The organism is Salinivibrio sp. IB282 (assembly GCF_001995685.1).
In the GTDB taxonomy this organism is placed as follows: domain Bacteria; phylum Pseudomonadota; class Gammaproteobacteria; order Enterobacterales; family Vibrionaceae; genus Salinivibrio; species Salinivibrio kushneri.
The window spans coordinates 1-57,671 of the sequence record NZ_MUET01000012.1; the positions used below are offsets into that span (position 1 = coordinate 1).

Consider the following 57,671-nt stretch of genomic DNA (forward strand, 5'->3'; position numbering starts at 1 on the left):
TCAATGCTGCCGTTTCCGCTCGACTTGCATGTGTTAGGCCTGCCGCCAGCGTTCAATCTGAGCCATGATCAAACTCTTCAATTTAAGTTTGGTGTTTCCGTAGAAACTGCTCAATGAATACTGATTACTGTTTATCTCCGAAGAGACAAACGAATTGACTGTGCCGAACAACTGTAAAAGTTGTCGTTTGGTCACTCAGTTCATCGAATAAATCTTTTTGTCTATTCTTAACGAGTGCCCACACAGATTGCATAGGTCAAATTGTTAAAGAGCGCCGCCCAATCTTGAGCGGGTGTGGCATTTTACGCCACCGAGGCAATGAGTCAAGCGTTTTGTTTGCTTGGCTGTTTTGCCGTTGTTAGCGCGGCTTGCCGTGCCAACGAGAAGCGAATTATAGAGACTTGTTTTTTTGATGCAAGCGTTTTTGTTGAAAAAAATCTAACTGTACAAATAATCGCCAAGATGCTGTTTGTATATCGTTTTAATGGTTAGCAAGCCAACCGGGTATATCAGCGATAGAGTCAACAACGTCAGTTGCTAATGCGACGCCTTGTTCGGTGACAGGTTTACCTGAGCGCACTAGCAAACGGGTTGCAACCCCTGCACACTCTGCGGCTTTCATATCATCCGCTTTATCTCCCACCATCACCGAGCGTGACATATCAATATCAAGCTCTTGCTGGGCATCAATCAACATACCCGGCTTGGGTTTGCGACAATCGCAATCAATTCGATACTCACCGACTCCTTCACTGGCATGATGGGGGCAGTAATATATCCCATCAAAATCGACACCTTTATCAGCAAAGTTCCAATCCATCCATTCGGTCAATTGCAAAAAATCTTGCTCCGAAAAGTAGCCTCTTGCGATACCGGCTTGATTGGTCACCAGTACGAGTAAATAGCCGCTTTCTTTCAGCGCCCTACATGCGTCGAACACACCCTCAATATATTCAAAGCTATCGATACTAGACACATAACCGTGATCGACATTAACGACACCATCACGATCGATAAAAACGGCTGGAAGACTCACGCGTTGTTCCCCTCGGTAAATAATGTTGAGATTATGTCACGCCCAAGACTGACTTGCATCCATACTCCCCTCTTCTATCACATGCTAAAGTATATCCACGTTGTTTTAGGTTTATTTGGTTATGTGTTACCCGTTTTCTATCACTCCAATCGGCACGCTTTACTCTCCTTTTAAAGAGAAGTTTGCGGTCCCTCGTCAACCTGGTTTAGCGCCGAGTGCACTGGCTTATCTCTGCTTACAGGGGGATGCCAATCAGATCGACGCCGTACGAGGGATTGAACAATACTCTCACCTTTGGTTGCTTTTTCTTTTTGATCAGAACTTAGATAAGGGATGGCGCCCTACTGTCCGGCCACCTCGTTTAGGGGGGAATGAGAGAATGGGTGTGTTTGCCAGCCGGGCTACATTTCGTCCTAATGGCATTGGTATGTCGGCGGTAGAGCTGGTTGATGTCACTCAAGATAGCGGGCAAGTAACCTTGGTATTACGAGGGTGCGATCTTGTTGACCAAACCCCGATTGTCGATATTAAGCCCTATATTCCTTACTCTGACAGTATTCCCGACGCTCAAGGCGGATTTGCTCACACCAAACCCACGCCACTAGACGTTCATTTCTCTGACCGCGCCTTATTGGCTTTATCTCAAACCCATCAGCAAGCCTATTATCAACGTGTCATCGCTGACGTTTTAGCACAAGACCCACGCCCGGCTTATAGAAAAGGTCAACCGGATAATCGCCGCTATGCTGTTCACCTGTTCGACTTTAACGTCACGTTTTACGTGCAAAACGAGCAAATAGAGGTGGCTACCATAGAAGCTTTTGTCGAAACTCCCCCACGCTGTTAATATGCTTGGACTTATTGATCGCCAATATCAACGGATAACTTTACATGCGTACCAGTCAATATCTGCTTTCTACTTTGAAAGAAACCCCTAGCGACGCAGAAATTATCAGCCACCAGCTGATGTTGCGTGCGGGTATGATTCGAAAACTCGCTTCAGGCCTTTATACTTGGCTTCCTACCGGGGTTCGCGTCCTTCGCCATGTCGAGCGTATTGTTCGCGAAGAAATGAACCGTGCCGGCGCCGTCGAAACCATGATGCCTGTCGTACAACCAGCAGATTTATGGCAAGAAACGGGGCGTTGGGAAAAGTTTGGTCCTGAGCTGCTACGTATTGCTGACCGCCATCAACGTGATTTTGTTTTAGGCCCCACGCATGAAGAAGTGATTACGCACTTGGCGCGCAACGAAATCAATTCATACAAGCAATTGCCGCTCAACTTGTACCAAATCCAAACCAAGTTCCGTGACGAAGTACGTCCTCGTTTTGGCGTCATGCGCTCTCGCGAATTTACCATGAAAGACGCCTACAGCTTCGATATCGACAAAGCGGGTATGGAGCAGAGCTATGAGAAAATGCGCGCGGCTTATTGCGCCATCTTTGACCGCATGGGGCTAGACTACCGTGCCGTATTGGCTGATACTGGCGCCATTGGTGGTTCCGCCTCGCACGAATTCCATGTCCTGGCCGACAGTGGTGAAGATCTGATCGCATTTTCAACCGAGTCCGACTACGCGGCAAATATTGAAAAAGCCGAAGCGCTCGCCCCTCAGGCGCAAGCCGATTCACCCACGCAAGCCATGGCGCTGGTCGATACGCCGAATGCGAAAACCATTGCTGAACTGGTTGAGCAGTTTGATCTCCCGATCGAAAAAACAGTTAAGACGCTTTTCGTCAAAGCGTCTGAACAGGTCGAGTCCGATCTTATCGCACTAATCATCCGTGGCGATCATGAACTCAACGAAGTAAAAGCGGAAAATCTACCTGAGGTAGAAGCACCGCTTACTTTCGCCACCGAAGAAGAAATCCGTGCGCTTGTCGGTGCAGGTCCTGGCTCTTTGGGTCCGGTAAACCTACCGGCACCTTTCATCGTCGATCGCAGTGTTGCGGTAATGAGTGACTTTGGTGCTGGTGCAAACACCGACGATAAACACTACTTCGGAATAAATTGGGGACGCGATGTAGAGCTAGGTCAAGTCGCCGACCTGCGCAATGTCATCGAAGGCGATCCTAGCCCTTGTGGTAAAGGCACATTGATGTTTAAACGTGGCATCGAAGTGGGCCATATCTTCCAGCTGGGCAATAACTACTCACAAAAGATGAATGCTGGCGTACTAGGCCAAGACGGTAAGAACGCCATGTTAGAGATGGGCTGTTACGGCATTGGTATTACGCGTGTTGTGGCTGCAGCGATTGAGCAGAACCATGACCAAAACGGTATTATCTGGCCTGACGCCATCGCGCCTTTCAAGGTGGCCATTGTCCCGATGAATATGCACAAATCTGAACGTGTCCGTGAAGCGGCTGAAAAGTTATACACCGATCTTACCGCAGCCGGTATTGAGGTACTTTTTGACGACCGTAAAGAGCGTCCAGGTGTAATGTTCTCTGATATTGAACTTATCGGCGTGCCTCACACTATCGTCATTGGTGAGCGTAGTATGGATAACGGCGTGTTCGAGTATAAGCATCGTCGAGACGGCGAGAAAGTGCCTTTCTCCATTGACGATGCACTGACGTTTATTCAGTCAAAGCTTGACTAAATAGCGCCAAAAGCAAGCATGTCATGCCCCGCTCTGCGGGGCATTTTTGTATCAGCTAATCGCCTCGCGTGCTTTTTGGTATGCCTTTTCAGCAAAGTCCCAATTGACCACTTGCCACCAAGCATTGACATAATCTGGGCGCTTATTCTGATAGTTAAGATAGTAAGCATGCTCCCACACATCACAACCTAACAGCGGCTCTCCTTTCACCTCTGCAATATCCATCAATGGATTATCTTGATTAGGTGTCGATGTAATCGCAAGCTGTCCATCTTCTTTCACTACCAGCCACGCAAAGCCTGACCCAAACTGACCAATCGCCGCCTGACTAAAGGCCTCTTTAAACGCATCGAGTGAGCCGTAGGTCGCTACAATGGCATCGTAGAGCGGTCCTTCTGGTGTCCCCTTAGGGTTGGGCGTCATCGATTGCCAATAAATCATATGGTTGTAATAACCACCGCCATTATTACGAATGGCAGCAGGCAGCGTTGAAACCTCAGCAAATAAAGTCTCAAGCGATTCACCATTACGCGCCGTCTCTTCAATCGCCGCAACAAATTTATCGTAATAGGTTTTGTGGTGACGCTGATGATGAATGCGCATGGTTGCCTCATCAATGTGGGGCTCTAGCGCATCATAAGCATAAGGAAGATCGGGAAAAGAGTRAGTCATGGTGTTGCTCCATCGATGATTAAGACACCATCAGCCTAGATCGAATTGATAACAATTTTCAACCTCATTATCATTAATGATATTTGGAGTCTGTGATATACCGCCGCGCGTGAGATGAAAGAGCGTCTATAATCAAACTGTTAGCGTGGTAATAATGGTAGTCCTATGTCGAAAAACAAACCCAAAATTGCCTTGGTGCTCACTGGCGGCGGTGCACGAGCCGCTTACCAAGTAGGCGTACTCTCGGCGATCGCCCACTGGTACCCGCGGGTGCACACGAGTCCCTTTACCATTTATTGCGGCACATCCGCCGGTGCTATCAACGCGGTATCTTTGGCAAGCTATGCGTCATGTTTTCGACTAGGCGTCAAAAAACTGTCTTGGCTATGGCATCGATTGAACACCTCCCGGGTGCTCGCCAGTCAGCCCAGTGCACTTATCGGCCATCTTTTGTCGCAAACCGGGCAACGCTTTCAATCTCACTACCAACCCACTCAGCCTTTCGGGTTGCTCAATAATCGGCCATTAAGAGAATTACTGAATCAAACGATCAGCTTTAATAAGCTTAATTATCAATTGCTTGCTGGTCATTTAAATGGCTTGTCTGTCACTGCCTCAAACTACCAAACGGGGCAATCGGTGAGTTTCTTTCAAGGCGCATCTCATATCAAACCGTGGGAAAGAGCCCGCGCAGTGGGAAAGCGAAGTCAAATTTCCACCGAACACTTACTGGCCTCTTCAGCCATTCCTTTCGTTTTTCCTGCCTCCAGGATTGGCCACGAGTTTTATGGTGATGGGGCAATTCACCAAATTTCCCCGTTGTGTCCCGCTGTCAAAATGGACGCGGAGCGGATTTTAATTCTGGATCTGACCACAGGAATACGGCGGCCTGAACAAATTAAACACACCGCGCCAGGTTTAGCGATGCTCGGCGGTCATTTAATGAATGCTATCTTTGCGGATACGCTCTCGGCAGACTTAGAGCATTTACAACGGCTTAATCAGGTTGCCAGCGCTTTATCTCCCGACCAAAAAGAGCGTCTAGGTCTGCGCCACATTGATGTGCTTCATCTTCGGCCTTCAGAGCCATTTGAACCCATGGCGAACCGCTACTACAGCCATATGCCACTGGCATTGCGCAGCTTGCTTAAGCTTTTGGGGATTAATGCCAGTCAAGATGCCACCTTTGCCAGTTATCTGTTATTTGAGGCGGCATACCTTCGCCAGTTGATTGACATTGGCTACCGTGATGCACACAATCACCAGGCTGAGATCCTCTCTCTATTGACAGATTAGTTACTTTAAAACAGTATCCTCACTCGCATCCACCCATCGCCATTAGCGAAAATATATAGACTGGCACGATACCTGCTTCATAGATTGAAACCGACGTTGTTACTGAGTAGTTGATCACGCATGAATGCCTCGCACATCAAACAATATACAAACTCTGATCGCGCCCCGCGGATTGTTCCGCTCGGTGCCGATCAACGTTTGTTGTTGTTACAAAAGCTGCAAGGCCACCTTGATATCAAAGTGTTGTTTGAAGTCTACGCGCGTGAACTAGAAAAGCAGATCGATATTGGGCGCATTATTTGGGAGCATGATGATATCTCCAACATCATTCGTCGTGGCGTACAACACACATTTCGTCAGACGTTTTCCATCAAGTTCAATAAGCAGCCATTGGGTGTGTTGCAATACTCTACCCCTTACAAGCTCGATCCAGATGAAATCAGCTTGCTCCATACCTATCACAAGCTGCTCGCCGGCCCGCTGAATAATGCCGTTGAATATACGCGCGTGAAAAACATGGCATTGCTCGATGGTCTCACTGGCCTACATAACCGCACCAGCTTTGAACAAGACCTTCAGCATGCCGTCGCCGTCTGTGAACGGGAAAATATTGGTCTGGTCATGGTGATGTTCGATATGGACAACTTCAAACAAGTCAATGATACCTATGGCCACTTGGATGGTGATAAGGTACTACGCCGTTTTTCATTGCTGGTCAAAGAAGCTGTGCGCGGCAGCGATCGTTGCTATCGACTCGGTGGCGATGAGTTTGCCGTGATCTTGCAACCTGCCAGTAAAAGCTCGGTGAAACACGTGACCTCACGAGTGAAGAGCTTAGTTGGCCAAGATCATTTGTTATCAAGTCACCAGATCAGCGCGTCAGTTGGTTTCTCTGTCTATCGACAAGGTGATAATAACTTGTCGCTCTATGAACGTGCCGACCAAAGTATGTACCGGCAAAAACGCGCACGTTAGCGCTTTCCTCTCCCTAACCAGATTGGGTATAGTGATCCTCATCATTACGTGAGGAGAACACCATGAAAATAGCAGACTGCTGTGACTTGATTCGCCAACGCTATGCGGAAATTGGCAGTGGCGAGCAAGGCTATATACCAGCGGCGATCCATTGCGCATTAAAAGCCCTCAACGATATTGCACAAGACACTGAGATCCAGCAATCGCGTCGAGAGCAAGCCGCATTTGCCGCGGCCAACTTGTTGATCAGCGATCACGAGGACTAAGATGGATCTAAACAATTACGCCACCATGGACCCTGTCATGCTGATGAGCATTGTCAATATGAAGCTACGTGACGAGTTTGACAGCTTGGAGGATCTGGTTCGCTATTATGATATCGACAAAGCCGTACTGTGCACGCGGCTCGAAGAAGCAGGCTTTACGTATATCGAAGACGCCAACCAATTTCGTTAAGTCAACGTCTATACAACGCAAAAAGCGGACATTTCGTCCGCTTTTTTCATTATTGGTCGCGATCTCGACGGCTTTTGTTAGCCCAGTGACACCCACAGGACGGTCGCCACTAATATAGGACAAACGAACTTGACGTAGACAGGCCATATTTTCCAAAACAGGCTCTGCTCAATATCCGCATACCCCTCACGCAAGGCCGACAATTTGCGGTCACGCGACCAAATCCACCCACCAAACAAGCAGAACAATAGCGCTGCAAAGGGCTGGAAGTACTGTGTCGCCACTTTCGCCACCAAACCAAACAAGGTACCGAAATGGAAGACAATCACCGCACTAAACGCGGCAATCAGACCACCCAGCACCCAACTGGTGATTTTACGGCTTGAGCCTAGTCGTTCACTGGCAAGAGCAACCGGGCACTCGAGCATAGAAATCGAAGAGGTCAGCGCCGCAATAGTCATCAGTAAGAAAAAGACCAAAGACACGTAAGGCCCTGCCGCTCCGAGGCTTTCAAACAGCAAAGGTAACACGGTAAATACCAGCGTATCGGCACTCAGCAAGCTGCCATCTTGGGCGTATATTTCTACGCCTTGGTGCATGGCAACAAACATGGCAGGTAGCACCACCAGACCAGCAATAACTGCCACCGCGGTATCGACCAGCGTGACGCTCAATGCCATCTTAGGCAGATTTTCTTTCTGACTCAGATAAGAGCCATAAATCAGCATCGAGCACCCACCAATGGTCAGCGAGAAAAAGCCTTGTCCCATCGCGGCCAAGAGCAGATCTCTGTCCATGATCTTGGAGAAGTCAGGAATAAGGTAGTGCTTTAAGCCCTCAGTCGCGCCAGGAAGTGTCATGATGTAGATAAACATCGCGGCAAACAGCACGAATAATGCGGGCATCAACCGCGTCGACCAACGTTCAATCCCTTGTTTCACACCTGCTTGCACGATAAAGATCGTCAACACATAAAAGAGGATAGCGCCAAACAAGTTACGTGAAGCCGAGAAGCCTTTTAACCATGCTGCCGCGTCGGTAAAGTGTAAGATCTCTGCAACCGCCGCAAGGAGAAAAGACACTAACCAGCCCCCAACAATGCTATAGAACGCCAGCACCATACAAGGAACGGCCAGTCCCACTAAACCCACACCGCTTCCTAAGCGCTTCATCAAAGGATTATCACTGAGTGCACGCATGCTATCCAGTGGGTTCGCACGCCCATGACGGCCAATCGCCATTTCCACCACCAACATGGGAAATGCCACCAGCAAAATCATTAACAAGTAGACGAGTAAAAACGCGCCACCGCCATTACTGGCCGCTTGAGTGGGAAATCCCCAAATATTACCCAGTCCCACTGCAGCCCCTGCTGCAGCCAGAACAAAGCCAATCCTAGTACCGAATAATTCGCGACTTGATGCCATTACTGCTTACCTTGCGTATCATTAGACTAGTACATTAAGTAATTCGTCACGATTAAGCAAGATAAGATAGTCTAACTGCTCAATTAATCATCACCCGTTCAGTATTCTGATCTCATCCAACTCGCCCGACGTTTGCTCTGGCACCTGGTGAGCGAGCGATGTTAAGTGAGCGAATCGCGCCGGGTGACAGGAAGATTAAGACTCATGCTGCCAAACAAGTCGCCATTGTTTACCGCTTGCGGCCTGACTAACATACCTATCGGCAATGGCCACCACTGTCTCGCCATCGCAAATAATCGGTTGGCGTCGACGTAACCAGCTGGGGATCTCGGCTTCTTGGTAGAGTTTTTTTAGCTTTCGGCGCCCTTGTCGGCCGGCAGGATGAATCGATAAGCCACGAGGGTTAAAGTGTACACGCAGTGCCCGCGACGTGAGATTTCCCAGCGCGAGCCCTTTCTCTGTCGACGAATAAGGCAGTAAGTACAAGGTACCCAGTCCATCTGGCAGTGCTAACGGTGTTTCTGGCGTCAATGTGCCCTGCCATTGGGATAAATCGGCATAAGGCAGCACGATATAAAGCTGTTGCTGGAAGCGGCGAATACTCACCGTGCCCACGCTCAAGCTCGGGTTGGCATCCGGTTTAGCGTTGATGACATCAAAGAGCAATGTCTGTAACTGTGCTTGCGTCAAGGTAATACTGTGACGCTTTAGCCAATGGCGCAGCATGGCCTGCGTGAGTGCTAAGTCGTTCTGTGGTAACGCGGTAATAGCCAGGCTGCCCGCTTCTGTCTCCGCTTGTGTCACCATAGGCTCTATCAATCGCGCCAATAAGGACGCTTGTTCACCACACAAGCGCTGGGTGCGCTCAACGGCTTTACGAAAGCCAGGCCAACGAGCATCCGCTTGCGGTAACCAGTGCTGACGCAAAAAATTGCGATCAAAGCGCGTGTCTTGGTTGCTCGGATCGTCCACCCAATCGAGTTGGTGTTGGCGCGCATATGCCTCAAGGCTCGCTCTTGATAGCGTCAAAAAAGGACGTACCAGATAGCCCTGACCCAGAGCACGCACCGCTGGCATCCCAGCTAACCCTTCCAAGCCACTGCCGCGTTTGAGGGCGAGGAAAAAGGTTTCAACCTGATCATCACTGTGCTGGGCGGTTAACACCAGTCCATTGGGCTTAAGCAGGTGCGCGATCGCCTGATACCTTGCTTGTCTCGCCGCATGTTCCACACTGAGCGACGTATCCAAGCTCACCCGTTCTACCCTGCAGCGAAATCCGGCGTTGTCCGCCCACATTTGGCACAGCTCAGCCCATTTATCCGCATCGGGATGCAAACCGTGATGAACATGAACCACAAGATAATCATGTTGGGGGTGCTGGTCGCGATACTGCGTCAATAATGCTAGCAACACGCGAGAGTCTAATCCGCCACTGAGCGCCAGTACCACCTGTCGCGGTGTCGATGTCAGCGGGGCTAATGTGTCACTCAGTTGATGGTAAAGCATAGCCATTCATCATTATATAATGTGTCATTGTTGCCGCCCTTTACGTAAAAGAAAAGGGCCCGCAGGCCCTTTATCGCAGTGCATTCCATCACGATTAGCAGTAACCGTAATTGAGCAAGCGCTGATAGCGGCGATCCCGCAAGCTTTCGGTATCAAGACTGTCTAAATCGCTTAGCTGGGTAAGCAGTGTTTGCTTAATGCTATCCGCCATCGCGTTAATGTCGCGGTGTGCACCCCCCAGTGGCTCAGTGATCACACTATCAATCAAGCCAAGCTCTTTGAGGCGAGGGGCGGTTATCCCCATCGCATCAGCCGCTTGCGGCGCTTTTGCAGCATCACGCCACAAAATAGATGCACAACCCTCGGGGGAGATCACCGAGTAGGTGGAGTACTGCAGCATATTGACATAATCCCCCACACCAATCGCCAACGCACCACCAGAACCACCTTCACCGACCACATTACAAATCACAGGGACAGTCAGGCCGGCCATTTCTTTAAGGTTACGTGCAATCGCCTCTGATTGGCCTCGCTCCTCGGCTCCGACACCTGGGTAAGCGCCTGCGGTATCGATAAAGGTAATCACCGGCATATTAAAACGCTCGGCCATTTTCATCAGGCGCAGTGCTTTGCGGTAGCCCTCGGGCTTGGGCATACCAAAGTTACGCTTGACCTTTTCATTGGTGTCTCGCCCTTTTTGGTGACCAATCACCATCACAGGACGCCCTTCTAATCGCGCCATTCCTCCCACCAATGCTTTGTCGTCAGCATAGGCGCGGTCGCCAGCCAATTCATCAAACTCATGGAAAATGCGATCCAGATAGTCGTAGGTATATGGGCGCTGCGGGTGACGCGCAAGTTGTGCCACCTGCCACGCGCCTAAATCACCAAAGATTTTTCGCGTCAGCTCTAGGCTTTTTGTTTCCAGTTGTTCAATCTCTTTATCCAAGTTAACCGCGTCTTCTCCACCCCGCTTGGAAACAGCGCGAAGGGCCTCAATTTTGGCTTCTAATTCTGCGATAGGTTGTTCAAACTCTAAAAAATTAAGAATCATACCAAGAGAATCCTATTGGTCACCGCCAGTGTACGCGACACGTCACCAGCCTGGCTTAGTTAAACTCTAATTCGACCTGCTCTTGACCGWGCAAGCCTTTCAAGGTGTCGATTAATTCATCGGTTGGTGTTACGCGCCACTCTGCGCCTAAGCGTAACCGCGCGCGCGCATCGTCGCGCTGATAGTAAAGATTCACAGGTACTGTACCGGAGCGGTAGGGTGCCAGTGCATCATGAAATCGTTCAAAAAAGGACGCATCGWCCTGATCCGAGGTCATCGAAATCCCTAAACAACGCGCATACTTTTCCCGCGCCTGACTAATGTCCATCACTTCACGGGCGGTCATTTTAAGCCCCCCGTTGAAGTCATCAAAGCTGACCTGTCCTGAGACCACTAAAATCCGATCTTTCTCCACCAAGTCAAGATATTTGTCGAGCACATCAGAAAAAAGCATCACTTCCATGCGCCCCGAGCGATCATCAAGGGTTAAGATCCCTAATCGTGACCCCCGTTTGGTGGTCATTACCCGTGCAGCGATCACTAACCCTGCTACCGTCGAGACCACATCACGCTTGGTTGCATGGGCATCTTCTAACCGCCACGTGATGTAGTTTTTTAACTCTTTGCGATAGCTGTTGACCGGATGGCCGGTCAAATACAAGCCCAGTGTTTCTCGCTCCCCTTCTAGCCATACTTTATCTGGCCATGGGTCAGCGTGTGCATAGGCATGCTCTACTTCTTCGGGGGCATCAGTCAACACCCCAAACATATCGGTTTGCCCGTAGGCTTCCGCTTGGTGATGTTGGCTCGCAGCACGAATAGCTTCATCGACCGAGGCCATCATCGCCGCACGATGAGGGCCGAGTTTGTCCATGGCACCGGCACGGATGAGGCGTTCAATCACTCGTTTATTAACTTTTTTGGTATCAATGCGAGCACAAAAATCAAACAAGTCTCGGAAATAACCGTCTTGCTCACGCGCAGCAACAATGGTATCGATAGGGCCTTCGCCGACCCCTTTTATCGCCCCAATACCGTAAACAATTTCCCCTTGCTCGTTGACGGTGAAATGGTGCAATCCAGCATTCACATCCGGCGGTAAAACCGTCAGTTTCATGCGCCGACACTCTTCCACCAGCCCCACGACTTTATCCGTGTTATCCATGTCTGCGGTCATTACCGCCGCCATGAATTCCGCGGGGTAATGCGCTTTTAACCACAGTGTTTGATATGAGACCAGTGCGTAAGCGGCGGAGTGCGATTTGTTGAAACCATAGCCAGCGAACTTCTCTACCAAATCAAAGATCCGCATCGCTAGCTCGCCATCAATGCCGTTGGCGATTGCCCCTTTTTCAAAAATGTCTCGCTGCTTGGCCATTTCTTCTGGCTTTTTCTTACCCATGGCACGACGCAACAAGTCCGCGCCGCCTAGCGTATAGCCTGCGAGTGTCTGAGCGATCTGCATCACCTGCTCTTGATAGAGAATGATGCCATAGGTGGGCTCAAGCGTTTCTTTCAACGAGTCGTGTTGCCATTTTTCATCCGGGTAAGACACGACTTCACGGCCATGCTTACGGTCGATAAAGTTATCCACCATCCCTGATTGCAACGGGCCAGGACGGAACAAGGCCACCAAAGCGATCATATCTTCAAAGCAATCAGGCTGAAGCCGTTTAATCAGCTCCTTCATGCCCCGCGATTCCAGCTGGAAGACGGCAGTCGTCTCGGCTTTGCGCAGCATTTCAAATGAAGGTTGATCAGCCATCGGGATCGCGGCGATATCAATGGGATCTTTCCCTTGACGCTGTAAGCGCGGATTTATCATCCCCAGCGCCCAGTCGATGATGGTCAGCGTCCGCAGACCCAAGAAGTCAAACTTCACGAGACCGGCGGTTTCAACGTCGTTTTTATCAAACTGCGTGACCGGATGATGCCCTTCACTGTCGCAATAAAGGGGGGCGAAATCGGTGATCGTGGTGGGTGATATGACCACCCCGCCCGCGTGCTTACCCGCATTTCGGGTCACCCCTTCAAGCATCCGCGCCATGTCAATCAGCGCTTTGACTTCCTCATCGCTGTTGTACACCTCAACCAACTGGGGCTCGGCGTCAAAGGCTTTCTCGAGGGTCATTCCAGGATCGGGTGGCACCAGCTTTGAAATCCGGTCCACAAAGCCATATGGGTGCCCTAACACGCGTCCCACATCACGGATCACGGCTTTCGCCGCCATGGTACCGAAGGTAATGATCTGCGATACCGCATCACGCCCGTACATTTCAGCGACGTGATCGATCACTAGATCACGCTTATCCATGCAAAAGTCGACATCGAAGTCGGGCATGGAAACCCGTTCGGGGTTCAAAAAGCGCTCGAAGAGGAGATCAAACTGGAGTGGATCGAGGTCGGTAATTTTTAGCGCATAAGCCACCAAAGAGCCGGCCCCTGAGCCTCGCCCTGGGCCCACAGGGATGTCATTGTCTTTTGACCATTGGATAAACTCCATCACGATCAAAAAGTAGCCGGGAAACCCCATTTGGTTGATGACCCCAAGCTCGCGCTCTAGTCGTGCATCATAGTCGGGGCGTCGGCGCGCTCTTTCCGCTTCATCAGGAAAGAGAAAGGCAAGACGCGCTTCCAAGCCTTCTTGTGAGCGCTTGACCAAGTATTGATCAATTTCCATTCCCTCTGTGGGGAAGTTCGGCAAAAAGTACTCATCCAATCGCACCGGCACGTTACAACGCTTGGCTATCTCTACGCTATTGGTCAATGCCTCGGGAATATCCGCGAAGAGCTCACACATCTCTTGCTCGGTACGCAAATACTGTTCGGCGCTGTATTTCTTGGGACGACGAGGATCATCGAGCGTGAAACCATCATGAATCGCAACCCGGATCTCATGCGCATCAAACTCCTCAGATGAAATGAAGCAGACTTCATTGGTCGCCACCACAGGCAAGTCATGCTCGGCGGCAAAATCAACCGCAAAGTGAAGATAGACTTCTTCATCCTGGCGCCCAGTGCGCACCAGCTCCATGTAATACGCATCCGGGAAATAGGTCTGGTAAAAGTGAGCACACTCTTTTGCCAGCGCTTGATTGCCTTTAAGCAAGGCTTTTCCCAAGTCACCACGGCAGCCGCCGGATAACACAATCAACCCTTCCGAATGCTCAATCAGCCATTGCTGATCGATCACTGGGCGATGCTGAATATGTCCACGTAAGTAGGCCTTGGAGATCAGCAAGGTCAGGTTCTTATAGCCCGTTTTGTCGGTCGCTAATAAGGTCAGCTGACAAAGCTCCTCGCCAAACGCCTCCGATTGCACCAAAAAATCAGCGCCAATTATCGGCTTCACACCGACATTGTTGGCAGTGTTATAGAACTTAACCAACCCACACAGGTTGCTAAAGTCAGTCAGCGCCATGGCAGGCATGCCCATTTCCGCCACTTTTTTTACCAGTGGTGGCACCTTGGACAAACCATCAACCATGGAAAAGTCACTGTGAATACGTAAATGGACAAAACGTGGCTCAGACATACGGCTCGTTACTTAACGGTAATAAGGGCTGGGATCACACGACTAGTCAATGCCCAGTGCGCGCTTAACGGGTTTAAAACTTTTACGGTGCATAGGTAATGCGCCATGCTCGGCTAACGCTGCCATGTGGACCTTGGTGGGATAGCCCTTGTGTTGCGCAAACCCATAATTCGGATAAGCGGCGTCCAACATAGCMATTTCATGGTCACGATCGACTTTTGCCAAGATCGAGGCGGCGCTAATTTCTGCGACCCGCAAGTCACCTTTCACCACAGCCTCAGCAGGCATCGACAAGGGTGGCACCCGGTTGCCGTCAATTAATGCGTAATCCGGCGTCACCGACAAGCCRTCAACCGCGCGCTGCATCGCCAGCATGGTGGCATGTAAAATATTCAGCGAATCGATTTCATCAGGCTCTGCGCGCCCGACTGACCAAGCCAAGGCTTTTTGTTTGATTTCATCATACAAGGCAAGACGCTTTTTCTCGCTCAGTTTTTTCGAATCTGTCAAACCCACAATAGGCTGCGCGGGATCGAGAATCACCGCGGCAGTGACCACAGCACCGACCAAGGGCCCACGTCCGACTTCGTCGACCCCCGCGATAAGCTGTGCGTCAGGGTATTGAAAAGCGTGTTCAGTCATGGTCATCTAATAAAGTTAATACGGCATTGGCTGCAGACGTATCCGCATCTTTTCGGATAGTGTGATGCAACTCAGTAAAGGTGGTCAACAATGCTTGGTTATCACTWTCAAGCTGAGCGCTAACCGCATCTGCTAACGCCTCTGGTTGACACTCTTCTTGCAGCAATTCAGGCACTAAAGGTGCGTCAGCGAGAATATTGGGTAAGGATACATACTTTGTTTTCAACAAGCGTTTGGCAAGCCATGCCGTGACAGGCTTGACTTTGTATCCTACCACCATCGGACGCTTCAGTAACATACACTCCAACGCGACTGTGCCCGAGGCAAGTAATACCGAGTCAGCCGCGCTAATCACTTGGCGCGCCGTATCGTCAACCAGCGTAAATGACAGTTCAGGCGCAATCGTCTGCCAGATCTGTTCAAATTGCTGGCGTCGAGTCTCGTTAACAAGCGCCACCACAAAGCCCAGATCAGGGTGTCGTGCTGCCAGTTGCTGACACGCTTTTATAAACGGCGGGGCTAACATCGACATTTCACTGCCACGGCTACCGGGTAGCACAGCTAGCCAGCGCTTGCTGCTATCCAGCCCAAGCACGCGCTGCGCGGCGAGTTTATCCACCTGCATCGGAATGCTATCGGCCATAGTGTGGCCGACAAAGGCACAAGGCACGTCGAACTTATCGTAAAACGCTTTCTCGAAAGGTAAAAAAGCCAGAACCAGATCCGTTGCCGCGGCAATCTTAAAAATCCGCTTTTGCCGCCATGCCCACACTGATGGGCTAACATAATGGACGGTTTTTATCCCCGCTTGTTTTAACGACGCCTCGAGGCGCAGATTAAAATCCGGGGCATCGATACCGATGAAGACATCTGGCGGATTGACGGTAAAGTGCTTAACCAACGCCGTTTTTACTTTCAGCAAACGTGGTAGCCGTCCCAGCACTTCTACCAGCCCCATGACCGACAGCTCTTCCATATCGAATAAGCTATGGCAGCCTTGAGCCATCATTCTTGGCCCCCCAATGCCGACAAACTCAACATGAGGATGTTGAGCCCGCATCGCTTTGATTAGGCCTTCACCTAAAACATCGCCGGAGATTTCCCCGGCGACAATTCCAACACGTAATGGGCGTTCACTGGGTAACATCAACGAATAACGCCTCGCGTCGAACGCTCAAAAAAGTCAATAAACAGCGCTAGTGCCGGCTCACTATCCGCTTGCTCGGCCAGCTCTTTTTTCACTTCTTCCAGTGTTTTGCCTGAGCGATACATGTTTTTGTACACCGAGCGAATCGCCCGGATGGAGGACTTTTCAAAGCCACGGCGTTTGAGCCCTTCAACATTAATGCCAAATGGCGCGCAATGATTGCCCTGTGCCATCACATAAGGCGGAACATCTTGTACGACTATCGATCCGCCACCGAGCATCGCGTGACTACCAATGACGCAGAACTGGTGAATGGCGGACATGCCACCGACAATCGCATAATCATCGACATGAACGTGGCCCGCTAAGGTGGCGTTGTTGGCAAAAATACAATGATTACCGACCACACAATCATGGGCGACGTGGGCATTAATCATAAACAGGTTGTCACTACCAACTTTGGTTTCGCCTTTATCTTGGACCGTACCACGATGCATGGTCACGCTTTCACGAATGGTGTTGCGATCACCAATTTCTAGCGTGGTTGGCTCCCCAGCATATTTGAGATCTTGGCACGCCTCACCAATGGACGCGAATTGATAAATGCGGTTATCTGCGCCGATACGGGTCGGGCCTTTGATCACGACATGTGTCATCACCTCGGTGCCCGCGCCGATTTCAACCCCTTCGCCAATATAAGAAAAAGCGCCAATGTTGACATTTTCGCCCAATACGACGCCGTCTTCGACAACCGCAGTGGGGTGAATGTAAGCCGTTTCGTGGATCACAATTAGATCTCTCTTCTTGCGCACTTCAGTTCCGCCGAGCAGACAACCTCGCCATCTACTTTCGCGACCCCATTAAAGGCCGCAATACCTCGACGCTCTCTAATAAACTCCACCTCAAGCACCAATTGGTCGCCCGGTGAAACCGGACGGCGGAATTTCGCATTATCAATGCTTGCAAAGTAGTATAGCTCGTTGTCTTTCGGCTTACCGAAGGTCTTAAATGCCAATAAGCCTGTTGCTTGCGCCATGGCCTCTAGAATGAGTACGCCTGGTAAAACAGGCAACTGCGGGAAATGACCCGTAAATTGCGGCTCATTAACAGTGATGTTTTTAATCGCGTGAAGGTATTGCCCTTCTTCAAAATCGATAACGCGATCAATCAACAAAAAAGGATAGCGATGTGGTAACAGCTCTTTGATTTCGTTGATATGTAGAACTTTGTTTTCGCGAGTCAAGGTAGTATTCCCGTTCAAATCCAATATTGACTTCATTAACGCAAAACGGCCCGCGTTACTAAGGCGGGCCTGTCATCTCGGCGTTAATCTTGTTTATCGAGCTGATTTTCCAGCTCTTTGAGCCGCTTGTGCATCTCATCAATCTTGAGTACACGTGCGGCAGTCTTCCGCCACTCGCGGTTGGGCTGCAACGGAATGCCGGACGAATACATGCCCGGCTCAGTGATTGGCCGCATCACCATCGCCATTCCCGTGATGGTCACGTTATCTGTGATTTCCATATGGCCATTAAACACGCTGGCGCCGCCGATGATGCAGTGTTTGCCTACTTTGAGACTGCCTGCCATCACAGTGGCACCCGCGATTGCTGTGTTCTCACCGATCGTCACATTATGCGCAATCTGGCACTGGTTGTCGATAATCACTCCATCAGCAATTTCGGTATCATCCAATGCCCCACGGTCAATGGTGGTACACGCACCAATTTCGACGCGATCCCCGATCACAACGCGGCCAAGCTGAGGGATTTTCACCCACTTGCCTTTATCATTGGCATAGCCAAACCCGTCCGCACCGATCACGGTACCCGCTTGAATCAAGCAGTCCTGCCCTATCACTACCTCATGATAAAGCGTGACATTCGCCCAAAGTTTGGTACGCGCGCCCACTTTTGCCCCTTTACCGATAAAGCAACCCGCACCGATTTGTGCTCCATCGCCAATAAGCGCGCCAGATTCAATCACCGCATTCGGGCCAATTGCCACGCCCTCTCCCAACACCGCATCGTCAGCCACCACCGCGGATGCGGCAATATCGGTGGCACAAGCGGGCGTCGAGTCGAGAAYCTGTGCCACTTTGGCGTAAGCCAAATAGGGGTCTGACACGACCAAGGCGTTGCCTTGGCAATACGACAGATCGCCCTCTTTTAGCATCACAGCACTGGCGCGGCACAGTGACAAGTTTTTACGGTATTTAGGGCTGGATAAGAAGGTAATTTGCCCTTCTCCCGCTGAATTCATCCCTGCAAGCGAGTTTATCGTTACAGCGCCATCTCCGTGGAGCTGTGCATCCAGTTTATCCGCTAATTCAGCGAGAGTAATCGAAACCATGGGCTCCTCGACGGTTATTTAACTGCGTTGATCACTTTTTCAGATAAGTCATCACTTGGGTTGGCGTATAAAACGGCATTAGCATCAATCACCATGTCATAGCCTTCTTGCTCGGCTACTTGGTCAACCGCTGTCTTGAGCTTTTTGACTAGTTTAGACTCTTCTTGACCACCACGCTTGCGTTGATCTTCTTGAAGCGCTTTCACTTTCAGCTTGTAATCCGACTCCATCGATTGGAGTTTGCGCTGCAGCTTCACGCGCTCGTCTTCACTCATCAGCTCACCATTACGCTTGAGCTTCTCTACGCCTTCAGAGAGCTTCTCTTTCAAGCGTTCAATTTCGGCCACTCGGTCTTTAAATTCACCGCGTAGCTTCTCATTGAGGTTGTTTTTCTTCGCCAGTTGCGACATCACGGCCCCGGTTGATACGTAGCCCACCTTCTGTGCAGCATCAGCCGCTGATGCGTACATGGACGTTGTCAATACCGCGACACTCAGTCCCGCTGCTTTCAAAAATGATTTCACAATAGTCTCCTTTCTGATCATCAGAATGTGCGCCCGATCGTGAAGGTAAAGAACTCTTCATCGTCGCCAGGCTGGCTTGTAATAGGTTTTGCGATAGAAAATACCAAAGGTGCCATTGGGGACATCCACTGCAATGCCATGCCGTAAGAGGCACTGATATTGGAGGGATCGGAATAGTCTTTTGTACCGGCGGGATAGCCCATGTCGACCAATTCTTGGCGATCAAATTCAGTGTCCCACACTGAGGCGGCATCGATAAACACACTGGTACGGATTTGCTCACGCGCCTCCTCGGAGGCAAACGGTGTTGGCACAATCAACTCGGCACTCGCGCGTGCCATAGCATTACCACCTACGGCATCACTCGAACCATAGCTACCTTCTGAGTACTCAACGTCTCCGTCTGATTGCTCAGATCCTCCTTCCGACTTATCTTTATAGACCGCTTTGGGGCCTACCGTATTGGAACGGAAGCCACGCAGTGACGAGAAGCCCCCTGCGTAATAGTTTTCATAAAACGGCAGCATATGATCTTGGCCATTGGTTTGACCATAACCGTTACCATAGCCAAGTCGACCACGCATCAACAGCGTAAACTCGTGCTCTTGTGTCAGCGGCACGTACTGGCGGATGTCATACTGCATTTTAAAGTACTGCACATCCGAGCCAGGTACCGTCATCCGATACGATGCGCGTTGGTAGTTACCCGCGGTTGGGAAGTAGCCGCGGTTGAGATTATTGCGCGTCCAGGATACCGACATATCAAAGTCGTCAACTTCCAGGCCTTCATTGTTATTAAGGTTATCTTGGTGAAGGTCTAAGAACTTATCAATTTGATAATAACTGCCGAGGTTCTCAATCTTGTTGTGAGTGTATCCTAGCGAGAAATCAATCGAGTTCAGCTCGTCAGTCCAAAAGCCCCATGTGAGGTTGGTACCGTAACTTTGGTTGGTGTACTCAACGATATTGGCGTCACGGGCTTCAAACTCGTTATAGAACACCTTGCCGCCTAGGCTCACACCATCAAGGGTAAAGTAAGGGTCACGGTACTCAAGCGTGAGGTTTTTGCGATAGTCGTTGACCATGGCGTTGATACCAAAGCGGTTTCCCGTACCGGCAAAGTTATCTTGCTGTAAGCCGAGCTGTAAGCTCGCACCAGACTCGGTGCCATAACCGATACCAAAGTTGATGCTGCCGGAGTTAGCTTCTTTAACCTTATAGTTAACGTCGACTTGATCATCCGTGCCTGGCACCCGCTGGGTATCCACTTCCACGTTCTGGAAAAAGCCGGTACGACTGAGGCGCTCTTTACCACGAGTAACCGCTTTTGAGTTAAGCCAAGTGCCTTCAAGCTGTCGCATTTCACGGCGCAACACTTCATCTTTGGTGGTGGTGTTGCCTGAAAAACGCACATTGCGCACATAAATTCGCTTACCGGGCTCAACGTTGACCGTTAACGACACCTGCTGATTATCATCGTCAAAGCTGGGTAGGGTGTTCACTTTCGGATAAGCAAAGCCTGTCTCGCCCAGGTGCCGTTTAATCGCCTCTTCAAGTGCGGTCACTTTATCGCCGTTGTAGGTATCGCCACGGGTAAAGGTGACCAGTGAGCGGTAAGTGTCTTCATTCTGTGGGTCGCCACGAAAGTCTAAATCAGCGACCTGATAAGGCTTGCCTTCATTGACATTTAAGGTGATGTACACCCCTTTTTTGTCCGGTGAAATCGCTACTTGTGTCGACTCAACACGGAACTTCAAATAACCACGGTTTAGATAAAAACTGCGTAGTTTCTCAAGATCGCCTGCAAGAACCTGTTTTTGATACTTTTCATTGGCGAGAAAATTCCACCACGGCACATCGGCACGCAAATCAAAATTATCGCGTAATTGCTCATCACTGAACACATCATTACCGACAAAGTTAATTTGCTCAATTTTGGCAGACACACCTTCGGTGAAGACAAATTTCAAATCAGCGCGGTTGCGCGGCAAGGGCGTCACGACGGCTTTCACCGACGCACTGTATTTACCCACACTGTAATAAAAGTCCTCGAGGCCTTTTTCGATTTTGCTCAGTTGGGTGCGATCGAGCGCTTCGCCAACCCGAAGACCTGACGACGTCAGGTTCTCTTTTAGCTGCTCTTCCTTGATTGCCTTGTTACCCGAAAAAGAGATACTGGCAATGGTCGGACGCTCCACCACTTTGACCAGCAGGGCGTCGTCATCGCGATACACGCGTACATCCTCAAAGTTACCTGAGGCAAAGAGCGCGTTGATGACGTCTGCGACATCTTCATCGTCAACCTTGTCGCCGACCCGCACAGGCATCGACAATAAAGCGGCCCCTAAACTGACGCGTTGTAGCCCCTCAAAGCGGATATCGCTGACTTGGAATGCGTCAGCATGCGCCATACTGCTGCTTACTAAAAGAGACGCTATTAATAGTTTTTTCATCGCCATCTGCTATCTGACTTATCCTTGAATACTAACCGTTTAAAGTCGGGCGAAGTCGTTAAACAATGCCACTGCCATTACCATCATCAACACGGCAGCGCCGATTCGATACCCAAAATCCTGCACACGCTCCGATACCGGTCGCCGTGTGACAGCCTCAATCCCAAAGAACAGCAAATGGCCGCCATCCAATACGGGCAGAGGGAGTAAATTGATAATGCCCAGGTTCACGCTAATCAGTGCCATAAACCCTAAAAATGAGATCAACCCGATCTCCGCGGTCATCCCCGCGCCTTTTGCTATCGATATAGGGCCGCTCAAGTTATTCACCCCTACATCGCCCGTAATCAGCTTTTTGATCATATTGACCGTCATGCTGATCACTTGGCCTGTTTTATCTACCGCTTCAGGTATCGCGGCTAGTGGTCCATATTGCTGAGTAAACCGATATGAATCCGGCCACGGTTCCATTTGCGGCGCAATACCGGCATAACCTATCACTTTACCATCGCCTTCGCGCGCATCCGGCGTTAGCACCACAGACTGTTGCTGTCCTTCTCGCATGACCATCAGTGACAACGCTTGATTCGGGCTGGCTTTAATCACCTCAACCAAACGCTGCCATGACGACAGCTCGGTGTCACCCACGGCAATAATTGTATCGCCTTGCTTGAGACCCGCCTGCTCTGCCGCGCTTCCCTCTACCACTTGCGCGATCGATAACGTTATCGCAGGGCGATAAGGCGTGATCCCTAATGTCGTCAGTGGCGATTGCTTTTCTGGATTAAACTGCCATCGGTCTAAGTCCAGTTGATAATCTCTGTCATAACTGGATGCAGGCGTCGGCTTCGCAGTGAGGGTCATGCTCTCATCACCGATATGGCCGATCAACGCAAAATTCACAGCTTGCCAATCAGCGGTTTCGACGCCTGAAACTTGGGTTAGTTCCATCCCTGACTCAATTCCCGCGTCCGCCGCGATCGAGTTGGGTGCAATTTCACCAATCACTGGCTTTACCGCGGGCACACCTATCATCATCACCAGCCAGTATGCAAAAACGGCAAAGACGAAATTAGCGATGGGGCCAGCAGCAACAATCGCACTGCGCTGCCATAAAGGTTGGTTGTTGAAAGCAAGGGGTTTATCCGCCTCAGGCACTGCCTCAATACGCTCGTCCAACATTTTGACATAGCCGCCAAGAGGGATAGCAGCAATCACGTACTCAGTGCCGTCCTTGCCATATTTGCGCCATAGTGCACGGCCAAAACCAATGGAAAAGCGCTCTACCTTCACGCCGCAACGACGAGCGACCCAGAAATGACCAAACTCATGAATCGCAACCAGTATTCCCAGTGCGACGATAAACGCCGCTGCATTCCATAGAAACCCACTCATCGTGCCACCTTAGCAATCTGCTCATTTGCAGTCATGCGCGCTATTCTATCCAGCTCAAATAAGCAATCCAAGCTTGTCGGTGTCGGGAGCGGCAACTGAGTCATAACCTGCTCATTAATACGGGCAATATCCATAAAACCCACTTTGCCTGCCAAGAAGGCCGCCACGGCTTGTTCATTGGCCGCATTCAAACTTGTCGTTGCCGCCTGTCCTTGCTCACACGCTGCCATGGCAAGCGATAAGCATGGGTAACGCCGGGGATCGGGGGCCATAAAGGTAAACTCACCAATTTGGGTAAAATCGAGGGGCGCGACAGGCGCTTGCACGCGTTCGGGGTGTCCCATCGCATGCGCAATAGGGGTGCACATATCCGGTGTCCCTAACTGTGCTAACACCGAGCCGTCACACATCTGTACCATGGAGTGGATCACTGACTGAGGATGGATCACCACCTCCAACTGAGCAGGCTTAGCGTTGAATAACCAACGCGCTTCAATGTATTCCAAGCCTTTATTCATCATGGTGGCGGAATCAACCGAGATTTTCGGTCCCATCGACCAGTTAGGATGCGCGACCGCTTCTTCGATACTGACAGCTGCCAAGCTGTCCGGATCGCGATAACGGAACGGGCCGCCCGATCCCGTTAATAAGATTTTGTTGACCCCAGCGGCGTTAAGATCGCAGCGTCCAGGTGCTTTTTGTACCGCGTCAGGCAAGCATTGAAAAATGGCATTGTGTTCGCTATCTATCGGCAGCAGTTCTGCACCATACTGATGTACCGCATCAATAAAGAACTGCCCTGACATCACCAAGGCCTCTTTATTGGCCAGTAGCACACGCTTTCCCGCCTTAACCGCAGCCATGGTCGAAGGTAACCCTGCTGCGCCGACAACAGCAGCCATCACCATATCAACGTCCGGTAGTGAGGCGAGGTGGCACAGGCTCTCTGCGCCGCCAAGGACTTCGGTACGCAGGCCTTTCTCCGCAAGCGCTTTGCGCAATTGATGTGCCGCACCGTCATCCGCCATTGCGGCGTATGCGGGCTGCCAACGGACACACAAGGCGACCATTTTCTCAACATTGGTATGCGCCGCCAGTGCGGTGACGTCATACTGCTCAGGGTTCGCTTCCACCACTTTCAATGTGCTGGTACCAATCGAACCTGTCGCGCCTAAAACGGTGATTTTTTGCATGTAAACGACTCGTTTCACTTAATTCGCAAACGCGAAATACAACACGGTAAACACGGGGAATGCGGCTGTTAGACTATCAATACGGTCGAGAATACCGCCATGACCAGGAAGAAGGTTACCACTGTCTTTGACCCCTGCCACACGCTTAAACATGCTTTCGGCAAGATCCCCCAACACCGAGGCTAAAGCAGTTACCACCGCAATCGCTAACAATACCCCAAGGTTGGCAAAGTGAAGCTCTAACGCGTAGGCACCCAGCCAGGTCACCCCTACCGCCGCGGCCAGCCCGCCCAGTAACCCTTCAAGGGTCTTATTCGGGCTCACCGCCGGTGCCATTTTGTGTTTGCCAAACTTCTTTCCAGCAAAGTAAGCACCGCTGTCCGCACACCAAACCAGCACAAATACCAGCAGTACTAATTTGGCACCGTAGTAAGTGGAAAATTGATAATCCGCGGCGCGCAGTAACAACACACTCCACATAAAGGGCAACATAGTGAGCAAGCCAAACACCAAACGAAGGAGTTTACTGTGGGTCCAATAGCTGCCGGAGCGCGGGAATGCGAGCACAAGAACAGTAGCAAATAGCCACCAAGCCGCCCCTGTGGCGGCGACCGCAAAAGGCGGTAAACGGACGTGCCCCAATGCCATGGCGTCAAAAGGGAGAGYAAACAGAGACAATGCCAACGCCGCAGCGGGAATGATAAAAGTCAGCAGGCGTGACGACGCCGAAACAAATTGCGTCCACTCCCAAAGTCCAATAAGCGTGACGACCGCTATCGCTGCCACAAAGGCAGGAAACGGTAAGTAGAAAACGCCCGCGACCACTAACGGGACTAAAAAGGCCGCGGTTAAAACTCGTTGTTTGAGCAAACTGATTCCTCGTGGTTACTTATCCGTGGTTATCATGGCTTTAATTTGCTCGCCCGTGCAGCCAAACCGTCGTTCTCGGTTGACGTACCAAGCCACAGCATCATACAAACTCTGTTCGTTGAAGTCCGGCCAATACTGCTCAGTAAAACACAGCTCGGCATAAGCGGCTTGCCATAAAATAAAGTTACTGATGCGACACTCCCCGCTGGTGCGGATCATCAAATCCACGTCCGGTAAGTCAGCCAACATCAAATGGCGAGCAATATCTTGCTCACCGATATCGTTCGGTTGCAACTGCCCTGCGGCGACTTCTTCGGCCACTCGGCGTGTTGCCTGGGTAATATCCCACTGCCCACCATAGTTAGCAGCAATATTGAGCACCAAGCGATCATTGTTTGCCGTCAGCGCTTCGGCTTCAGCGATTTTGGTTTGCAGAGACGGGCTAAAGCGAGAGGTATCACCGATAATGCGTAATTGTACACCGTGACTGTCTAGCCGCTTGACTTCACGAGAAAGCACATTGATAAATAGCTCCATCAATACGCTTACTTCATCTTCAGGACGACGCCAGTTCTCACTGCTAAATGCAAATAACGTCAGGGCTTTTACCCCGAGTTCAGACGCTGCTTTCACCGTTTTACGCACCGCTTTGACACCCGCTTTATGTCCAAACACACGGGCTTTGCCTCGTGCTTTGGCCCAACGTCCATTGCCGTCCATGATCACGGCAATGTGCTGCGGTAAAGCGGCAGATTCGAGCTGCGCATCAAGAGACTGGGAACTCATGTTTCTCCTTGGCAAATAAAAAGCGCTGTACTGCACGCACAGCGCTTTAGCATCGGCGGTAAAGTCTAATGAGATTTAGACTTCCATCAACTCTTTTTCTTTTGCATCAAGAAGTGCATCAACATTCTTGACCGCTTCATCGGTCAACTTTTGAATGTTATCTTGCGCGCGATGCTCATCATCTTCAGAGATTTCTTTGTCTTTAAGCAGCGCTTTAAGCTCATTGTTAGCATCACGGCGAATGTTACGAACAGCGACACGAGCTTGCTCACCTTCAGCACGCACGACTTTCACCATGTCTTTGCGACGCTCTTCGGTCAACGGGGGCAAAGGAACACGGATCACTGTGCCGGCAGAGGCTGGGTTAAGGCCCAAGTCTGAGGTCATGATTGCTTTTTCAACTGCTTGTGTCACTTGCTTGTCGTACACGCTGATCGCCAACGTACGCGCATCTTCTGCCACAATTGAGGCCAGCTGATTCAGGGGGGTCGGTGCACCGTAGTACTCAACCGTGATCCCTTCAAGCAAGCTTGGGTGGGCACGGCCTGTGCGCAATTTACCTAGCGTGTGTTTTAGCGCGTCTACACTTTTATCCATACGCGCTTTGGCGTCGTCTTTTATGTCATTAATCACGGGAGTATCCTTGCGATTGAATTAGTTTGTAAGATTATGCCACCAATATCGGCTTAGCTGTTAGTGATCAAGGTGCCTTCTGCCTCGCCCATCACGACACGGCGTAATGCACCTGGCTTGTTCATATTAAAGACACGAAGGGGCAACTTATGATCACGTGCTAGCGTAAATGCGGCCAAATCCATCACTTTCAACTCTTTTTCTAACACATCTTGGTATGTCAGCGAGTCATAAAGCGTTGCATCTGGGTTTTTGGTTGGGTCATCGCTGTACACACCATCGACCTTGGTTGCTTTAATCACGATATCAGATTCGATTTCAATACCGCGTAAACAGGCCGCTGAATCCGTGGTGAAGAAAGGGTTACCTGTCCCGGCGGAGAATATCACGACACGACCATTGCGAAGCTGGCTAATCGCTTCTGCCCAATTATAGCTATCACATACACCATTCAAGGGAATGGCCGACATCACTCGCGCGTTCACATAGGCACGATGAAGTGCGTCACGCATTGCCAACCCGTTCATCACGGTGGCTAACATACCCATGTGATCGCCCACAACACGGTTCATTCCCGCCTCAGCAAGACCAGCACCCCGGAATAGATTACCGCCACCGATAACCAAACCCACCTGAACACCCAGCTCGACCAGTTCTTTGATTTCTTGTGCCATACGATCTAGCACAGCGGGATCAATCCCGAATCCATCATCGCCCTGCAGGGCTTCACCGCTAAGTTTAAGTAAAATTCGTTGATAAGCTGGCTTAGGATTTGTGGTCATTTCACTACCTTTCTATTAGGCACTCGTTGGGGAAGAAGGTTATGGAAGACCGCGGCGAGTACCGCGGTCTGAGTCAGAAAAATTAGCTTTGTTGCGCCGCAGCAACTTCTGCAGCAAAGTCTACTTCTTCTTTCTCGATGCCTTCGCCCACTTCAAAGCGGATGAAGTCGGTCACTTCGGCACCTTTTTCTTTCAGCATTTGGCCCACAGTTTGTGATGGGTCCATCACGAATGCTTGACCTGTCAGAGAAATTTCACCGGTGAATTTCTTCATGCGACCAGCAACCATTTTCTCTGCGATCTCAGCAGGTTTGCCTGATTCCATTGCGATATCAACCTGAATTTGCTTCTCTTTCTCTACCACGTCGGCAGGTACATCTTCAGGGTTAACATAGTCAGGCTTAGACGCGGCAATGTGCATCGCCACGTGCTTGATGGTTTCTTCGTCCGCTTTTGCCGCAACGATAACACCGATGCGACCGCCGTGACGGTAAGAGCCCACTTTCTCGCCTTCGATGAATGAAACACGGCGGATATCCATGTTTTCACCGATTTTCGCAACCAGGTCAGCACGCTGCTGTTCAAATTTTTCTTTCAGCGCGTCGATGTCAAGGCCTTCGGACAGTGCGGCTTCAGCAACTTGATCAGCAAACTCTACGAAGTTTGCGTCTTTTGCAACGAAGTCAGTTTCACAGTTGATCTCAACGATCGCTGCTTTGCCTTCGTTTTCTTTCACTAGGATCACGCCTTCAGCAGCAACACGGCCAGCTTTCTTCGCTGCTTTTGCCGCACCGCTCTTACGCATGTTCTCGATTGCTACTTCGATATCTGCGTTCGCTTCAACCAGTGCTTTTTTACATTCCATCATGCCAGCGCCAGTGCGCTCGCGAAGTTCTTTAACCAGGGCAGCGGTAACAGTTGCCATTGTTCAATCCTCGATTCGAAACTATTTGGGTAAAAAACAGGGGCCCGAAATCGGCCCCTGCTAACCATACTTAGCTTACAGCATGAAAGATGACACGCTGATGGCTAAGAACGCTCACAAGGAGCTGTCGTCTTATTCAGCGACTTCAACCAGCTCGTCTTCTGCTTGCGCAACGATGTCTTGGCTACGGCCTTCTTTGTAAGCGTCAGACGCGGCATTCAGGTAAAGCTGGATAGCGCGGATTGCGTCATCGTTACCTGGAATGACGTGGTCAACGCCGTCTGGGTTAGAGTTAGTATCTACCACTGCAAATACTGGGATACCCAGGTTGTTCGCTTCTTTGATGGCAATGTGCTCGTGATCCGCATCGATAACGAACATTGCATCAGGCAGGCCGTTCATGTTTTTGATACCACCCAGTGATTTGTCGAGCTTTTCCATCTCACGGGTGTACATCAGTGCTTCTTTCTTGGTCAGCTTCTCAAACGTACCGTCAGTAGACTGAGTTTCCAGGTCTTTCAGACGCTTGATAGATGTACGAACGGTTTTCCAGTTAGTGAGCATGCCGCCCAACCAACGGTTGCTTACATAAAACTGCTCGCAGTTTTCTGCTGCCGCTTTTACCGCTTCGCTTGCTGCGCGCTTAGTACCAACGAACAGGACTTTACCTTTACGCTCACCGATTTTTGACAGTTCAGCCAAAGCATCGTTAAACATTGGTACAGTTTTCTCAAGGTTGATGATGTGCACCTTGTTACGTGAACCAAAGATGAAAGGCTTCATTTTTGGGTTCCAGTAACGAGTTTGGTGACCGAAGTGTACGCCCGCCTTGAGCATGTCGCGCATTGAAACAGTAGCCATGATAATTTCCTCTTGGGGTTAGGCCTCCACATATCCCATCCACCGACCCGCTTGAGGGCACCCCGGTCAATGTGTCGATATGTGTGTGATTTAAAATAAAAAATGTTGAGTGAAGACCATCAAACTGAAACCCAGCTCAGCCAGATTGATCACAATGACGGTTTTCGGCGCGCTTTATACCACAAAAACACCAGTAAAATCCAGCAATATTGCGCATTCGGTCAAGCTTGGTTGCCACCGCCTCTCATCGGGATCCCGCCCCTTTTGGTTTCCAGAATGCAGATGGCTTGGTACCATAGCACCACGATCATACGGCTGCTCACCTCAGTCGCTGCGACAAGCGTAGCAGCTCTGGGCGGCTGTGCTCGATGATACCGAGCGTGAAAAGATCCGGCTCTCGTTCTCATCGTCATCATTGAGCGACCCAAATTAAAGTGAGAAAGCAAAATGACAATCCCGATTAAAACAGAAGAAGAAATTGAAAAAATGCGCGTCGCTGGCCGCTTGGCGTCCGACGTGCTCGTCATGCTTGGCGACCATGTAAAACCCGGCGTCACCACCCGTGAGCTGGATGACATTGCTCACAAATATATGACTGAAGTGCAAGGCACGACACCGGCCACCTTGGATTATCATGGTTTTCCCAAATCCATGTGCACCTCGATTAACCATGTGGTTTGCCATGGTATTCCGAACGATGACGATGTGCTGCAAGAGGGCGATATCGTCAACATCGATGTCACTGTGATCAAAGATGGCTACCATGGCGACACCTCAAAGATGTTTTTAGTCGGTGAGGTGTCTTTGGAAGACAAACGTCTATGTCGTGTCACACAAGAAAGCCTCTATCACGCGATCAAAAAGGTCAAACCCGGGGCCACCGTGGGAGAGCTTGGCTCCGCCATTCAAAAATTCATTAAAAATAGCAATACACGCTACTCGATCGTGAAAGAGTACTGTGGGCATGGCATTGGTGCGAGCTTCCATGAAGATCCTCAAGTGGTGCACTACAAAAATAATGATCGCACTGTACTCAAACCTGGCATGTGCTTCACCATCGAGCCTATGATTAATGCAGGTAAATACGGTACCGTGCTTGATGAAGACGACGGCTGGACGGTGTATACCATCGACGGTAAGAAGTCGGCCCAGTGGGAGCATACGCTACTGGTGACCGAGACTGGGGTCGAGGTATTAACGCTGAGAGAGGAAGAGAGCCTCCCGCGTTACATCAACCACTAATCCAACCCATAAAAGCCGGCTTCGCTCCGGCTTTTTTTTGCGCAAAGGATCGCCATGACAGACACAGTGATTACGCCACAACATCTCGGGGATGATCAGCTCGACCCCATTACCCTAAAAGCCCAATTCCAGCAATTGCTTGAGCAGCAAAAACAGGACTTTTTGGCTAATGTCCCTGTGGCGGAATTGGTATACCAGCGCACCGATTATATGGATGCCTTATTGGCGCGCTTGTGGCATCACTTTGGGTTTGCACAAACCTCACTTGCTCTCGTCGCGGTAGGGGGGTACGGCCGGCGTGAGCTGCACCCCCTGTCGGATATCGATTTACTCCTACTTTGCCAATCCCCACTGGATCCCCATCAGCAACAACGTTTAAGCGATCTGCTGACCCTCTTATGGGATTTAAAGCTTGAAGTCGGCCACAGTGTACGCACCGTCGACGAGTGCATTCGTGTTGGGCTGGACGATTTGACTGTCGCCACCAATTTGCAAGAATCTCGCTTATTATGTGGTGACGCTCAGCTTTTTGAGGCGCTTGAAGCGCGCGTGCATGATGACAGTTTTTGGCCCAGTGAGCGCTTTTATCGAGCCAAAGTCGACGAGCAAAAAGCGCGTCATCGCCGCTACCATGATACGGCCTACAAGCTTGAGCCTGATTTGAAACTCAGTCCTGGCAGTCTGAGAGACATCCATACCTTGTCTTGGATTGCGCGCCGTCACTTTGGCGCCACCAGCTTACGAGAGATGAGCGACTTTGGCTTTTTGACCGACGCGGAATTTCGCGAACTCAATGAGTGTCAAAACGTATTGTGGCGTATTCGCTTTGCGCTTCACCTTGAGCTGCGCCGTTACGATAACCGCCTGACCTTTGCACACCAAACATCGGTCGCGGAGCTGCTTGGCTATCGTGGTGAAGGCAACCGTGCAGTCGAAACCATGATGAAAGACTTCTTCCGCACGCTTGGACGCGTCGGCGAGCTTAACAAAATGCTGCTACAAATCTTTGATCAAGTGATCATCGACAATGGCCGCACGGGTGACGTTGAAGTGTTAAGTGACGATTTTCAGCGCTGCGGACGCACCATCGAAGCGCGTAAACCCGCGCTATTTCAAGCGCGACCGGAAACCATTCTCGATATGATGCTGCATATCGCTAACGACACCTCGATTGAAGCGATTGCGGCGCCTACCCTGCGGCAGTTGCGAACAGCAAGACGTCGACTCAATCACTTTTTGTGTCAGCAAGAAGATGCACGTGAAAAATTCATGGCCTTGGTTCGTCACCCCAATGCGCTGCACAAAGCGTTTGGTTTAATGCACCGCCACGGGGTGATGTCCGCCTACCTGCCGCAGTGGAGTCAAATTGTCGGCCAAATGCAATTTGACTTGTTTCATGTCTATACCGTCGACGAGCATACCATTCGCCTACTCAAACATATGCGCTTGTTTGATGACGAGGCCAACCGAGATCGCCATCCCATTTGTTGTGATGTCTTCCCCCGCCTAGCACGCCGCGAGCTTTTACTGATTGCGGCCATTTTTCATGACATTGGCAAGGGGCGCGGTGGCGATCATAGCGAGATTGGCGCCATTGAATCGCATGATTTTTGTTTAGAGCATGGTTTATCCAAACCAGAAGCAAACATTGTCAGCTGGCTCGTCCGTAACCACTTATTGATGTCCGTCACCGCGCAGCGCCGTGATATTTATGATCCTGATGTGATTACTGACTTTGCCAAAGAGGTGCGTGATGAAGAGCGGCTGGATCTTCTCCTTTGTCTTACCGTGGCCGACATCAATGCCACCAACCCAGATTTATGGAACAGTTGGAAACGCACACTGATCGCAGAGCTATATTACTCGACACAAAAAGCACTGCGCCGCGGCTTAGAAAATCCACCAGATGTRCGTGAACGCATTCGTCATAACAAACACTTAGCGGCTGCCATGTTACGTAAACAAGGCCATAGTCCCAGGGATATAGAAGTCTTGTGGCAGCGTTTTAAGGCGGACTACTTTCTGCGCCATACCCATAAACAAATTGCTTGGCACAGTGAACATCTCCTTCATCACGCCGGCGACACCCCACTGGTGCTGGTCAGTAAAAAAGCAACCCGTGGCGGTACCGAGATTTTTGTTTACTGCCAAGATAGGCCCAGCTTGTTTGCACGCGTGGTGGCGGCGCTCGATAAGAAAAACCTGAGCGTCCATGATGCACAAGTGATGACCAGTAAAGATGGTCACGCCCTCGATACCTTTATGGTGCTAGACCAAAATGACGAGGCCATTCCTCTTGACCGTCACCCAAGCATTATCGAAGGGGTCAGCAAGGCACTGGCAGAAACCGGGACAATGACTATCCCCAAACGGCGAGCCCCGCAAAAGCTTCAGCATTTTTCGGTTAAAACCCAGGTCCTTTTCTTACCCACGAAAAACGGTCGTCGCACATTGATGGAGCTAGTAGCACTCGACACACCTGGACTATTGGCTCGGGTGGGGGCTGTCTTTGCGCGCCAAAATGTCAGTGTCCATGCCGCTAAAATCACCACCATTGGTGAGCGCGCCGAAGACTTTTTTATCGTCACCGACGCAGAGAACCAAGCATTAACCTCCGAGCATCAAGCACAGTTAAAAGCGGCACTGGAAAAAGCGCTCGCGCGCGCCAAATAACAAGCGCCCCGTCAACCATGCTAAGCGACGGTGAGTGCGTCGCTTAATAGAGGCAACATTCAACCATGAGGTGGCTATGTATCAGCAGTTGAAAAATATCGGTATTGAACATCCGGAAAAAATTGAGCGTTATTCACTGCGTCAAGAAGCCAGTTATGACACGCTCAAAGTCTACTTCAGCAAGCAAAAGGGTGATCTTTTTGCCCGAAGCATGAAGTTTAAGTATCCACGCCAGCGGAAAAATGTGGTTGTCGACAGCGGCACCGGCCGGTCTCGAGAAGTCACTGAGATCAATCGCAGTCTGTCTCTGGTGATCGATGAACTGGATCGTATCGTTCAGCACGAGCAAACAGAGCAAGACGTGAAGCAAAAGGTACTCACCGATCTCCGTCATCTGGAAAAAGTGGTTGCTAGTAAGATTGCCGAAATCGAAGCCGAGCTAGATAAGCTCTAACACAACCTATGGGGGAGCTGCCTGCAAGGTGCGGCCTGCAAGGTGCGGCCTGCAAGGGATTACCGACACGGGGCGATTTACCCCGAATAGGTGATGCCAGGCACATCCCACTCCAGTGCCGATAGAACATACTGCCACCTAGTATCGAACGGTGCCTGTACCTTGACCGTCTCAGCGCTAACGGGATGGATAAACTGTATCTCGCTAGCATGAAGTAACAGCTGATGGCAGTGAAAGTGCTCGCGGAAAACACGATTGTGTCTCCCGTCGCCATGGGTAGTATCGCCAATAATCGGATGGCTGAGGTGATGCATATGACGACGCAATTGGTGTTTTCTTCCCGTTTGCGGCTGCATCGCCACCAGGCTATAGCGGCTGGTCGCATACCGCCCCGTTGCGATAGGAAGCTCCACCGATGCCAGTGGTTGATAGTCCGTCACGGCCGGCTTGGCCGTCGGTGTCTGGCTCGCGTCTTTGTCCGCGATCTTGTCTTGCTCTTCCACCAGTGGGTAATCGAGTCGACCGGGCTCTGTGATCCAGCCTCTGACCACCGCATAGTAGGCTTTTTTTATCTGCCCTTGCGCAAACTGAGGCATCATCAAGGATGCCACTTCGCGAGAAAGCGCAAAAACTAAGACCCCGGAGGTGGGTTTATCGAGCCGGTGTAAAGGATAAACATGCTGACCGATCTGATCCCTCAATGTCTGCATCACAAAGCGTGTTTCCCCTTTATCTAGCCACGAACGATGGACCAGCATCCCTGCGGGCTTATTCACCACAACCAACGACGCATCACGGTATAAAATAGATAAAGGTTGTTCACTCATCATTGGGTTAACAGCGCGTCAATACGATAAGTCACTTTGACCACCGCCGTCGCCCCTTGATATTCTTTCATCGCTTCTTCCACATAGGGGGCGATTTCAAAATTGCTTGGCAACGGCTGGCGAGCAACAACCAAGGCACGCATTTTGGGTAAAAAGATCCACTGTAGCCACTCATGGCAATCAAGCGTATCCACCGCAAACGGCTCGGTACTGGCTAGTCGTTTAGGTGATGGTGGCTCGGATTGGAGCAGATCACAGGCATCGAGCAACTGTTCGAGTTCATCAAGAAGTTGCTCACATTGTTGGTGAAGAGTCATTGACAACCTCATCATTAATCAAATTAGAAACCGCGAAGCATAGCACGTTCCCAGCCAAGACAACATCAACTCGACAAGCATCTCACCGGTAAAAACTGATATACTCGCGCGCATTAAGCGATAACCAAGAGCGGACATCATGGAAACGGTTCACGCCCTCAGCGCCCTATTTGACCACGCCGATTGCCAATTCAGTGTTTACGACTTAGGTCGTCGTGTTTGTCAGCTGGATGAAACGACCTTTCGCGCGGTTGAGGCCAATCAACAGCCTTACCCTCACCCCTTGCGTCAACATGCCCACATAGCTGTCGCTTTCTGGCCACCAGGCGGTGCCCCTTGGGTATGGTTTTTAAAAATGCCTCTTGATGAGCGGGGCTTGCTCAACCACACCGCAATGGGAGACTTTTTGCAGTATGTCAGCGCGGCCATGGGCGAGCGCCTAACCGCGACACCGAATAAAGAGCAACGTGAAAAACTGGCCAACAACCCCTATACCTTTACTCCCACCGACGACAAGATGGCAATGTTTCATGCCACATTGACTTATCAACTGGGCCGGCCAGCCAGCCAGTATTATGATCATGCCCAACATTATTTAAATGGCGAGCTTGGCTGGGATAACTGGCAAGGGGTTGGCCTGCAGGGGCTCGCTGATACCTGTGTGCGCATGGCCGAGCAAAACAATGCCACTCGTATCCGCAAAGCGCTGAACAATCTTCCAACGACGCCGCTGTATGCCCTGCTGGGCTGCTTAGAGCATTGCCAAATCAATGAAAAGCTCGCGGCAAGCGTGCGCGACATGTTTAGCCAAATGTGTCAGGCTCAGGAAGTGGATCTTTTCTTGGTTAGCGCCTTACTCCGCGCACATGCGGGTGCCCCAACAGCTACGCGTCATCATTTGATCGCGGCCGTGCTGGACAAACCCGAACTACACCATCGCGAGATTTTTGTTGCGATTGCAGGGCGCTGTTGGGAGAGTTTAACGGACGACACCGTGCTGGATCGCTTTTTGATTGCGCTTGCCGATCAGCACGATACGGCACTGTTTCAACAAATCTATGCCGATCTTGTGATGCTGCCACCGCTTCGCGGCGCACTGCTTAGCCGTTTGCACGGTGATACCTCGCCAGCGCTGACCCAGGCGATGGCACGTATGCAACAAGCTGTTAGACAGACCCCTAATGATCACTGATCTGTTGACCATTGTCTTAGTCGTTGTCGCCGCCTTGCTGTTTTGGCAACAGCGGCGACAATCCGAGCAAGCACACCAGTACATTCGCCAATACTGCCAGCGGATGGAGTTGCAATTATTGTCTATCGCACGAGGTCACCACACCCTACGCAGAACCGAACAAGGGTGGCAATGGCTCACCCAATACTGGTTCGAGTTTTCTGCCACCGGGGATGATCATTACATCGGTCACGCTCAGCTTCGAGGGTTAAGGTTAAAGGCGATAGACACCCCCGTTCATGCGATGCCGAGATCTGGCCAAACCAACGGCTAGCTCTCACTCAATATTGATAATAAAAAGGCAGGGAGAATTATTCGCGCGACGTGAAAAGCTGTACTAGATTGGAAGTATGGTGCACACGCAAGGTTAGTGCTAACGGTGCGTGACAGGGAGTCGCCAGTGTCGGGTTAACCGGCCAGAAAAAAGGAAAGGGCGCAGCTTGCGCCGCGCCCCAGAGTTTTACTTGCAGCCATCCTGCTACTAAAAGGTGCTCCCTGCATCATTCCTTGATCAGTCGCCGATTCCTTCAGCGTCGTTCCATGTCTCTCCGTCTTGGAGGTGTCCTTTCGTCATCCTGACAAACCGAAATTCCCGTTTTCGATAAGCTCTCCATCCTGGAGGTGTCCATGACTTCGTCCTGAAGTTGTCCTTAAGCCCCCATCCTGGGTTGTCCTAAGTCTTCCTGACGTACAAGCTCCCTGCTTGTAGAGAACGGCTCCATCCGTTGTCCTTTTCGCAATCCATGCCAGCGCTTCTTCCTGAAGTACTGCCTCATCCTGAGGTACCAAGTCCTTGGTGATTCCTGTTCCCTGTGTCAGTTCCCTTCCGACACCCATAAGATTACGCGACTGAGCGTTTGGTACAAGCCATTCTCGCCTGCTTAATCTCTCATTTTTTATCTTGAACAAAGAAATATAATGTAAGCCCCTGTAATAAAATAAAAAATAAAAAAGAGGAGGTCGATTTTCGTAGCAAGATTCTGCTTTTGTCCCACGCCCTTGTAAGAGATATCGCACACTGAGCAGGGAGCTTTTCTATTCTTTGTTCTTTGCTCACCGACACCGCTTTCATCAAGCACAGAGTAGCGGCTGCTACTATACTGAGTATAGACGCTTATCAAGCAAGTAGGAGTGGCAATGGAAACCTTTCAACATGACTTACAGCACCTGTTTGAACAACTGGGCTTAGCGACCGATAAGGCCTCAATTGAACACTTCCTATCCAGCCACTGCTTGGTGGAAGGACAAACACTGGTCGATGCCCCATTTTGGAGTGCGGCACAACGGGCGTTTATTGATGAAGCCATCAAGGAAGACGCCGATTGGGCGGAACAGGTTGATATGCTTGATGCGCGACTGAGAAAGCCCTAATCTTTCCTTCTCCTGTCATGTCGCTAGGATTAACTGATGAGCTATCAAGCTGAGCTGGCGCGAGCACTCAAGGTGCTCGACGCAAAAGGGCAAACCGTCACCGTGGCGAAAGTAAAAGCCCAATTGACCACGCAAGTCCCTTTACCCTTGATTATCCAAGCGGTGAAAAGTGCGAAAGCCAATACACCACTCCCCGAAATGCCTAGCGATGACGCGAGGCTATCCGATGCTGAGCGTATCAGCCAACTCGAACAACAAGTGGCCGAGTTGAGCGAGCGATTAGCGACGCTAGAAGCCCAGCATTTAAACCGCTAAGCCAGCTTAAAGTCCCAAGAAAGGTTGGATACTAGCCGGCAACGATCGCACTTAAACAGGAAGATATCGTGTAACGGGGCCTCAAGCCGCCAAGACTCGCCACACTGGGGACATGGGCGTTCAAGCTCACTCTCTTTGTCTTTACCGCCCACACGATATTGATAATAGTAAGTCGGCGTGCCCGTTAAGTACTCTATCCGCCCACGTAAATCCCAACCGCGCTGAAATAGGCGCGTATTGGGACATCCAATTTCATTCAAGCCTGCAAATTCGGCATCGCTGGCACCGGCCATTTGTAATTCATCACAGGCTTGCCATTCTGTTTGCCATTTGATGACCGCTTTGTGATCACCGTTAAAGGTGGCGGGTAAGCGATAAAGCGGGATGGGTAGCAGGGTATCGCCACAACGCAGCGGCGAACACGTGTGAACAAAGGTGGTGTAGAGCACTTGCCAAGTCGGAGAGACACTCGGAGCGGCTTGTTCCGAGTTCAAATCGCGCCCCAGCACACGCACTTTCGGTTGGGTTAAGCACGCCTCGRCGAGCTGCTGCAACGCGCGTTTCACTTGTGGGCTGTGAAAGCGTGGGTGAAAGGCGTCTTCATCTGGGCACACCACACGAAGCTGAAACTGGCCTTCTTGCATCAAGATCGGAAACTCGCGTCCGAGCACCTGGCCATTATAACGCAATGCATCGATGAGGCCGTTGATAGTGCGGTCGACCGCACTAACGGTGGTATTATCAAAGCACTCAAAGGTCAATTCCGTGAGAATCATGCCACATCAACCTCTAGTGCTGCGAGAAATGTTTCCAGATTGGGGGCAATCACATCACGCGTCCCTTTATTCAGGGTTTCTCTGATCACTTCCCCACTCATGTTATCAATCGCAATGATCACCATTTCATCGTCTGTGGTCGCGATAAAGACACTCGGCGTAAGCTTGCGCTGACGCTGCATCATCAGATGTCCCAAGATGTTTTCTTGTAAGCGCGCCAAGTCATCGTCACTCCACACCTGAAGCAAGCTTATCGACTCCCCCTGATAACGCACCGATAAATCTGCACAATAAAATGCGTTATAAAAATCTTTAATATCACTGTGCAAACGCAAGGCTATCGCTTGTTCTACATTGGAAAAATCAGCCAACGCGTCGCGCTTGACTGGTTGCCATTGTAGTTGGTGGTCATTTTCGCTCACGACACAGGGAGATGGCAGTCCAATGTAAGCCTCTGTACAGGGTAAATGTTGATACTTACCCTGCCATACCGCCATATAATTCTGTGTTAGCGCCCAAAGGGCACGATGTACTGTGTTCTCCATTCGCAACCTATAGCAAGATTCAGTAAACTTTACCCATTCTACTTGAATCAATAGCAGATCCGTATGAGCAATTATCAAGATGCCGATGCCCTCGCCAATTTATCGCTTGGCGAAAAAACAGATTACCCAACCCAGTACGATCCGTCACAACTGCGTGCCGTCCCTCGCGCGCTAAATCGTCAGGCCATCGGACTCGATAATGCGGCGATGCCCTTTACCGGATACGACACCTGGACCTTGTATGAGCTGTCATGGCTCAACCAAAATGGTTTGCCCCAAGTGGCGATTGGCGAAGTCCGTCTACCGGCCTCTAGCCCCAACTTGATCGAGTCAAAATCATTTAAGCTATACCTCAATAGCTTTAATCAAACCCGCTTTGATAACTGGCAACAGGTAGCTAACGCATTGCAAACCGATTTATCCGCTTGTGCGGGCGAAGAGGTGGATGTCACTTTATCCCCGCTCAGTGAGTTAGAGGGAGAAACCATCGCTGGCCTCGCGGGTGAATGTATCGATCACCAAGACATCAGCATCGACGACTATACCTTTAATCCAGACTGGCTCGACGGTGCCGCTCAAGGCGCGATTGTGTCCGAGACCCTTCACAGCCATTTACTCAAATCAAACTGCCTGATTACCAATCAGCCAGACTGGGGCTCGGTGAGAATCGCCTATAAAGGCAACAAGATAAACCGTGAGAAGCTGCTTCGCTACTTGGTGTCATTTCGTGAGCACAATGAGTTTCATGAGCAATGCGTGGAGCGCATTTTTATGGATATCATGCGTTTTTGTCAGCCGGAAAAACTCACCGTTTATGCCCGTTACACGCGTCGCGGTGGTTTAGATATTAATCCATACCGTACGAACATGGGCAAAACACCAAGCGAAAACAATCGTTTGGCAAGACAATAACACCATAGGCTGCCTGCGGGCAGCCTTTCTCTCATCGCTTTACTTAGAGGATGGCGCATGCGCATCAGCCGACTACTCGTAGGCCTGCTTTTTTGGTTAACGTCGATAACGGCGTTCGCTTCAATCCACTCCTCGCCCGTACTCACTAATGCGGAAAAACTTCTCGAAACGTCTCCAACGCAATCGTTGGAAATCAGCAATCGTTTTTTAGCCCAACGCCGCCTAACCACAGGCGCCAATCGCTCACATGTGAATAACGACACGGATCGTTCGATTCGCACGCCATTGCATACCGTGTATGCCTATTTGATCAGTGCTCGAGCTTATGCTTATCTCGATCAACCGGTTGAGGCTAAAGCGGCGCTACAAAAAGCCTATCAAGTGGTCGATGAATACGACTTAAAACACGTACAAGTGCAAGTCTTGCTGACCGAAGCCTCTCTTATCTGGCACCTTGATCGCGACTCAACGCGCGCCCTCGCGACACTCGATGCCGCCCAAAAAGCCATTGAGGCCTTACCGGAAAACAGCTTAAACGGTCAAGAAAGCCGTTTTAAAAGTGCTTTACTGCGCGCCAATATTCTCGCCGCCACCGCAGACAGTGACACCGCGCTTGTCGCCTATGAAAATGCGCGCAGCCAGCTTAATAGTGATCCCCAAGATTTACGGGATAAAGTCGAGTTTCAGCTCTCACTGGGTGGCTTTTTACTCGACCAGAAGCAACATGAGAGTGCCCTGACCGAGTTACTCAGCGCTTTCTGGATAGCCAGCGAGAACGAATACACAGCATTGATTGCCGGTGCCAATATGAAACTGGCCAGGCTGTATAATCAGCAAGGCGCGCTTAACCAAGCCCTTGAGCACGCGAACCAAGCCGCTGCCTTTTTTGAGCATTATTCATTAAGCCGACGCTTATCAGCATCACAGCGCCTCTTGGCCACCATTTACGAGCAACAAGCTCGTTATAATTTTGCCTTGGTGCATTATTTTAATGCACTTGAAATTGAGCAAGCACTCGGTCGTCTCCAACCGCTTGCACAAGTCCATCTGRCCATCGCCCGCACCTATTATCAGCTAGAGCATTTCCCGCTCAGTGACAGATACATCCAAGATGCGCTAAGACTGGTCGGTAGCCTACCCAACTCGCCCCTGACCACACAGGCAATGTTGTTGCAAGGACGTATTCATCTTGCGCTTTCTCAACCCAAGCAAGCAGAGAAAGAAATTCGCACCGCGCTAAAGCGAGCAGAGGCAGAAAAAGACTTTCAAACCATGACGATGGCGTATCATGCCCTCTCCAAAGCCTTGGAGTCGCAAGGCAAGTATCAAGCGGCCCTGATGATGCAACGTGATTATGAAAAGCTGCGCGCGCAGCAACTGCAATCAGAGCGACAGCAACAAGCCGATACCTTTAAACAACAACAGCGTGTGGTCGAGCGGCAGCTACAGATGGATGAGCTGCAGCGCCAGCTAGATAGCGCACATCAAGAACAGCTTCACTTACAAAAGGTCAACTATTTCCTATTAGGCAGCCTTGGGGTGTTAGTGGCCATTGTTTACCTTCGTCATCGTGCCGCGGTGATGCGTCAGGGAGAACTCGAAGAGCTGCGTGATGATTTTTATACACACCCACGTACTGGGCTGAGAAACTTACGCATGCTCAATGCCAAGTTACCGCGTTCGTTGGAAAAAAGTAACGCCAACTTTGAGCAATGGTATCTGAACGACATGATCCATCAGCCACTGAGTGATCGGCTCCGCTTTGCCATGTTCGATGTTGCCTTTCTAAAAGCGTTATTTTTGCGTCTCGGCTATCAAAGGGCGCAAGATATCGAGCGTCAGCTTGGCGACTATTTGTCCGAGCGTGTCACTCAATCTGGCCGCTTATATCATTTCGCCGATACCTTGTTTATTTATATCGAGACCAATTGGGAGCAAGATACCCAGCCTGATGCACTTGCTCATTTTGTGCAGTCTTTGATCGCAGACTTTGTCAGCCACTATCAAAGTAGTCAGGCACACGCGATGAGTGAAGGTGACTCATCCCCGGCGCTCACGCCGCAAGTCGCCATTGGTCTYGCGGAGTATCCTTTTTTACCGCGTGCGTACACATCGATTAATGACCAAGAGTTGATCGAGATTTTATTAACGGCGACCCATCAAGCCAGTGATCTCGCGCAACAGACCGGGGAAAGTCATTGGGTACACTTTAGCGCAATTAACACAGCGCCCGCCGCGAGCTTCGTCAATACCAACTTGCGTCATGCTTGCTTGAAAGGCATTGATTCTGGATTAGTGAAGGTTAAATCTTCAGCTAACGACTTGTTGAACTGGCAGAAGGATCACGAATCTGATAAAAAGCCAGCGTCAGTTATTGATGACCATAGCAATAAATCGGTATAGCTACGGGTAGTTAGTGAAACTGTTTTCGCTACCAATGGCGCCAAAACGCGAACATAATCAGGTATTTCCTCGATAAAATGACTAAGTCCACCCCATCACCGTTGTCGGCCCAGACCGCTCAGGCGGGTAATAATGCGTCGCCCTCAGCGTATCGGGAGCTGGCGCTCAGGTCGCGTCGGGAGATCCATAGCCTTAAACGGCTGGTGTCGCGCTTTATCGCTACGTGCTCGGGTAAAAATAACTTGGTCGACCAAAAGCTGGCCGAGTTCCGTGACGTATTGTATTCAACGCAGGATGTTAGCGCGTTGCTCCCGCGTTTAGCCGTTATTGAACGCATGGTGGGTCATCAAAACATGACACAAGCAAAAGCACAGTCACACCTCGATGAGCAATTTCACACCAGTGGTGAAACACTACAGCGAGTGACAGGTCTCCCCGTTCAATTGAAACGCGACTTGCGAGATCTATTGGCGCAACCGGCGAACGGTGATACCGAACGCACACAGCACCTCATTAAGTTACTTCAACTTTACGAACGCGCCGTGACCTTGCAAGTTGCCAGGCCCCATACGCAGCAAATACCAGACATCGACAACGATCAGATACGTCGCGTCGCTGATGAACTACAAAACCTGATTACAGAGCTCGATATCAACGGTCAAGCAGGCGACAAGTTGCTTGAAATCCGCCGTGAACTGCTGACCGATATATCACCGGCTACCGTGGTGTCTTTAACGTTAGCGGCGCTCAAACTGATTCTGGAAGCCACCCAATCTGAGCGGCGCGCTTCGCAGCAATTTCTCAGTCAAGTCAATGATGACCTCGTATCAATAAGCCAACAAAATACCCGTGCGCATGATCATGCGACACAACTACGGCTGGCACATCAAGGTGTCGATCAGCGCCTCGATCGCACCATTACCGATATTGAACACGAACTCAAACGGAAAGGCGCGGCAAAAGCTAACCCAGAAGCCGCATTAACCCAAGCGCTTGCAGAGCTGCAAGTGATCGCGCAAGAAAACAAAGCGCTCAAAAATCGCGAACAAGCCTTGGAAGAGCAGTTGGCACACAATCAGAACCAACTTAGCGCCTTAGCAGAGCAAACCCTCGATCAACAACGTCGTATCGGTGATCAGGAGCGCAAACGTCTGTTAGATCCACTTACCCGTGTCTACAACCGWGCCGCCCTAAACGATCGTTTGGAACATGAGTATCGATTATGGAAAAAGTACCAGCGTGAGTTTTGCCTTGCCGTCGTTGATCTTGACCATTTTAAACAAGTGAATCAGCAATTTGGCTACGAAGTCGGTGATAAAGCTTTAAAAATTATCGCGCGCACCATCTACCAATGCTTACGCGACACCGACTTTATTGCCCGCTTTGGTGGCGAAGAGTTTGTGATTTTGTTACCTGATGCCGACGATGAAACGCGCACTGATATTTTGGCTAATATTAGCCACACCATTCGTAAACTCCCGCTGAAGTTTAAAAACGAGCGCGTGTCAATTAGCGTCTCAATTGGTGCCACCCTCTTCCAAGGTGAAGATACCCCCACACCGGTGCTAGAGCGTGCTGACCAAGCGCTCTATCAAGCGAAAAACAGTGGTCGCAACCAAATCATCTGGTGTTAATTTTTACTGGTCAATTATGGCTAGCGTGTGTATTTTTAATTAACACACTGATTTTTATAGCACCGCTCGACAGCCTTGCTTGCGTTAAACAGGATGTCGGCGTGTAAGAGGTTGTCGCTATGATCACACACATTAGTCCGATTGGAACGATGGATCTGCTTTCTCAAATCGAGGTCGATCGTTTAAAAGCCAGCGCCAGCAGTGATCTGTACCGCTTATACCGTAACTGCTCATTGGCCGTTTTAAATTCAGGCAGCCATACAGACAGCTCCAAAGCACTTCTCGAAAAACACGCCAACTTTGAAATCCGCGTGTTACGCCGAGAGCGGGGGATCAAACTCGAGCTGGTTAACCCACCCGATCATGCCTTTGTCGACGGCAAGATCATTCGCGGCATTCAAGAGCATATGTTCTCTGTCCTCCGCGACATTATTCACGTTAATGTGCAGCTCGAGCATAGTCCTGCCCTCAACCTCGATAGCTCACCGCATATCACTAACTTAATATTTGGTATCTTGCGTAATGCGAAAACGCTCCGTCCACGGGTCGATCCTAATTTAGTGGTTTGCTGGGGCGGGCATTCAATCAACGACATCGAATATCAATACACGCGTGAAGTGGGTCATGAGCTTGGCCTGCGTGAACTGGATATTTGTACGGGGTGTGGTCCAGGTGCGATGGAGGGGCCAATGAAAGGCGCTGCGATCGGCCATGCCAAGCAGCGCACGTATGACAGCCGATTTATTGGCTTAACCGAGCCCTCTATTATCGCTGCTGAGCCGCCGAACCCCATGGTTAACGAACTGGTTATCATGCCCGATATTGAAAAGCGCCTAGAAGCCTTTGTCCGTATCGCGCATGGGATTGTCATTTTCCCTGGCGGCGCAGGGACAGCGGAAGAGTTACTTTATATTCTTGGCATCATGATGCATCCTGATAACCGCTCACAGCCTTTGCCTATCGTGTTAACCGGCCCGAAAGAGAGTGAAGATTACTTTCGCGATATCGATGCGTTTATTCGTGATGTCTTGGGCGAGGAAGCCACCCAATATTATGAAATCGTGATTGACGATCCTGCTAAAGCCGCACGATTAATGAAAAATGCCATGCCCGCGGTCAAAGAGCATCGCAAGGCCACTGGCGATGCCTACTCATACAATTGGTCATTAAAAATCGAGCCGGATTTCCAACATCCCTTCGCACCAACACATGACAATATGGCTAATCTTAACTTGCACATGGATCAGCGCCCAGAGTTGCTCGCTTCCGCGTTACGTCAAGCATTCTCGGGCATTGTGGCGGGGAATGTGAAAGACGAGGGAATGCGCAATATCGAGCAACATGGCCCGTTTAAAATCGATGGTGACAAATATTTGATGGAAAAAATGGACAAACTATTACAAAGCTTCGTCGACCAACAACGGATGAAGCTGCCAGGCACCGCCTATGTGCCGTGCTACGAGATTGTCTCCTAACCCAAATACGCGCACTGAGCCGGCGAGTAATCAATAACCTGCATGACGCACACTGCGTTATGCCACCAACACAGGTATAATGCGCGGCTCATGCTGCGCGTTATTACTGGTTTTTATTATGTCTAGCCTCCATGTTGTCATTATCGATGCAATGAACCTCATTCGCCGTGTCCACGCGGCTCAGCCTGAGGGCGATGCCATCGACACCACGGTGAATGCCTGCATCAAAACCCTCAATAAAATCATCAATCATAGCCAACCGAGCCATATTGTTGCTGTTTTTGATCATATGGGCAGTGATCGTGGCTGGCGCGCAGAGATCCTGCCGGCATACAAACAGCACCGTAAACCGATGCCTACGGTGCTCGAACATGGGTTAGATGCGATTCAAGATGCATTTTGGCAGCACGGCGTTGACTCGTTGCTTTCTCAGGGCGATGAAGCTGACGACATGATTGCCACTTTGGCTTTAAAGGTGGCAGAGCATCAGCAACAAGTGACCATAGTGTCGACCGATAAAGGCTACTGTCAGCTTTTGCAACCGATGATTAGGATCCGCGATTATTTTCAGCAGCGCTGGCTAGATCTCGCCTTCGTCCAGGCGCAATTCGGCGTTCGTCCGGACCAGCTTTGCGATTTTTGGGGGCTCGCGGGGATCAGCAGCAGTGAGATCAGTGGCGTACCAGGGATTGGCCCCAAAACGGCCACCAGCCTGCTGAGCGATTATGCTGATATCGATGCTATTTTTGCTGCGGACGATCTCGCACCAAAGTGGCAGAAAAAACTCACCGGCCATTATGAATTGGCGCAACAATGTAAACAGGTCGCACAACTGAAAACGGATATCCCACTCGGCTTTAACTTGCAAGATATCCGTTTTGACTCCGTCAGCCAGAGCCAATCTTCGTAAATCAGTGCGTCACACACCTAGTGACTCTCGGTTAACGCTGGCGTTTAACCCGCCGTAAATGCACCGTGATTTCCTCGCGATCATGGTACAGATGCTTCGCGCGCATTTCATACGCCACGTTGTAGTCATCAAGAAAGGCGCCTAGGGTGTCGAGGTTCTCCGTCACCTGCTCATAGCGGCGGCTCATCGGCAATTTCAAATTAAATATTGCCTCTTTCGCCCACCCTTCAATCAGCCACTCACCCATCAATTGGGCTACACGAGAAGGCTTTTCAATCATATCGCATACCAGCCAAGTGACATTCTTACGCGTCGGCTCGAACTTAAATCCATCTTCAGCGTGGTGAAAGACTTGTCCGGTTTCCATCAATTGCTCATCCATTGCGCCGTTATCGACCGCGTGGACAAACATCGAGCGTTTAACCAACTGATAGGTCCAGCCTCCAGGGCTCGCCCCTAAGTCGACCGCCCACATGCCAGGCGCTAAACGCGTCTCCCATTCTTGCTTAGGAATAAAGTGATGAAACGCCTCTTCCAACTTTAAGGTCGAGCGGCTCGGCGCATCAGCAGGAAACTTCATTCGCGGCAACCCCATATAATGCGGGGAGTTATTGGTTGTCAGAGAGTAGCCAATCAAGCAGGTGCCTGGGGCGGTAAAACACAGATGGATCACCGGCTTTTTGGGGTTATCTTTTGCAAGCAGTACCCCTGTTTTACGTAAGGCTTGGCGCAATGGCACGGTGAATTTACGACAAAACTTCAACAGGGCTTTCGCTTCGTCATTATCTGGGGTTTCCACCCGTAGGTCACCGCCTTTGGGTAAGTGCTCGCCCACCGCCAAAATCGGTGAAATACGATCGTCAGGGTCAAGCTCAGAAAGAGAGGCGGTGATAGCGATCATTTGCCGGGCAAAAATCAGTGAGTCTAGCGGGAGATCACGCACAACACGCTCGGCATCGCCCTCTTGATAACACTCAAACAGGACATACGCACTATGATTAACCACGCGCGGGAACCCATATACCCCCATGTCGGTGGTTTTTTGTTGGATCTCTGCGGCACAGTCTTTCTCAAACCCCGCACGACAATAAAGCAGAACCTGATTCATCACACCCTCTGGCTCGAACATATCACCACGCTGTGTGGCGGTAAAAATAAGCTGCGCATTATATCTGCCATCCAGACCAGAAAGAAATGCCCGCGAGGCTTTTATTCATGTAGACAGACTCAGCGCTGATAAGAACGCCAAGCCCCTATTGCGAGTCCTACCCAGCCGATCAGAAAGCTCACACCGCCCATGGGTGTAATGGGTCCAAGCCAATACCAAGATGTCAGCGCCAGGAGGTATAAGCTACCACTAAACGCCACCACACCGATAAGCCAGGCCCAAGCCACAATGGCAAAACAGCGAGAAGAAAGCTGAGAGGCGACACCGCAAATCCCCAATAACGCAAGACTGTGCCACATTTGGTAGTCAACGCCCGTTTTAAAAATGGCTAACTGGTAGTCTGATAGCACCGCTTTGAGTCCATGCGCGGCAAAGGCGCCTAGCCCTACCGCTAACCCTGCGCCGATCGCCGCCACACTCACCCAATGATGTAACTTCATCCTTGCTCACCTTGTTGTTTAATAAACTGGTATAGGCTATCCACCGCCCACTGGCGATTATCTGACTCTGTATACCCTGAGGCTTTACGAGGCTTAAAACTATGATCGCCATCCGGGACAATAATCACTTGAACCGAGGGAGACAGCGGATAATGCATCACTTCGTCTTCACGGCCAAACGTATCGCGTGCGCCCTGTACAATCAGCAGTGGACGCTCAACGGTCGCCAAATGCTCCCCTTTATATTTTTCTGGCTTTCCTGGCGGATGGAATGGAAAGCCCAAACAAATCACCCCACTGACAGAGGCATGATCAGTCAAATGACTCGCCATACGCCCACCCATCGACTTACCAGCTAACCATAATCGGCTCCCAGCAGGGCGCAAACCATCCACGTGCTCAATCACAGATTCAAAATGGGCAAGCAGTTTTGGGGCGCGATCGGGCGGGCGCTTTTTACCTTCTTGCTCGCGTTTATCCATATAGGGAAAGTTAAATCGCACCACTTTGCAGTGTTTCTCTATCCGCGCGGCCATATCAGCCATGAACTCGTGATCCTTTCCAGCGCCCGCCCCATGGGCAAAAATCACCCAGTCTGTTGCCGTTTCTGGCCCGTCAATATTTAAACCTGTCATAAATTCATGTTCTCTTGTTCTTTCGCTGCCGTCGCCAACATCCATTCTCGGAACGCGGTGATACGTCCAGTGTCCGCATCACGCTGCTGGCTGACCAAGTAGAAACCGTTATCGCTTTTTAATACTTGCTCGAAAGGCTGCACCAAGCGTCCAGATGCTAGCTCTGGTTGAGAAAGCACATTGTTTCCTAGCGCGACCCCTTGCCCATGTGCCGCCGCCTGCAACACCATGGATGAGTGACTAAAAATCGGCCCATGCTCAACATTCACCTCGCTGAGTTGATGGGCTTTTGCAAAGGCTTTCCATTCTTTACGCGAGCGGTCATGCAATAAAACATGATGAACCAAATCATCTGGAGTTTTTAGCGGCTGCCCAGACTCCAGTAGCAGTGGCGAACATACAGGCAGCAAGCATTCTTGATACAAAAGATCACAGCGTAATCCCGACCAGTGACCTCGGCCATAGTAAATGGCAACATCGACATCATCGGTCAGAGACCCTTCTTCCAAATCAACCGCTTTTATCCGAACATCAATATCAGGGTGCGCGGTATTAAAATCAGCTAATCGAGGTACTAGCCACTGAATCGCAAAACTGGGCGGCAAACTAATGGTCAGCGCCCCTTTGGCACTGCGCTCCAGCACTTTATCCGTCGCATAGGAAAGCTCAGAGAAAATATCTTTTATATCAAGAAAATACCCTTGTCCTTCTTCGGTCAATAGTAACGAACGATTACGCCGGCGAAACAGCTTCAAACCGAGAAACTCTTCTAATGCCTTGATTTGATGACTAACGGCCGCTTGAGTGACAAACAGCTCTTCTGCCGCTCGTGTAAAGCTCAAATGTCGTGCGGCTGCTTCAAACACACGCAGCGCGTTGAGTGGAGGAAGACGCCTCGCCATATGCTGACACCTCTATGCATTAATTTTTCTAATCATTGGCATTATAAATTGTCGATTGCTGATATACCAGCAAACTCCTATAGTGCTCCCCGCATCCACTTGTGACGTCTCTCTATTTAGACTGTTTCCGTGGTTGCGATGTTGTGTTTGCATTTGTCTAACACTGGTTAGACAGGTAGTCGTATCTACCACTTTTAACTTCCTGTATTTTGACATTGTCTGTCATTACATATTTGTTGGCACTGAGCCTCGCTCAGTGCTTTTTTTTGTCTGTAATAAGGCGAGAGCCAACAACAGGCTTGAGTTACATCCACGAGATAGCGATCATAGACGGGATTTTATTTCGGACGATGACTATGACCGACGGTTTTGATCCCCATTCCCTACGCGCCCAGTTTCCCGCTTTCAATACGCCAGGCTGGGTATATCTAGACAGTGCCGCTACCGCCCAAAAGCCGCAGCCAGTGATTGATGCGATCAGTCGCAGTTACATGRTGCCGACGGCCAATGTACACCGCGGTCAGCATCAAGCGTCCCTCTCCGCAACCGAACAGTTTGAGCAAGCGCGGCGAGATGTGGCACATTTTATCGGTGCCAACCCACACAATATCGTCTGGACCCGCGGCGCGACAGAAGCCATTAATCTGATCGCCTATGGCCTAAGCCACTCGCTTACCCCACAAGATGACATTCTCGTCAGCGAAATGGAGCACCATGCCAACCTCATCCCTTGGCAATTGATGGCGCAACGCACTGGCGCTCAACTGGTAAAAATCCCCTGCTGCCCTCGCACGGGGACAATAGACATGAAGGTGTATCAGCAACGCTTAACCGCACGGACACGCATTGTTGCGATCAGTCATGTTAGCAATGTCACCGGCACCCGCCATCCTATCGAGGWAATGACCCAAGTTGCGCACAAATTTGGTGCAACCGTGATCATTGATGGCGCACAGGGCATCGTCCATGAACCTGTCTGTATGCAAACACTGGACACTGACTACTATGTTTTTTCTGGCCATAAACTTTATGGGCCCACAGGGATTGGTGTCTTGTATGGAAAACCAGAAGCGCTGAGCGCGCTCTCGCCTTTCCACGGGGGCGGGAAGATGATCACAGACGTGTCGTTTGACCATCATACCCTCGCATCCATCCCCGCCCGTTTTGAAGCAGGCACGCCTAACACCGCAGGCGCAATCGGCCTTGCCGCTGCCATTGATTGGCTTAAGCAGCAAGACAGCCAAGCAATCGACGCACATATAACAAGCTGTTACCAACAACTCATAGACGCTTTGCGCGCACGGCCACGCATTCGTTTGATCGCGCCACAGGCGACCAGCTCCATGGTCTCTTTTGTCGTTGGCGACGAGCATCATGCAGACGTGGCTGAATTATTGGCCCAACAAGGTATTGCCGTTCGCTCTGGCCATCATTGTGCCCATCCTTTTATTAAGGCGCTTGGTGTCGATGGCACCATCAGGGTCTCTTTAGCGGCCTATAATACATACCAGGACATCACACAGTTTATTGCAGCATTAGATAAGACCCTGGATCTACTCGATATTTAATCATAAGGCAGGATAGACAATGGCGTTACCCCATCACCCTTTTGGCACCGAGCTTAACCCAACGACGGTCACCGAGATGCTCGCGCAACACACCAGCTGGGAAGATAAATACCGACAATTAATTTTGTGGGGAAAACGGCTGCCAACCTTTACCGATGCGCAAAAACAAACAGCAAACCAAGTGCACGGCTGTGAGAGTGCGGTTTGGTTTCTCCATCAGGCCGAGGAGGACACCCATTACTTTGCCGCCGACTCCAATGCCAGAATTGTTAAAGGCTTATTAGCGATCGTGCTTGCCTGTGTTCACGGCCAACACGGTAATGCCATTCACACCCTCGACATAGACCGCGTTTTCCAGCAAGCGGGACTGGCGCACCATTTAAGTGAGTCACGCACCAATGGCTTGCACGCCATCATTGAATACATTCATCAGATCACTCGTTAGCCCTTTGCACACGTGGTGGCCTGTCGTCACCGCGATCGCTCGCCACTCACCTCACAAGCAGTGTTTTTAGTGTTTATTTTTTGACCGCCATGACTATTTAACAAGGCAACCCAACCCAAAAGCCGCAAGTTACACCGCTAATGCAATCCTTTTCATTGACTTAGCCGAGCACTGAGCAACTCGATGACAAACCCACAAAAAAACACAAAACAAACATACTGTTAACAATTAATTGCAGTGTTTCCCTATTAGTTTGACCAAGATCTCGAATGCAGAACATCAGGTTTTTATACTTTGCGTATTTGTCTAGATTCGTTAGCTTAGAAGCAGGCAGTCATAAAAGGGTCACACCCATCCGTTAGGCTGCCTAACAATATCGGCAGAATGATAAGTTGATTTTTGGCACAACTATTGCTGCTGTGAGAAGAAGATGACTGTAATTCTGGTTTGAAGTGGTTCCAGATGCGGCTTCAGGCATCTCGTTTAGTTTGCTTGTTGTAGTGAATGGAGTCATAAATGAAAAAACTGGCATTAGTAACCGGCGCGAAAGGTGGGATCGGATCGGCAATTACCGAGAAATTGGTAGAAGACGGATATCGCGTCATCGCGACCCACTTTACAGGGGGAGCAGAATGCGCCCAAGAGTGGTTTGACGAAAAGAAATTTAACCACGACCAAGTTCGTCTATTTGAGCTTGATGTCACCGACACCGAACAATGCGCCTCACGGATTGCTAAGCTTTTAGAAGAAGAAGGCACGGTGGATGTACTGGTAAACAATGCGGGGATTACCCGCGACAGTGTGTTCAAGAAAATGAATGCCTCACAATGGCATGATGTCATCAATACCAACCTCAACAGCCTCTTTAACGTCACTCAGCCCTTATTCGCCGCCATGTGCGAAAAAGGAGGAGGACGCATCATCAACATCTCATCGGTCAATGGCCAAAAAGGTCAGTTTGGTCAAGCCAACTATGCCGCCGCCAAGGCCGGTATGATGGGCTTTAGTAAGTCTCTCGCGGCAGAGGGGGCACGGGCCGGTGTCACTGTCAATGTTGTGGCGCCAGGCTATACCGCCACACCGATGGTTACCGCCATGCGCGACGATGTGTTGGAGTCAATCACCAGCCAGATCCCGATGAAGCGCTTGGCTAAGCCAGAAGAAATTGCAGCCTCAGTGGCTTACCTTGCCAGCGACGCAGGCGCTTACATTACGGGTGAGACGCTGTCAGTAAACGGCGGCCTCTACATGCAATAAATCAAGGATAGATTGATGGAACGTATTTTTATCGTGGCGGCAAAACGTACCGCCATCGGTGCCTTTTCAGGCACACTCAAAGACGTCCCAACGGGGCAACTCGCCGCTTACGCCATTAAAGGTGTGCTGAGTGACACATCGCTTGCCCCAACCGCGATTGATGAAGTCATCGTGGGTAACGTGGTCAGCGCAGGACAAGGAATGGGGATCGGTCGTCAGGCCGCGATTTACGCAGATATCCCGCCCCATGTTCCCGCCTATTCAATCAATATGGTCTGTGGCAGCGGCATGAAAAGCATCATGGATGCCGTGACGCACATCCGAGCTGGCGATGCGCAGGTTGTCGTCGCGGCTGGGGTTGAAAACATGTCACAAATCCCGTTTGCGGCAGCGGGCAACCTCCGCGATGGGCAAAAAATGGGCAATTTCGCCATGAAAGACTTGCTCATTAATGACGGYCTCACGGATGTGTACAACCAGTATCACATGGGCGTGACCGCGGAGAATGTCGCCAAAGAAGTCGGGATTACCCGTGAGCAACAAGATAGCTTTGCGCTTAGCAGCCAACAAAAAGCCGTTTCAGCGATTGAAGCAGGTCGATTTAAAGATGAAATCACTCCGATTGAGATAAAGCAGCGTAAGCAAACCGTGACGTTTGATACCGATGAGTACCCAAAAGCAGACGCCACGCTAGAGGGCCTCAGCAAGTTGCGCCCCGCCTTTGATAAAGAAGGCTCAGTAACGGCCGGTAATGCTTCCGGCATCAACGATGGCGCGAGTGCGGTGATCCTCGCGTCTGAGTCCGCAGTGAAAGAACACGGGCTGACCCCACTTGCAGAAGTTGCCGCCTACGCTCAGCACGGTGTCGATCCAAGCATTATGGGCTTAGGCCCTGTGGGAGCGGTCAATACGGCGTTGGAGAAAGCCAACCTGACCCTCGACAACATTGATTTACTTGAGCTTAACGAAGCATTTGCTGCACAAGCACTGGGGGTCATACACCAATTGGCGACTCACCACAAAACAACACCTGATGCGATATTGGCGCGTGCCAATGTCAACGGCGGTGCCATTGCACTCGGTCACCCACTCGGGGCATCAGGTAATCGGATTGTGGTGACCTTGCTACACGAGCTCGCGCGAAGAGGCGAAACCCACGGGGTTGCTTCTTTGTGTATTGGCGGCGGCATGGGTACAGCTTTAATTGTTAAGCGTACACAAGCATAAACGGACACTTGCGACCTTGGGTTAACAACCCATACACAACACTATCAGGAGATACACCATGTACACAGATATGTTTAAAGCGTTTTCTGAGCAATCTGAAAAAGCCCTGGCTCCCTACGTTAATTTCAACAAGTTGGTAGCCAAAAATGTTGAGACGCTGACTGAGCTACAAATGAATGCCATGCGCACCTATAGCGAACTCGGCCTAGAGCAGATGAAAGCAGCGAGCGAAGTGAAGGATGTCTCTAGCATGACGTCATTCAGCAGCCAGCAACTGGCCGCTTTGACCAAGCTGTCTCAACAAATGATGGATGACAGCGCCAAGCTGCAAAACATCGCCAAAGAGTTTAAAGAAGATATCGACAAACTCACGGCTGAAAATATGAAAGCCGGCACCCCAGCATAAAGGCAGGGTTTTTGCACTAGTGCCTGCTGTCGCTGACAGCAGGCCTTTGTAGTGCTTATCCGATCAAGAGGGCAAGACTATGTTTCATCACTTCTYTTCGGACTACCTTGCCAGGCTRCAAGAACAAAACCAGCAATGGTGGCAGGATCTTGAGCAGGGCAAGGCAGCCGTAAACACACCGTTCAATCAAGCCATGCAGGAAGTCAGCCTGCAAGACACTGCTCAGTTGCTGGAAGGCGCGGCTCAACAACCCGCTGCACTTCTACAAGTGCAAATGCAGTGGTGGGAACAGCAAATGCAAATCTGGCAGAACGCCATGCTCGCGCGTGATAACACGGAAGAGGTAGTGAGCGAAGGCAGTGACGATAAACGTTTTAAGGATAAGGCTTGGCAGGAAGATGTCCTTTATAACTTTATCAAACAGTCTTATCTGCTGTTTGGACGTACCTATATGGAAACCATCGACGCCATTGAAGGCCTTGATGACAAAACCCGTGAACGTCTCTCATTTTTCTCACGCCAAGCGATTAACGCCATGGCCCCGAGTAACTATATTGCGACTAACCCTGAACTGCTCAAAATGACGCTGGAGTCTCAGGGTGAAAACCTACTGCGTGGCATGGAACAGCTTAAGCAGGATATGGAGTCTAGCGCGGATATCCTTAAAGTGCGCATGACCAATAATAACGCGTTTCGCGTGGGTGATGATGTCGCCAACACACCTGGCGACGTGGTGTATAAAAATGAGTTATTCGAACTCATTCAGTATCGTCCGGTAACGGAAAAAGTATATACCACCCCCATCTTGGTCGTGCCTCCGTTCATTAACAAGTACTATATTCTCGACTTACGCGAGAAAAACTCACTGATTCGTTGGTTGGTTGAGCAAGGGCATACGGTATTCTTGATGTCGTGGCGTAACCCCTCTGCCGAACAAGCAGAGATTGGCTTCGAAGACTACGTGACCCAAGGCACCGTCAAGGCAGTCAGTGCCATCGAAGACATTACCGGTCAATCGCAGATTAACGGCGTTGGCTACTGTATTGGTGGGACCGTCTTAGCCTGTACCATCGCTTACTATGCGGCGAAGCGCATGAAAGCACGGATTAAATCGGCGAGTTTCTTCACCACCTTATTGGACTTCTCGCAGCCAGGGGAAATTGGTGCCTACATCAATGACAGCTTGATTCGAGCCATTGAAGCGCAAAATACGGCACGCGGCTACATGGATGGCCGTTCACTCAGCGTTACCTTTAGCTTATTGCGCGAGAACAGCTTGTACTGGAACTATTACATTGAGAATTACCTCAAAGGTAACAGTCCTGTCGACTTTGATTTGCTGTATTGGAACAGTGATAGCACCAACGTGGCCGCGAAGACACACAACTTTATCCTGCGCGATTTGTACCTTGAAAACAAACTGGTGCAAGACAAGGGAGTAAAAGTCGGCGGTGTCTGGATTGATCTGAATAAGATCAAGGTGCCGAGCTATTTCATCTCGACCAAAGAAGATCATATCGCCCTTTGGCAAGGGACCTATCGCGGTGCACTGAATGTTGGCGGCAATAAAACCTTTGTACTGGGCGAATCAGGGCATATTGCCGGTATCGTCAACCATCCCGTTAAGAAAAAATACGGTTTTTGGACCAATGATAGCCTGCCTGATAGTGCCGATGAGTGGCTCGATAATGCGTCACATCACACTGGCTCTTGGTGGACCCACTGGGAAAAATGGTTACGTAGCTATAGTCCGGAAGAGCAAGTGGAACCATACTCAATAGGGTCTGAGACCTATCCGGTTCTTTGTGCGGCGCCGGGTGAATACGTTCGTCAGGTTTTGCCGATTCACACAGAGGCTAAAACCGAACCTGAGCCTGAAGAAACCAACGCTTAACCAGCTATCTCAATAATAAGAATGGCGGCGCAATTGTGGCTCATAGAGTGCGACGGCGCCGCTTTTTTTCTCCTGCTATACTCATCGCATAGTCACGAGAACGCTCAGGAGGCAGTATGAGACTGATGGTGCGATGGGGAGGTGTATTGTTGCTGATCCTCCCAATGCTCACACATGCGCAATCAATCCGCCTGACATCAGGTGAGTACCCTCCTTTTATTTCACAACATCTCCCCAACCAAGGCCCATTAACTGAAATTATTGTGTTGGCCGCCGAAGAAGCAAACCTCGATATAACGTTTGGTTATTTTCCTTGGCATGAGTCGATGGCACTGGCTCAGCAAGGTCAGTGGAACGGTACGGTTGGATGGGCTTTCACCAAAGAGCGCGCACTGGATTTTATCTATTCAGATGCAATATATACCGAAAGTGCTGTCTTCTTTCATCGCAAAGATAAAGCGTTYAATTGGTCAAAGCCCGAGGATTTAGCCGGCCTTGCGGTCGGTGTTGGCCTAGGATATATCGACGTCAATACACTGACCCAGTTGCAAAAATCCGGTATCGATGTGAAGTTACAAGAGTTTGAAACAGAAGAGGACCAAGTTCACGCCTTATTGAATAATCAGATTGATATTGCGCTAGGCAACAAAGATGTTTTGCTCTACATCATTAAAACGACGCTCAGTGCAGAGCAAACTCGTCAGTTGACGTACCATCCCCATCCCTTTCGCGTTACTCCCTTACATGTGCTGTTTAGTCGTAAGATTAAACAAGCGTACGATCATTCTCGTGCATTCAACAAAGGGTTACGACGCATAAAAACGGATGGTCGCTATAAAGCAGTTTGGAATCAATTTCGACGGCAAAAGTTGCCTGAATAGGTTCAATTAAAGGCTCATCAATATGGGTTATGGTAGACGTCCGTTGACGCTGGAGTTGTTATGTGGCAATGGCTAATCATTTTATTCGCGTTCAGCCTCCCGGTGGTTGGTGTTGCCACGCCCAATTTAGTGCTGACGTCTGGCGAATACCAGCCGTTTATTTCCAATCAATTAGTACATCAAGGGGTGTTAGCGCATATCGTTAAAGAAGCTGGCAAGCGACAGGATATGGAGATAGAGATTGAGTTTATGCTTTGGCAGCAAGCGAAAGAAGAGGCACAAACGGGCAAAGCCCACGGTACGGTTGGCTGGGGCTACACCTCTAAACGTGAAAAAGACTTTATATACTCTGCGCCTATCTATACCGAAACCGTGGTGTTTTTCCACCTCAAAAACCGACACTTTGATTGGCAATCGTTGGCTAGCCTGAACGGCTTACGCGTTGGGATTAGCGAGAGCTATATAGAGGATGCCATGCTGGCAAACTTTAATCAGCAAGGTGGCGACGTGGTGGTTCGCCGCTACCCCAACGAAGTAGAAAAGCTGCGCAGCTTACTCACGGGCGACACGGATGTGATTATTGGTAACCAATATGTGGTGATGAACACCCTACGCACTGTGATGCCTGATGACACG

At 50.3% G+C, this 57,671-nt stretch carries 55 protein-coding genes and 1 rRNA gene (1 of these 56 running past the window's edge); 26 read left to right on the plus strand and 30 right to left on the minus strand.

Features of this window, described 5'->3' with window-relative positions; genetic code table 11:
• Together BZG14_RS04135 and gmhB are read right to left on the minus strand one after the other, a co-directional pair.
• Positions 1-84: ribosomal RNA gene (locus BZG14_RS04135) — 16S ribosomal RNA — on the minus strand; the annotation flags it as partial.
• A gap of 397 nt (positions 85-481) precedes the next feature.
• A complete protein-coding gene (gene gmhB, locus BZG14_RS04145; protein WP_077486842.1) occupies positions 482-1,036 on the minus strand; it encodes a D-glycero-beta-D-manno-heptose 1,7-bisphosphate 7-phosphatase in 555 nt (184 codons plus the stop codon).
• 121 nt (positions 1,037-1,157) lie between these two features.
• Between gmhB and tsaA the strand changes: the two genes are divergently transcribed.
• Together tsaA and BZG14_RS04155 are read left to right on the plus strand one after the other, a co-directional pair.
• Positions 1,158-1,883, plus strand: a complete 726-nt coding sequence (tsaA, locus tag BZG14_RS04150; RefSeq protein WP_077608050.1) for a tRNA (N6-threonylcarbamoyladenosine(37)-N6)-methyltransferase TrmO — start codon at positions 1,158-1,160, stop codon at positions 1,881-1,883.
• 44 nt (positions 1,884-1,927) lie between these two features.
• Entirely contained in the window at positions 1,928-3,643 is a 1,716-nt protein-coding gene (locus tag BZG14_RS04155) for a proline--tRNA ligase (protein WP_077486844.1), read from the plus strand.
• Positions 3,644-3,694: 51 nt separating this feature from the next.
• On the opposite strand, the gene BZG14_RS04160 is transcribed toward BZG14_RS04155, so the two are convergent.
• The gene (locus BZG14_RS04160; RefSeq protein WP_077608051.1) at positions 3,695-4,315 is read right to left on the minus strand and encodes a superoxide dismutase; all 621 of its coding nucleotides are present in this window, start codon (positions 4,313-4,315) and stop codon (positions 3,695-3,697) included.
• Between the two features lie 165 nt (positions 4,316-4,480).
• Between BZG14_RS04160 and BZG14_RS04165 the strand changes: the two genes are divergently transcribed.
• The 4 genes from BZG14_RS04165 to BZG14_RS04180 all read left to right on the plus strand — a co-directional run bounded on the left by BZG14_RS04165 (position 4,481) and on the right by BZG14_RS04180 (position 7,042).
• On the plus strand, positions 4,481-5,611 hold the full coding sequence (locus tag BZG14_RS04165) for a patatin-like phospholipase family protein (protein WP_077608052.1): 1,131 nt from the start codon (positions 4,481-4,483) through the stop codon (positions 5,609-5,611).
• A 120-nt stretch (positions 5,612-5,731) separates the two neighbouring features.
• A complete protein-coding gene (locus BZG14_RS04170; RefSeq protein ID WP_077608053.1) occupies positions 5,732-6,586 on the plus strand; it encodes a GGDEF domain-containing protein in 855 nt (284 codons plus the stop codon).
• 62 nt (positions 6,587-6,648) lie between these two features.
• A complete protein-coding gene (locus BZG14_RS04175) occupies positions 6,649-6,852 on the plus strand; it encodes a YaeP family protein (RefSeq protein ID WP_069363555.1) in 204 nt (67 codons plus the stop codon).
• Position 6,853: 1 nt separating this feature from the next.
• On the plus strand, positions 6,854-7,042 hold the full coding sequence (locus BZG14_RS04180) for a DUF4250 domain-containing protein (protein WP_046074193.1): 189 nt from the start codon (positions 6,854-6,856) through the stop codon (positions 7,040-7,042).
• A 77-nt stretch (positions 7,043-7,119) separates the two neighbouring features.
• On the opposite strand, the gene BZG14_RS04185 is transcribed toward BZG14_RS04180, so the two are convergent.
• From BZG14_RS04185 to rpsB, 19 genes are all read right to left on the minus strand, one after another.
• Positions 7,120-8,469 carry a sodium-dependent transporter gene (locus tag BZG14_RS04185; protein ID WP_069363554.1) on the minus strand — a complete coding sequence of 450 codons (1,350 nt, stop codon included), beginning with the start codon at positions 8,467-8,469 and terminating at the stop codon, positions 7,120-7,122.
• A 195-nt stretch (positions 8,470-8,664) separates the two neighbouring features.
• Positions 8,665-9,975, minus strand: a complete 1,311-nt coding sequence (gene tilS / locus BZG14_RS04190) for a tRNA lysidine(34) synthetase TilS (RefSeq protein ID WP_108743518.1) — start codon at positions 9,973-9,975, stop codon at positions 8,665-8,667.
• 94 nt (positions 9,976-10,069) lie between these two features.
• Positions 10,070-11,029, minus strand: a complete 960-nt coding sequence (gene accA, locus BZG14_RS04195) for an acetyl-CoA carboxylase carboxyl transferase subunit alpha (protein WP_077608054.1) — start codon at positions 11,027-11,029, stop codon at positions 10,070-10,072.
• A 55-nt stretch (positions 11,030-11,084) separates the two neighbouring features.
• Positions 11,085-14,564 carry a DNA polymerase III subunit alpha gene (dnaE, locus tag BZG14_RS04200; RefSeq protein WP_077608055.1) on the minus strand — a complete coding sequence of 1,160 codons (3,480 nt, stop codon included), beginning with the start codon at positions 14,562-14,564 and terminating at the stop codon, positions 11,085-11,087.
• 42 nt (positions 14,565-14,606) lie between these two features.
• Positions 14,607-15,206, minus strand: a complete 600-nt coding sequence (gene rnhB, locus BZG14_RS04205) for a ribonuclease HII (protein WP_077608073.1) — start codon at positions 15,204-15,206, stop codon at positions 14,607-14,609.
• Complete coding sequence (gene lpxB / locus BZG14_RS04210; protein ID WP_077608056.1) at positions 15,199-16,353, minus strand: lipid-A-disaccharide synthase; 1,155 nt, start codon at positions 16,351-16,353, stop codon at positions 15,199-15,201. The genes rnhB and lpxB overlap by 8 nt, the downstream gene beginning before the upstream one ends.
• Positions 16,353-17,141 (minus strand): acyl-ACP--UDP-N-acetylglucosamine O-acyltransferase, encoded by a 789-nt coding sequence (gene lpxA / locus BZG14_RS04215; protein ID WP_077458467.1) that lies wholly within the window; start codon positions 17,139-17,141, stop codon positions 16,353-16,355. The genes lpxB and lpxA overlap by 1 nt, the downstream gene beginning before the upstream one ends.
• A 2-nt stretch (positions 17,142-17,143) precedes the next feature.
• Entirely contained in the window at positions 17,144-17,596 is a 453-nt protein-coding gene (gene fabZ, locus BZG14_RS04220; RefSeq protein WP_069363579.1) for a 3-hydroxyacyl-ACP dehydratase FabZ, read from the minus strand.
• An 83-nt stretch (positions 17,597-17,679) separates the two neighbouring features.
• On the minus strand, positions 17,680-18,705 hold the full coding sequence (lpxD, locus tag BZG14_RS04225; protein WP_077608057.1) for a UDP-3-O-(3-hydroxymyristoyl)glucosamine N-acyltransferase: 1,026 nt from the start codon (positions 18,703-18,705) through the stop codon (positions 17,680-17,682).
• Positions 18,706-18,719: 14 nt separating this feature from the next.
• A complete protein-coding gene (locus BZG14_RS04230; protein WP_069363547.1) occupies positions 18,720-19,229 on the minus strand; it encodes an OmpH family outer membrane protein in 510 nt (169 codons plus the stop codon).
• Positions 19,230-19,249: 20 nt separating this feature from the next.
• The gene (gene bamA, locus BZG14_RS04235; RefSeq protein WP_077486854.1) at positions 19,250-21,688 is read right to left on the minus strand and encodes an outer membrane protein assembly factor BamA; all 2,439 of its coding nucleotides are present in this window, start codon (positions 21,686-21,688) and stop codon (positions 19,250-19,252) included.
• A gap of 33 nt (positions 21,689-21,721) precedes the next feature.
• The gene (gene rseP, locus BZG14_RS04240) at positions 21,722-23,077 is read right to left on the minus strand and encodes a sigma E protease regulator RseP (protein WP_077486855.1); all 1,356 of its coding nucleotides are present in this window, start codon (positions 23,075-23,077) and stop codon (positions 21,722-21,724) included.
• Entirely contained in the window at positions 23,074-24,270 is a 1,197-nt protein-coding gene (gene ispC / locus BZG14_RS04245; RefSeq protein ID WP_077486856.1) for a 1-deoxy-D-xylulose-5-phosphate reductoisomerase, read from the minus strand. The genes rseP and ispC overlap by 4 nt, the downstream gene beginning before the upstream one ends.
• A gap of 18 nt (positions 24,271-24,288) precedes the next feature.
• Entirely contained in the window at positions 24,289-25,140 is an 852-nt protein-coding gene (locus BZG14_RS04250; protein WP_077608058.1) for a phosphatidate cytidylyltransferase, read from the minus strand.
• A 15-nt stretch (positions 25,141-25,155) separates the two neighbouring features.
• Positions 25,156-25,926: an isoprenyl transferase gene (locus tag BZG14_RS04255; protein ID WP_069363542.1), complete on the minus strand. Its 771-nt coding sequence runs from the start codon at positions 25,924-25,926 to the stop codon at positions 25,156-25,158.
• Positions 25,927-26,001: 75 nt separating this feature from the next.
• Complete coding sequence (gene frr, locus BZG14_RS04260) at positions 26,002-26,559, minus strand: ribosome recycling factor (RefSeq protein ID WP_077486857.1); 558 nt, start codon at positions 26,557-26,559, stop codon at positions 26,002-26,004.
• A gap of 53 nt (positions 26,560-26,612) precedes the next feature.
• The gene (pyrH, locus tag BZG14_RS04265) at positions 26,613-27,341 is read right to left on the minus strand and encodes a UMP kinase (protein ID WP_046074177.1); all 729 of its coding nucleotides are present in this window, start codon (positions 27,339-27,341) and stop codon (positions 26,613-26,615) included.
• An 82-nt stretch (positions 27,342-27,423) separates the two neighbouring features.
• Positions 27,424-28,266 (minus strand): translation elongation factor Ts, encoded by an 843-nt coding sequence (gene tsf / locus BZG14_RS04270; RefSeq protein ID WP_077458455.1) that lies wholly within the window; start codon positions 28,264-28,266, stop codon positions 27,424-27,426.
• Between the two features lie 132 nt (positions 28,267-28,398).
• Positions 28,399-29,127 carry a 30S ribosomal protein S2 gene (gene rpsB, locus BZG14_RS04275; RefSeq protein ID WP_046074175.1) on the minus strand — a complete coding sequence of 243 codons (729 nt, stop codon included), beginning with the start codon at positions 29,125-29,127 and terminating at the stop codon, positions 28,399-28,401.
• Between the two features lie 447 nt (positions 29,128-29,574).
• Here rpsB and map point away from each other — a divergent pair, with 447 nt between their 5' ends.
• From map to BZG14_RS04290, 3 genes are all read left to right on the plus strand, one after another.
• Positions 29,575-30,369, plus strand: coding sequence for a type I methionyl aminopeptidase (map, locus tag BZG14_RS04280; RefSeq protein ID WP_077458453.1), 795 nt, complete (start codon positions 29,575-29,577; stop codon positions 30,367-30,369).
• 54 nt (positions 30,370-30,423) lie between these two features.
• Complete coding sequence (glnD, locus tag BZG14_RS04285) at positions 30,424-33,042, plus strand: bifunctional uridylyltransferase/uridylyl-removing protein GlnD (protein ID WP_077486858.1); 2,619 nt, start codon at positions 30,424-30,426, stop codon at positions 33,040-33,042.
• 76 nt (positions 33,043-33,118) lie between these two features.
• Positions 33,119-33,496, plus strand: a complete 378-nt coding sequence (locus BZG14_RS04290; protein WP_069363537.1) for a DUF3461 family protein — start codon at positions 33,119-33,121, stop codon at positions 33,494-33,496.
• Positions 33,497-33,573: 77 nt separating this feature from the next.
• On the opposite strand, the gene truC is transcribed toward BZG14_RS04290, so the two are convergent.
• Positions 33,574-34,326, minus strand: coding sequence for a tRNA pseudouridine(65) synthase TruC (gene truC, locus BZG14_RS04295; RefSeq protein WP_241824616.1), 753 nt, complete (start codon positions 34,324-34,326; stop codon positions 33,574-33,576).
• Positions 34,323-34,640 carry a YqcC family protein gene (locus BZG14_RS04300; RefSeq protein WP_077608059.1) on the minus strand — a complete coding sequence of 106 codons (318 nt, stop codon included), beginning with the start codon at positions 34,638-34,640 and terminating at the stop codon, positions 34,323-34,325. Before BZG14_RS04300 ends, truC begins: the two co-directional genes overlap by 4 nt.
• 139 nt (positions 34,641-34,779) lie before the next feature.
• Here BZG14_RS04300 and BZG14_RS04305 point away from each other — a divergent pair, with 139 nt between their 5' ends.
• From BZG14_RS04305 to BZG14_RS04325, 4 genes are all read left to right on the plus strand, one after another.
• A complete protein-coding gene (locus BZG14_RS04305; protein WP_069363534.1) occupies positions 34,780-35,832 on the plus strand; it encodes a DUF3549 family protein in 1,053 nt (350 codons plus the stop codon).
• Positions 35,822-36,145, plus strand: coding sequence for a DUF3301 domain-containing protein (locus BZG14_RS04310; protein ID WP_069363533.1), 324 nt, complete (start codon positions 35,822-35,824; stop codon positions 36,143-36,145). The genes BZG14_RS04305 and BZG14_RS04310 overlap by 11 nt, the downstream gene beginning before the upstream one ends.
• Before the next feature lie 863 nt (positions 36,146-37,008).
• Positions 37,009-37,242, plus strand: a complete 234-nt coding sequence (locus BZG14_RS04320; protein WP_069363531.1) for a DUF2789 domain-containing protein — start codon at positions 37,009-37,011, stop codon at positions 37,240-37,242.
• A 36-nt stretch (positions 37,243-37,278) separates the two neighbouring features.
• On the plus strand, positions 37,279-37,557 hold the full coding sequence (locus BZG14_RS04325; protein ID WP_069363530.1) for a hypothetical protein: 279 nt from the start codon (positions 37,279-37,281) through the stop codon (positions 37,555-37,557).
• Here BZG14_RS04325 and BZG14_RS04330 read toward each other — a convergent pair.
• Both BZG14_RS04330 and syd read right to left on the minus strand, forming a co-directional pair.
• Positions 37,554-38,333: a Zn-ribbon-containing protein gene (locus BZG14_RS04330; RefSeq protein ID WP_077608061.1), complete on the minus strand. Its 780-nt coding sequence runs from the start codon at positions 38,331-38,333 to the stop codon at positions 37,554-37,556. The two genes, BZG14_RS04325 and BZG14_RS04330, sit on opposite strands and share 4 nt — an antisense overlap.
• A complete protein-coding gene (gene syd / locus BZG14_RS04335) occupies positions 38,330-38,878 on the minus strand; it encodes a SecY-interacting protein (protein WP_069363528.1) in 549 nt (182 codons plus the stop codon). Before syd ends, BZG14_RS04330 begins: the two co-directional genes overlap by 4 nt.
• A 63-nt stretch (positions 38,879-38,941) precedes the next feature.
• Here syd and queF point away from each other — a divergent pair, with 63 nt between their 5' ends.
• The 5 genes from queF to xni all read left to right on the plus strand — a co-directional run bounded on the left by queF (position 38,942) and on the right by xni (position 46,212).
• The gene (gene queF / locus BZG14_RS04340; RefSeq protein WP_077608062.1) at positions 38,942-39,790 is read left to right on the plus strand and encodes an NADPH-dependent 7-cyano-7-deazaguanine reductase QueF; all 849 of its coding nucleotides are present in this window, start codon (positions 38,942-38,944) and stop codon (positions 39,788-39,790) included.
• A 57-nt stretch (positions 39,791-39,847) separates the two neighbouring features.
• Positions 39,848-42,193 carry a hypothetical protein gene (locus BZG14_RS04345; protein ID WP_077608063.1) on the plus strand — a complete coding sequence of 782 codons (2,346 nt, stop codon included), beginning with the start codon at positions 39,848-39,850 and terminating at the stop codon, positions 42,191-42,193.
• A gap of 77 nt (positions 42,194-42,270) precedes the next feature.
• Entirely contained in the window at positions 42,271-43,827 is a 1,557-nt protein-coding gene (locus tag BZG14_RS04350; RefSeq protein WP_077608064.1) for a GGDEF domain-containing protein, read from the plus strand.
• A 119-nt stretch (positions 43,828-43,946) separates the two neighbouring features.
• Positions 43,947-45,302 carry a nucleotide 5'-monophosphate nucleosidase PpnN gene (gene ppnN / locus BZG14_RS04355; RefSeq protein WP_069363524.1) on the plus strand — a complete coding sequence of 452 codons (1,356 nt, stop codon included), beginning with the start codon at positions 43,947-43,949 and terminating at the stop codon, positions 45,300-45,302.
• A gap of 118 nt (positions 45,303-45,420) precedes the next feature.
• Positions 45,421-46,212 carry a flap endonuclease Xni gene (gene xni / locus BZG14_RS04360; protein WP_100297941.1) on the plus strand — a complete coding sequence of 264 codons (792 nt, stop codon included), beginning with the start codon at positions 45,421-45,423 and terminating at the stop codon, positions 46,210-46,212.
• Positions 46,213-46,243: 31 nt separating this feature from the next.
• On the opposite strand, the gene rlmM is transcribed toward xni, so the two are convergent.
• The 4 genes from rlmM to BZG14_RS04380 form a co-directional block, all read right to left on the minus strand.
• The gene (gene rlmM / locus BZG14_RS04365) at positions 46,244-47,320 is read right to left on the minus strand and encodes a 23S rRNA (cytidine(2498)-2'-O)-methyltransferase RlmM (protein ID WP_077608075.1); all 1,077 of its coding nucleotides are present in this window, start codon (positions 47,318-47,320) and stop codon (positions 46,244-46,246) included.
• Between the two features lie 119 nt (positions 47,321-47,439).
• The gene (locus BZG14_RS04370; protein ID WP_077608065.1) at positions 47,440-47,820 is read right to left on the minus strand and encodes a DUF423 domain-containing protein; all 381 of its coding nucleotides are present in this window, start codon (positions 47,818-47,820) and stop codon (positions 47,440-47,442) included.
• Entirely contained in the window at positions 47,817-48,455 is a 639-nt protein-coding gene (locus BZG14_RS04375) for an alpha/beta family hydrolase (protein WP_077608066.1), read from the minus strand. Before BZG14_RS04375 ends, BZG14_RS04370 begins: the two co-directional genes overlap by 4 nt.
• Entirely contained in the window at positions 48,452-49,357 is a 906-nt protein-coding gene (locus BZG14_RS04380) for a transcriptional regulator GcvA (protein ID WP_069363520.1), read from the minus strand. The genes BZG14_RS04375 and BZG14_RS04380 overlap by 4 nt, the downstream gene beginning before the upstream one ends.
• A gap of 356 nt (positions 49,358-49,713) precedes the next feature.
• On the opposite strand from BZG14_RS04380, the gene BZG14_RS04385 reads away from it, so the two are divergent.
• The 8 genes from BZG14_RS04385 to BZG14_RS04420 all read left to right on the plus strand — a co-directional run.
• On the plus strand, positions 49,714-50,925 hold the full coding sequence (locus BZG14_RS04385; protein ID WP_077608067.1) for an aminotransferase class V-fold PLP-dependent enzyme: 1,212 nt from the start codon (positions 49,714-49,716) through the stop codon (positions 50,923-50,925).
• A 19-nt stretch (positions 50,926-50,944) separates the two neighbouring features.
• Positions 50,945-51,370, plus strand: coding sequence for a cysteine desulfurase sulfur acceptor subunit CsdE (gene csdE / locus BZG14_RS04390; protein ID WP_077608068.1), 426 nt, complete (start codon positions 50,945-50,947; stop codon positions 51,368-51,370).
• Positions 51,371-51,886: 516 nt separating this feature from the next.
• Positions 51,887-52,627 (plus strand): SDR family oxidoreductase, encoded by a 741-nt coding sequence (locus BZG14_RS04395; RefSeq protein WP_069363517.1) that lies wholly within the window; start codon positions 51,887-51,889, stop codon positions 52,625-52,627.
• A gap of 15 nt (positions 52,628-52,642) precedes the next feature.
• Entirely contained in the window at positions 52,643-53,854 is a 1,212-nt protein-coding gene (locus BZG14_RS04400) for an acetyl-CoA C-acetyltransferase (protein ID WP_077608069.1), read from the plus strand.
• Between the two features lie 58 nt (positions 53,855-53,912).
• Positions 53,913-54,260 carry a phasin family protein gene (locus BZG14_RS04405; protein WP_046074153.1) on the plus strand — a complete coding sequence of 116 codons (348 nt, stop codon included), beginning with the start codon at positions 53,913-53,915 and terminating at the stop codon, positions 54,258-54,260.
• Positions 54,261-54,339: 79 nt separating this feature from the next.
• Positions 54,340-56,154: a class I poly(R)-hydroxyalkanoic acid synthase gene (gene phaC / locus BZG14_RS04410; RefSeq protein WP_077608070.1), complete on the plus strand. Its 1,815-nt coding sequence runs from the start codon at positions 54,340-54,342 to the stop codon at positions 56,152-56,154.
• 116 nt (positions 56,155-56,270) lie between these two features.
• Positions 56,271-57,035 (plus strand): substrate-binding periplasmic protein, encoded by a 765-nt coding sequence (locus BZG14_RS04415; protein ID WP_069363514.1) that lies wholly within the window; start codon positions 56,271-56,273, stop codon positions 57,033-57,035.
• Between the two features lie 60 nt (positions 57,036-57,095).
• A protein-coding gene (locus BZG14_RS04420) for a substrate-binding periplasmic protein (RefSeq protein ID WP_077608071.1) crosses the window boundary here: on the plus strand, positions 57,096-57,671 show its 5' portion. It continues 204 nt past the right edge of the window; 576 of the gene's 780 nt are visible here — the first part of the coding sequence; it begins with the start codon at positions 57,096-57,098; the stop codon falls past the right edge of the window.

Bases quoted from the DNA above. Each gene is read 5' to 3' on its own strand.
- bamA (WP_077486854.1), bottom strand. From the start codon at position 21,688: ATGGCGATGAAAAAACTATTAATAGCGTCTCTTTTAGTAAGCAGCAGT.
- BZG14_RS04170 (WP_077608053.1), top strand. From the start codon at position 5,732: ATGAATGCCTCGCACATCAAACAATATACAAACTCTGATCGCGCCCCG.
- BZG14_RS04300 (WP_077608059.1), bottom strand. From the start codon at position 34,640: ATGACTCTTCACCAACAATGTGAGCAACTTCTTGATGAACTCGAACAG.
- BZG14_RS04165 (WP_077608052.1), top strand. From the start codon at position 4,481: ATGTCGAAAAACAAACCCAAAATTGCCTTGGTGCTCACTGGCGGCGGT.
- BZG14_RS04175 (WP_069363555.1), top strand. From the start codon at position 6,649: ATGAAAATAGCAGACTGCTGTGACTTGATTCGCCAACGCTATGCGGAA.
- BZG14_RS04320 (WP_069363531.1), top strand. From the start codon at position 37,009: ATGGAAACCTTTCAACATGACTTACAGCACCTGTTTGAACAACTGGGC.
- BZG14_RS04380 (WP_069363520.1), bottom strand. From the start codon at position 49,357: ATGGCGAGGCGTCTTCCTCCACTCAACGCGCTGCGTGTGTTTGAAGCA.
- BZG14_RS04290 (WP_069363537.1), top strand. From the start codon at position 33,119: ATGTATCAGCAGTTGAAAAATATCGGTATTGAACATCCGGAAAAAATT.
- xni (WP_100297941.1), top strand. From the start codon at position 45,421: ATGTCTAGCCTCCATGTTGTCATTATCGATGCAATGAACCTCATTCGC.
- ppnN (WP_069363524.1), top strand. From the start codon at position 43,947: ATGATCACACACATTAGTCCGATTGGAACGATGGATCTGCTTTCTCAA.
- BZG14_RS04305 (WP_069363534.1), top strand. From the start codon at position 34,780: ATGGAAACGGTTCACGCCCTCAGCGCCCTATTTGACCACGCCGATTGC.
- tsaA (WP_077608050.1), top strand. From the start codon at position 1,158: ATGTGTTACCCGTTTTCTATCACTCCAATCGGCACGCTTTACTCTCCT.
- BZG14_RS04180 (WP_046074193.1), top strand. From the start codon at position 6,854: ATGGATCTAAACAATTACGCCACCATGGACCCTGTCATGCTGATGAGC.
- ispC (WP_077486856.1), bottom strand. From the start codon at position 24,270: ATGCAAAAAATCACCGTTTTAGGCGCGACAGGTTCGATTGGTACCAGC.
- csdE (WP_077608068.1), top strand. From the start codon at position 50,945: ATGGCGTTACCCCATCACCCTTTTGGCACCGAGCTTAACCCAACGACG.
- map (WP_077458453.1), top strand. From the start codon at position 29,575: ATGACAATCCCGATTAAAACAGAAGAAGAAATTGAAAAAATGCGCGTC.
- BZG14_RS04405 (WP_046074153.1), top strand. From the start codon at position 53,913: ATGTACACAGATATGTTTAAAGCGTTTTCTGAGCAATCTGAAAAAGCC.
- BZG14_RS04375 (WP_077608066.1), bottom strand. From the start codon at position 48,455: ATGACAGGTTTAAATATTGACGGGCCAGAAACGGCAACAGACTGGGTG.
- BZG14_RS04310 (WP_069363533.1), top strand. From the start codon at position 35,822: ATGATCACTGATCTGTTGACCATTGTCTTAGTCGTTGTCGCCGCCTTG.
- tilS (WP_108743518.1), bottom strand. From the start codon at position 9,975: ATGCTTTACCATCAACTGAGTGACACATTAGCCCCGCTGACATCGACA.
- tsf (WP_077458455.1), bottom strand. From the start codon at position 28,266: ATGGCAACTGTTACCGCTGCCCTGGTTAAAGAACTTCGCGAGCGCACT.
- BZG14_RS04395 (WP_069363517.1), top strand. From the start codon at position 51,887: ATGAAAAAACTGGCATTAGTAACCGGCGCGAAAGGTGGGATCGGATCG.
- BZG14_RS04325 (WP_069363530.1), top strand. From the start codon at position 37,279: ATGAGCTATCAAGCTGAGCTGGCGCGAGCACTCAAGGTGCTCGACGCA.
- rpsB (WP_046074175.1), bottom strand. From the start codon at position 29,127: ATGGCTACTGTTTCAATGCGCGACATGCTCAAGGCGGGCGTACACTTC.
- BZG14_RS04255 (WP_069363542.1), bottom strand. From the start codon at position 25,926: ATGAGTTCCCAGTCTCTTGATGCGCAGCTCGAATCTGCCGCTTTACCG.
- truC (WP_241824616.1), bottom strand. From the start codon at position 34,326: ATGATGAGTGAACAACCTTTATCTATTTTATACCGTGATGCGTCGTTG.
- pyrH (WP_046074177.1), bottom strand. From the start codon at position 27,341: ATGACCACAAATCCTAAGCCAGCTTATCAACGAATTTTACTTAAACTT.
- syd (WP_069363528.1), bottom strand. From the start codon at position 38,878: ATGGAGAACACAGTACATCGTGCCCTTTGGGCGCTAACACAGAATTAT.
- rseP (WP_077486855.1), bottom strand. From the start codon at position 23,077: ATGAGTGGGTTTCTATGGAATGCAGCGGCGTTTATCGTCGCACTGGGA.
- BZG14_RS04155 (WP_077486844.1), top strand. From the start codon at position 1,928: ATGCGTACCAGTCAATATCTGCTTTCTACTTTGAAAGAAACCCCTAGC.
- rlmM (WP_077608075.1), bottom strand. From the start codon at position 47,320: ATGAATCAGGTTCTGCTTTATTGTCGTGCGGGGTTTGAGAAAGACTGT.
- queF (WP_077608062.1), top strand. From the start codon at position 38,942: ATGAGCAATTATCAAGATGCCGATGCCCTCGCCAATTTATCGCTTGGC.
- BZG14_RS04370 (WP_077608065.1), bottom strand. From the start codon at position 47,820: ATGAAGTTACATCATTGGGTGAGTGTGGCGGCGATCGGCGCAGGGTTA.
- BZG14_RS04185 (WP_069363554.1), bottom strand. From the start codon at position 8,469: ATGGCATCAAGTCGCGAATTATTCGGTACTAGGATTGGCTTTGTTCTG.
- accA (WP_077608054.1), bottom strand. From the start codon at position 11,029: ATGATTCTTAATTTTTTAGAGTTTGAACAACCTATCGCAGAATTAGAA.